Consider the following 53,541-nt stretch of genomic DNA (forward strand, 5'->3'; position numbering starts at 1 on the left):
CAGCTCCATCGACAAGCTGAAGGCGATCGTCCGTGCTTCCGAGGCGCGGCTGCAGGAGCTGCAGCGCGGCGAGCGGCTGGCGCGCGCCACGCAGGAGGCGCAGAAGCTTGATGTCGTCGTCGCCGGTCCGGGGCTTGCCACGCTCGACGATGCCGAGGAGACCCTGGCCCGGCTTCGCCTGCGCCAGAGCCAGAATGAGCTGACGGCCGCCGCCCTGAAGGACATGGAAGGCGCCATCCGCCCGGCCGGCATCATCGAGAAGCTTGCCAATGCCGGCTGCGGGGCGCCGCTGCGCTCATCCGCCGATGATGTGCTGGCCCGGCTGAAGAGCCGCATCACGCCTGCTGCCTGAAATTGCATCCATCGAACCATTCATCCATCGAACCATAGGGACCACTGATATGAACGACAGTTTCCAGAAACATTCCTCAAGCTGGGTCAGCTTCTCCTACATCTCCTTCGGCTCGGCCGCCTTCATGCTGGCGCTTGGCCTTTACATGATGCCGCTCGATCTCTGGGGCAAAGGCTATCTCGCCATGGGCATTCTGATGCTGGTGCAGACCACGGTGAATATCACCAAGACGCTGCGTGACAACGCCGAATCCGAGAAGCTGATCCGCAAGGTCGAGGATGCCCGCACCGAGAAACTGCTGGTCAAGTTCAATCGTAACGATGAAGATTAATCTTCGTTAACCGCACTGCAGAGTTGTTACCGCACTCAACTATTGCGTAACAACTCTGTGGCCTTCTCTGCCTGCCGAAAGAGGAACGAGCCCGTGCAACACAATCTGATGACATCAAGGAAATTCGCGCCGCTGTTCTGGACCCAGTTCCTCACGGCCTTCAACGACAATTTTCTGAAGAACACCCTGGTGTTCCTCATTCTGTTCAAGATGTCGGCGAGCGAGGGGGCTGCCCTGGTGACGCTGGCCGGCGTCATCCTCATCGTCCCCTTCCTGCTGCTGTCGGCGCTCGGCGGCGAACTTGCCGACAAGCATGACAAGGCAAAGATTGCCGAGCTGCTGAAACGCTGCGAGATCGCCATCGCCGGGCTTGCGGTCGTCGGCCTGGCGTTTTCCTCCATCTTCGTGCTGATGGCGGCGCTGTTCGGCTTCGGCGTCGTCTCGGCGCTGTTCGGGCCGATCAAATACGGCATCCTGCCCGATCATCTCGAGCGCCGCGACCTGCCGAAGGCCAATGCCTGGATCGAGGGTGGCACCTTCATCGCCATCCTCGCGGGCACGATCATCGCCGCATTCGCCTTCTCAGGCGGCGACAATGTGCTGATCTTCGGCACGATGATGATGGGGCTTTCGGTGCTCTGCTGGCTGGCCAGCCGGATGATCCCGCCGACCGGCTCCAAGGCGCCGGATCTGGAGATCGACCGCAATGTCATCCGCTCCAGCTACACCCTGGTCATGGAAATCCGCGCCGATAAACGCCTGTGGCGTTCGGCGCTGATGAACTGCTGGTTCTGGTTGGTCGGCGCCTTCGTGCTGTCGATCCTGCCGACCATGGTGACCGAGCTGCTCGGCGGCTCCGAGCTCGTCGTGCCGGCCTATCTCACCGTCTTTGCCATTGCCGTCGCGGTGGGATCGGCGATTGCCGCCTGGATGTCCTCCGGCCGCATCGTGCTGCTGCCGGCCCCTGTCGGCACGGCGCTGCTTGGCCTCTTCAGCCTCGATCTCGCCTGGAACCTCTGGGGCCTGGCTTCGGTGAGCCACGCGACGACGATCGCCGGCTTCTTTGCCGGTGAAAATACCATCCGCGTCGCCATCGATCTCGCCGGCATGGCCATATCAGGCGCCTTCATCGCCGTGCCCACTTTCGCCGCTTTGCAGACCTGGGCGCATGAGGACCGCCGCGCCCGCGTCATCGGCGCCGCCAATGTGCTGTCTGCCCTGTTCATCACTGTCGGCCTCGGCCTGGTTGCCGCCGTCCAGGCGCTCGGCGCCTCCATTCCGCAGATCCTGATCGGCCTCGGCATCATCAATTTTGCTGTCGCCTGGCTGATGCTGAAGACGCTGCCGACCAATCCCTTCCGCGATTTCATCTCGATCCTGTTCCGCGCCTTCATGCGCCTCGAGGTCGAGGGGCTTGAGAATATCAAGAAGGCCGGCCGCGCGCCGATCATCGCGCTCAACCATGTCAGCCTGCTTGACGGTGCGCTGGCGCTCGCCATCACCGAGGAAGAGCCCACCTTTGCCGTCGATTACAAGATCGCCCAGGCCTGGTGGGTGCGGCCCTTCCTGAAGATGTGCAAATTCCTGCCGCTCGACCCGACCAAGCCGATGGCGACGCGCTCGCTGATCAAGGTGGTGCAGGACGGCAACCCGATCGGCATCTTCCCCGAGGGCCGGCTGACGGTGACCGGCACGCTGATGAAGGTCTATGATGGCGCCGCCATGGTCGCCGACAAAACCGGCTCGATGGTGGTGCCGGTGAAGATCGACGGGCTGGAGAAGAGCTACCTCTCCTATCTCGATAATGGCAAGATCCGCCGGCGGCTGTTCCCCAAGGTCAAGGTCACCATTCTCGAGCCGGTGAAGCTGGAAGTGCCGCCGGAGCTGAAAGGCCGCAAGCGCCGCACGGCGGCGGGTGCTGCCCTTTATCAGGTGATGTCGAACCTGCTGTTCCAGACCGCCGATACCTCGTCGACCGTGCTCGATCGCGTCATTCAGGCAGGTGGCGAATTCGGCATGGGCAAGCTTGCCGTCGAAGATCCGGTCACCGGCCGGCTGACCTATGGCAAGCTCTTGACTGGGGCTGCCGTGCTCGGCGCAAAATTCCGCGCCCGCTTCCCGGAAACCAATCTCGGCGTCATGCTGCCGAATGCCAATGGCGCCGCCGCCACCCTTCTCGGGGTGATGACCGCGGGCAAGGTGCCGGCGATGCTGAATTTCACCGCTGGCGCCGCCAATATCCTCTCCGCCTGCAAGGCCGCCGAAGTCAAACATGTGCTGACCTCGCGCGCCTTCGTCACCCAGGCGAAGCTCGGTGCCGTGATCGAGGAGCTGGAAAAGCAGGTGACGATCGTCTGGCTCGATGATCTCAGGGCCGAGATCTCACTCAAGGACAAGATCCTGGGTTATCTCAGAAAGGCGCGACCGCTCACCAAACGCCAGCCGGATGATCCGGCCGTCATCCTCTTCACCTCCGGTTCCGAGGGCACGCCGAAGGGCGTGGTGCTGACCCACCGCAACATCCTGTCGAATGCCGCCCAGGCCGCCGCCCGCATCGATTTCCACAGCGGCGACAAGGTGTTCAACATCCTGCCGGTGTTCCATTCCTTCGGGCTGACGGCCGGCACCGTGCTGCCGCTGATTTCGGGCGTGCCGGTCTATTTCTATCCGTCGCCGCTGCATTACCGCATCGTGCCGGAACTGATCTATGTCTCCAACGCCACGATCATCTTCGGCACCGACACCTTCCTCAATGGTTACAGCAGGACGGCGCATCCCTACGATTTCCGCTCGATCCGCTACATCTTCTCCGGCGCCGAGCCGGTGAAGGCCTCGACCCGCCAGACCTATATGGAAAAATTCGGCCTGCGCATCCTGGAAGGTTACGGCGTCACCGAGACAGCACCGGTCATTTCGATCAACACGCCGATGTACAACAAGTCGGGCACGGTCGGCAAAATCCTGCCGGGCATGGAATGGAAGCTCGAACCGGTGCCTGGCATCGATGAGGGCGGTCGCCTGCATGTGCGCGGCGCCAATGTCATGGCCGGTTACCTCCGCGCCGAAAAGCCCGGCGTGCTCGAGCCGCTCGTCGATGGCTGGCACGACACCGGCGACATCGTCACCATCGATGAGGATGGCTTCGTCAAGATCCGCGGCCGCGCCAAGCGCTTCGCCAAGATCGGCGGCGAAATGATCTCGCTCGCCGCCGTCGAGACGCTGGCCGCCGAACTCTGGCCGGGCGCGCTCTCGGTCGTCTCGTCGCTGCCCGACGCCAAGAAGGGCGAGCGGCTGGTGTTGCTCACCGACGCCCCCACCGCCACCCGCGCCGAATTCCTCGCCTTCGCCAAATCCAAGGGCGCCATGGACATGATGGTCCCGGCCGAGGTCAATATCGGCAAGGTGCCGGTGCTGGGGTCGGGCAAGGTGGATTTCGTCGCGGCGCGGAAGCTGGCGGAAAGTGCGGCGCAGGGGGTGGAGGCGGCGTGAGGGCGGGGCCCTCGGCCTAGGAGATCGCGATTGCCCCTCACCCTAACCCTCTCCCCGCTTGCGGGGCGAGGGGACGTGCCCTGCGAGAGGCTGTGGGGAACCGAGAGGTCGCGGCATGGTCCCTTCGCCCCGTTTACGGGGAGAAGGTGGCGGCAGCCGGATGAGGGGCCGCCCCGGCGCAAACGCCGAGACGTGGTCAGCAGCAGAACAGGCGGCACCCGGCCGCCTGTTCTGCATCTCAAACAAACCGTCCGTTACTTCTGTTCGGGCGCCAAAAACTCTGCGCAATAGGACGGGCCGTCGACGCCGGGGATGTCGGCGACGGTGCGGATGTCGCGGATGGTGTAGTCGGAGCTGGTGGTGATTTCGGCCTGGCAGCGCAGATAGGCGGTGCGGGCGGAGGAAATCTGCTTGCCGCGCTTGCCGTCGGCGCCTTCGGCATATTTCGCCGGAATGCGCACGGTCTTGTAGCCGCCGCGCCAGGTATAGATGGTGGTCGAGCCTTGCTCGCTGTCGCTGATCGGCGGGCCGTAGGCAGCAAAGAAGATGCCGGCCGATTTGCCGACCCAGCGGGCCTCGATCGGGTTGCCGGCGGAAGGAATGGTCGTGCATCCGGCAAGCGCAATGGCAAGCCCGGCCGCGGTCATGGTGCGGAAATTCATCGTGTCGTCCCTGATCTCAAGCGCAGTGGCTGCGAAGCCGCCGTCGCAGCGGTTTCGCCTGTCCCGTCTGCCCTTTAGCGCGGAACCTGGCAAAAGAAAATTGCCCCTTTGACACTTCCGTTCGATTTGCGAGAGGTGTGGCTTTTTGCTGCAGCCGCGTGACCTCAGACCTGTCACGTCACCGTCAAAAATTCCCCCGGCTTTTTGGAATTTGGTGCTTGTGCAACCAGATAGGCTGTTCTATAGAAGCGCCGCTGGTCACGGAGTGTAGCGCAGTCTGGTAGCGCACCACGTTCGGGACGTGGGGGTCGAGTGTTCGAATCACTCCACTCCGACCAGCTAGAAACCCCGCTCCGGCGGGGTTTTTCGTTTCTGCTGATCTCAGCCAAAAGTTCCCCGGGATTTCACCGTAGCGAGTTGAACCGACCGAAAGCCCATCCTTCCCCTGGTTATAATTTTTCTGCAGGAAAGTTATAACTGAGGCGCGGCTGGCGGAAGCTCGGTGCATCGGCATTGCATGAATCAACTTCGAGCCGATCCCAGGTCTTGAGCGGCGTCTCCATCCAGATGCCCGCAATTTGTGCTTCACACGGGCGCCGCTCTGGATTTCGGAATCATCTATGCTAGCATCGAAGGCCTGCGTGACTGGCGATGAAGGTGGATACCACCGGGGAGCGCAGGAGTTTGGCCGCTCGCCTGGGCATCTGGATCATGTTTGAGAAGGTGCCCCATGTCGTCCCACATCGAAAGTGAACGGCTTTCGAATTCTCTAGCCGAACTTGATCAACTCACGAATTGGGAGCGCCGGCCGCGCGGCGATATGCGGGTCGATTTGGAGCCGATGCGCGATCTCGCTCGTCGGCTTGGCGATCCCCAGAACAGCTTCCGTATCGTCCATGTGGCCGGCACCAAGGGCAAAGGCTCGACTTGCGCCCTGATCGAGGCGGGTCTTGCGCGGGCGGGGTTCTCCGTCGGGCGATATGCCTCGCCGCATGTCATGCATATCACCGAGCGGGTCAGCATTGATGGCCGCCCGGTCGGCGAGGAGCGCCTGGCGGATGCGCTCGGCGCGGCGCTCTCGGCGTTCAAAGACGCAAGGCGGGAGGCGACGGACGGGCAGGGAGCGACCTGGTTCGATATTCTGACGGTTTCGGCCTTGCTGATCTTCAGGTCGGAAAGGGTGGAGTGGGCCGTTCTCGAAACCGGACTTGGGGGGCGGTGGGACTCGACCAATATCGTTCAAAGCGATGTCGCCGTTATCACCAATATCGATCTTGAGCACACCGAAATCCTCGGCAAAACCCGTGCCGCCATTGCCTTCGAGAAGGCAGGAATCATAAAGCGCGGCGCAACGGTCGTCACACTCCTGCCGGAGGCGGACGAGGCAGGCGCCGTCGTATCCGCCCGGGCAGCAGAGCTCGGCTGTGCCCTGCGACGCCCCACCGTGCCGGCCGACGCAACCATCGAGCAGCGGAATGTAGCCCTGGCGGGCACGGTTCTGGATGTGCTCGGGAAAATGGGCGTCATGACAAAGGGCGCAAGCGCGATGGCGGCGCCGCTTGGAGAACAGCTCCTCGATCCCTCGACGATCGCAACTGCCCGCCTGCCGGGACGGCTCGAAAAAATCGCAGTCAACATCACCAGCCACGGCGACAATGCCAAGGTCAATGTGGTGCTGGACGGCGCGCATGTCCCCTTCAACCTTGCTGCGGTTCTGAGTGACCTCTCGCAGGAAGAAAAATACCGCGCTCCCTGCATTGCCGTCATGTCAATCGCGGACGACAAGGACGCAGCAGGCTTGCTATCGACGATGACGCGGCACGATATATCGATCATCTTCACCACCGTCGGCGCCAGATCGCGTTCGCCAGAACAGCTGAAGACGATTGCAGACACCCTCGGGCTGCTGAGCATCGTCATGTTGGACCCGCTCGAGGCCTATCAAGAAGCACTGGCAGGCGCCACGGAATCGGGCGCATGGGTTCTCGTCACCGGATCGCTCTATCTCGTCGGCATCATCCGTGCGGCGTGAGCTTGACCGGGTGCGATCTCAGCCGCCGACTGTGATCTCACCATCCGCAACACGTTTGACAAATATCTTCAAACCTTCATGCCTCAGTTTCTTCCAGCCGCCGTCGGAAACCATTGATTTGGCCAGATCGGCAAACCCCGTGGTGAGGTAGGGAACCTGCGATGCCGGTCGTTTGCCGAGCGCTTGAATCAGGCAGTCGGTTCTTGGCGGGGACGAGAACGTGTTTCCTGAACGTTGCATGCCGATCTCCACATGATCTGTGCCGTCTGGAAACCGGATCGTCCCATAGCCGCACTTGGCCGCCGCATTCACTTCGGCCTTGGAGAGATTGTCTTGCAGAACAAATGACAGCTGGCTGAAAGTGTTGTCAGTGTAGTCGAACTGACCCAGTATGATGAAGTCCAGCTCGTTCTGTCCCTTCCTGGCGCCTTTGATCTTGCCGAAGAAGTTGGAATTCACCCTCGTGTCTTTACCCGTCTTCATGGCAAGCATTTCGCCGAGCTTGATATAGGTCCTCGGTTTGGACGAAAGGTTTTCGGTACCAGCCGCGGCGTTGCCTGACGGCAGACTTGCGGTCTCCGGCTTGGCATAGGCGTCAGCGAAGGCTTGCAGCGTCGTGAGGTTGAGCGCTTGGGGAAGCGAACCGCTCTCGAACTTGCGGCAAGAGAGCGCAGCTTGCCGTGTTGCCTTGTCAGGCTTGCCCTCGAGATTCCCTGGCTTGCAGCCCAAGTGAGCCAGTTGCTGCTGCAACCTCTTGAGCAAAACGGCTTGTTCGGCGGAATAATTGCCGACACCGCGGGTCACACTGACATTGCGGACATCGATGCCGATACCATCTGGCTGCACTACGTCAAACTGGGACGTATGATGGTCATAGCTCTTCCAGTCACCGCCCCAACCCATCATCACCGGGCCGAGAATGAAGTTGAATGATTTTGGGTCGCGGTTTGATTGCGGCTCGCACTCGTTCGATTCCCAGCAATGCGGAGCTTGGTTGGTTGCTTCGCCTTCGGCGGCATAGATCACCTTGTTGTGGCAGCTTGCCGCAACCCAGCCGCTCTCATCGTTTGCCCATCGGATTTTCAGCGAGAATGTCGCCCATTTGCCGAAATCTTGCGGTTTTTGGCACTGGCGGGCGAGAAAGTTCACGCCGTTGCGCGTGTCGGCTTTCAGCATGTAGATGAAATTGTGGATTGCCGGTCCTTCCCAGGACGCCAGGCGCAGATGGCTGTCCCAGCCATCGGGATAAAAGCCATTGGCGGAGTTGTTGTGCCAGCCTTTGTAGGCAAAGGTCGGATCGAGCCGGAAATCGAACTTGTATTCGACGCTTTCGCCAACCTTCATGTCTCGCGTATAGCGAATTGTTGAGCGGACGTTGCCATTGCGGCAATCATTTTCGCCGCGTCCATCGCCATAGTCGACATTGGAACATTGACGGTCGAATATCTCAAACCGGGTCACGCCGTCCTTGACCTCCGGTCTGACCGACCCGTTGAACTTGTGGCGCTCAAAACCCTTGGGGAGCGGATCGGCGGTCGCTACTGCGTGGGTCGCAAAAACCATCAGCGCGCCAACCGCCAGTCCAACTATGGGATTTTTCAGCATAGCTCCCCCTCCAAATTGGACGCCAACCATATCACGATCTCTCTTGGACGGTCGTGTTTAGATCGGTGCTAGAGGTGCTGCGCCATCAGCAGGTGCGGCGGTCGAAGCTGCCAGGCTGCTTGTGCTTCCGAGCCGGTGCGGCGGGCGTTTATGACGGCAGCCAGGGCGAGCGACATCAAGTGCGGCTGGTGATCGGCGATGCTTCGGATCATTCCGACCGGAACGCGGCCGGAAGATCGACAGCGACGTCAAGCGGCTGGAAATGCCGCAAGTTTTCCGTAATGACGGTGAGGTCGTAGGCGCGCGCGGTCGCCGCGATGATGAGATCGCCAAGGCCGGGATGACGGCCTTGGCTCTCGGCGTCGTCTTCCAGAGCGCCGACGATCCGCGCGACAACGGTATCCATCGGCAATATGCGATCCCCGAAACTGTCGGTGATGAAGTCCAGCCATGCCGAAAGGCGCTTTGCCCGCTCGATCCCGCCGCGACGGTGAAGGCTCCGCATTCCTTTCTCGATTTCCGCGATCGATAGAGCCGACAGAAAGAGAGCATCGGCTTCGCCTTGCTCACGAAACCATGCCCGCACCGGATCGGACGGCGGCACCTTGCCCGGCGCGAACTTCGAAATGATATTGGTGTCGAGAAGGTAGGCGGTCACAAATCAATATCGCGCATTTTCGATGGGTTGCGCTCCAGCTCGACCCCACCGGGAAACGTCAGCAGGAAATCCCCGAAATTCGGCCGTGGTTTCTTCAAAGCCCTTTTCGCGGCCTCGGCCGCTTCGACGGACACAAGCACGGCAGCCGGCTTTCCGTGCCGCGTGATCGTCACGAATTCCCCGTTTGCCGCTTCATCCACCAGTCCGGCGAAACCGGCCTTTGCCTCTGCCACGCTGATCGTCGACATTGCGGCCTCCTGTCTTAAATGACCATATATGGTCAAGATAGACATTGACGCCGACTGCATCAAGAGGGGAGTTTTCCAAGGGTGCAGCAGCGCTTTAGAAATTCTGCAGGAAAATTATAACCGAGGCGCGGCTGAACAGGAACGGTGCATCGTCCGCATGGATCCAGTTCGAGCCTGAACGATTGGCCCAACCAGACGCCCGCGGTCGAGGCTATTGGCTCGGAGCTCCAGCGCTCAGCAGCGCCCGTACCAATGCCGCCTGGCTGCGTACGCCGGTTTTGTCGAAGATGCGCTGCAGCTGGGTGCGCAAGGTGTTGACACTGACCCCGAGCAGATCGGCGGCGGCCGCGAGGTCGTGGCCATCGACGATCAGCCGAGCAAGCCGGGTCTGCGCCGGCGAGAGGCCGAAGACCTCCTGCGCGCTCGCGATCCGGCGCGCCACCGTCTCGGCATCGTCGAAGGAGACCAGTGTCTTGCCGTCCTCGAGCAGGACCCAGCAGTGGAGCGGTCCCCCTGCCGCGTCCTCGCCGAGCGCCACCGCCCAGGTCTGCTTCGGCGCGATGTTCAGCGGTCTCTGGCTCTGCAGCTCGCGGAACGCCAGCCGCACCGCCTCGCGTAGCGCAGGGTCGCATTCGCGCTGCCGGGCGCGCAGGCGGCCGGCGGCGGCGACGAGCCCGGGATGGCCAGGCATCCGCTCCCGCGCCAGCCGGTTCGTCCAGAGGATCCGCGCATCCGCGTCGACCTCGATCAGCGGGCAGTTCGCCTCCTCGACGCTGCTCTCCATCATCACCATGCAGCCGATCTTCCAGGCGCCGTCGATCCGCTGGAGGACCCGCAGCTGGCGCTTGCGATCCTCACCGGTGTCGCTGCCGATCTGATCGAAGGTCATCCAGGCCATGTTGCCGTCGACGACGATGTTGACCTTTTCCCAGCGGACGCGCTCCGCGAAAGCGTGTTTCTCCGGGAATCGCTCGACGATCTTCTTGATCCGCGCGGCGATCGGGTCCCAGCCTTCGTCCACCCGGACGCCGAGCGAGGCGAAGTATTCCATCCGCCGGGTCTGCGGCGACTGCACCCAGTGGCTTGCCAGCGCCTCGAAGTCGCGCTGCAGCCAGGCCTCGGTTTCGGCGCGGATCACTGCCATGATCGCCGCCCGGTCAGCCTCGCTGTCGTCCATCGCGCGGTTCCCCCTGACAACGGATCGCAGCATAGCATGATCGGTCTGTCGGAGCATGACGGCACCTCATGTGTTGATGACGCCAGCCAGAAGCAGCGTCACGCCGGCGGTCGTTGCGAGCAGCCCGAGGAGCCGAAGCCTCAGGCGCGGCAGGGTGATCTGATTTCGGTAGTATCGGTCCTCGGCCGCGGCGCCCATCTGCGTCTGGCGGCGGCGGCTTGGCATGTGCGCGGCGACGAGACTTTGAAGGTCCATTGTGTTGCCTCCTGGTACGGGCTTCATCTGCCGTATTCTCGCACGCATCCGAGCCGGGCTCTGTCATGCAGACGGAGGACATCGGGCTCGGCGCCCGGTTGGCAAACGAAGAATCACCTCAACCGGAACGAGTCTCGAAGTGATTCGTTGAGTCGGATGTCCAGCGTGAGGGGGCTGCATCATGAGCAGGCGACGAAGCTTCAAGCCGGTGAAAATCACCATCAATGGCAAGACAAGAACGGTCTATAATGTCGTTCAGGCGGGCAATACCTTGCTGAACGATTGGCCCGAGCAGACGCCGGCGGCGAAGGCCGCCGAACGTCTTGTGCTCGATGTGTTCAATGATGCGGCCGGGCCGGAGCAGGTGCGCCGCGCATTCATCACCGCGGCCAAGGCGAGCGACATCAAGTTCAGCTCCTGATCGGTGATATCTGGAACAGCCTTGGCTCACTTCCATGACACCTGTTCCTGATGGCTGAGATCCTGGTCCTTGAACTGTGTCTCCATCCAGGCGGCCGTAATGATTGCCGCGAGGAAGCCGAAGGTGAGGCAGGCGATGGCCTGGGTCCGCCACGAGACGAAGGTGACCGGCGCCGGGGTGACGGGCTTTTCGGCGCATTCGCCGGGCGGGCAGGCGCAGCCGGAAAAGGCCTTGATGAGGCAATCGCTCATGCTGCACCGCCTTTCATCGTGTCGATGGCGGCGAGGATCTTCTGGTGAAGCGGGCAGCCGTGATCGTCGCTGCCATCGAAAAAGCGTTCGGCCTCCACCAGTGCTTTCAGGAGATCGGGTGGTCCTACCGTGAAGCGGGCCTTGGCGCGGGTCTTTTCGGTTGCTCCGGCCCGTAGCGCGGCAGCAAGGGAAGGGCTCTCGGTCGACGACTCTGGTGTGGGATTGGCGGCAGACATCTCCGGTCCCTCAGGCGTAAAGCTGATCGGTATCGGTGATGCCCATGATCTCGCGGGCATAGCGGTAATGCTCCTCGACGCCGGCCGCAGCACCACGCAGCCAGGACGGGCCGCGGATCGCGTGTTCGGGACGGCGGAGGTACGCAAAGCCGAGGGCGCCCATGCGCTGGGCTTCGTTCGCCATATAGGCGCGGCAGTCGTGGGTCGTGCGCGCCGCATTCCAGCGGGCATCCCGCTTGCTTTCCTCGGTCTCGATATTGCGAATGTGCTGCATCGCCTGTCCTCTCGCGCCTCTGATCGGCTTGTGAGGTAAAGGTATATATTATACCCTATTGCGGTAAAAGGTATAAAAAATACCTCTTGGATTGACGAGGTACGAATCATAGGCGTATGCCTGCATCAAGTGATTGGGCGACCGGGTGCAACTCCCGAGCTGACGAAGCCCAGCGGCGCGGGAAGCGAAAGTCCTTAAGTGCGCTGTCAGAAAATCAGGACGAGGGCGAAGCGAATGGCCCCTCTGGCACGTGTCCCATCCCGGCTCCGGCCTTCAGGACTTGGCCAATGCTCTCCCGGCTTCATGGGCTTTGCTCATGGGGTAGGGGGAAGCTTTGGCCGGAACCCTCCCTCACCAGCCTTCAGGAACCTTCTCCTCCTAAGCTGAAGAGAGAGGAATGAGAACTGAAGTTGGAGTATGATGTTAGGAGAAAAAAGGAGGCCGGCGATGCGCAGCGAAATCGAAATCACCGACGAAGTGATCGAGGCGGGTCTGGATGCGATCACCGAATTCTACGATCCGTGGGAGGAGAAGCTGCCGAAGGACATGTTCCCCGCAGCCATTCGTTCCATCCTGGTGGCGGTGTCGAGAGTGGTGCGCGAACGGCATCCTGAGCTGCCGCAATTTGTGGTTTCAGAGGATGAATCCTCCCGATACCCCTCGTGATCCCGGCTGGGGATCGGCGAGCTTCGGAGCGAAATCCTACAGGCCGTACATCTCGCGCGCGGCGCTATACGCCAGGAGCAGCACCGCTATCGTGACGATATAGAACCAGATTCTGCCGGCGCGTGAGGAAGGGCGTATCATCCTGTTTTCCCTACTGAAATATGATTGATTCGCGGCACTATTTCCGAGCCTTGGACGCTCATCCCTACATCTCGATGATCGATCGGCGGACGCGGCCGACGATGGTGACGGCGCCCTGGAATTCCGGTGGCGGCACGTCCTCGTAGGACGCCGGCTGGAAGGGCGGATTGTCGTTCGGGCGATAGCGCTTGTAGGTCGCGGCCCCCGTTTCGTCGGCGACGACATAGAGCGCGTTCGGCGCCAGGCGCTTGTCACGCAGATTGACGAAGATGATCGAGCCCGGCGGCGAGATCTTGTTCATCGAATTGCCTTCGACCTCGAGTGCGATCCATTCGCCATCGGGAAGATCGAGGGCGGCGACCGTCGGGAATTCCGAGAAGTCGGTGATCGGCGCCTGCTCGCTCAGCTGGCCGGCGCTGACCCAGGAGATCTTCGGGATATCGGCGACGGAGACCGGCAGCTCATCCGGATCGAGCGCGTTGCCGGTGCCGAACTGCAGCCAGTTGAGATTGACCTTGAAAGCGCGGGCATACTTCTTCGCATCGGCAATGCCGAAGCCGTTGCGGCCGGACTCATGCGCCTTGTAGACATTCGCATTCCAGGCGAACCGATCGACGATCGCCTTCGGCCCGGCAAAGCCAGCATTCTTCCTGGCCATGACGAGGCGCTTTGCGCGTTCTTCGCGTTCAAATTGTTCCTGCTCTTTCAACATGATATAAAAAATACCCTAAATTAAGGTACATGTCATGCCCTAATGTGCTTGACATATCGGGTATTAATTGTACCCTAATCGCCATGACACAGAGCGACATCATCAACAACGGACAAGCTTTCCGGGATGGGGAGACGGCACCATGAGGTTCACCATCTCCTCGGAAGAGAATCTCGCCATGGACGTCATGCCGACCGGCGTCGTCATACACCGGCCGCAAGGCCCAAGGGGAGGGCGGATGTCGGTGATCCCAGTTCGCAACGAGGATATCCCCTTCCTCGCCAAGGCCCTGCAGCAGGTGCTGAACGCCAACCGGGAGGTGGAGTCGCTATGACCTTCTCCCCGAAAACCACCGCCCGCTACACCGGCTGCCCGAATTGCGGCAAGGCGCTGTCGATCGCCGAGGTGATCGAGCGCCACTGCGAGAATTGCGATCGGCCGACGCGCCCGGAAGAGATCAGCGAGACGATGATCCCGCCCGGCGCTCCGCCGATCACCAACCCCGATAGCCCAGCCCCTCCCTGACGGCTATCGGTGGCTGGCGTCGTCGCTCCTCCCTCGGCGACGCCAGCTCCCGGGCGCACTCGCGCCCGAAACCCAGGCGGCGGCCTGGCAGACGACCGGAGCCTTTGCTCCCAGAGCCGGCGCTCCGGTCGTCACCCCTGAAAAATCAAAGACGTTGTTGGCACCCGCTTCGGCGGCAATGGCGGACCGCGTTCGCGGGAAAGAAGGATCAAGCGATGAGCTTCCAGCCCAAGGCCGCCCCGGCGCAGCAAGGCGCTCACATGAACGCGCTCGAGCTCTTCCGCTCCGGCCGGGACTATATCGAAATCGCTGCCATTCTCGGCACGTCGGTGCCGTCGGTGGAAACCGAGATCCACAGGCTTCGAAGCGCCGAGAAGGGCGACACCGCCCACGCGGAGCATGCCGGCTCGGAGATCCGCCGGTTGCCCCGCCGCCCCCTCAAGCCGGGCACGCCGGTGAATTTTGCCGGCGGGCGGCGGAGGCCGCGGGTTTGAGGAGGCCATCTCAAGCGCGAAAGGGACATCGCATGGGTAAGGACACAATGAGCCAGGAGATCATGGACATCCTCAGCCCGGTGCTGGGGGAGGAGCTCGCGGCAGCGATCATCGAGCATCGCAAGCGCACGCTGAAGAAGCCGCTGACGGTCTATGCCGCCAGGATGCAGGCCAGGGAATATCTGCTGACCGGCGACCCGGTCGGTGCCGCCGAGATGCAGATCTTCCGCGGCTGGCAGGCAATCAAATGCGACTGGTACCTCAAGGAGAAGGCGAGGGAAGCCGGGTCGATCAACAGCAGTACGAGAAGGACGACAGTCGATGCCGCAAGAGATTTCCTCTCCGGTGAAGATCATCGCTGGGATGCTTTCGGGTTTCCCGGCATCCGCAGGCACTGATCCCGACATGCAGATCCGCGCCTATCTCGTCGCCATCGACGGCATCCCGCTGGAGGCGGTCTGGCAGGCCGCCAAACTCTTCATTTCAGGAAAGGTGAGGGATCATAACCGCGCCTTCGCCCCGAGCTCAGCCAGTTTCGCCGAGCAATGCCGCCATCAGCAGGCGGCGATCGAGGCCGAGAGCCGCCCGCGCATGGAAGCCGAACCCGAGACGCCGCAGCCAAAGGTCACAGCCTACAAGATGCAGCTGCTGCGCGACGCGGCGAACGGTAGCCGCAGCGCCAAGCGGGAGCTGGCGAGGATGTTTCCCGACAACCCGATCATTGCAAGGGCCGCACGACACGAGGAGGCATTGAGATGACCATCACCTTTTGGACGGAAGACAAGATCGTCAAGGCGGAAAAGCTCTGGAAGGAAGGGCTGTCGGCGAGAGAGATCGCCAACCTCTTCGGCTCGAAGAAGAACACCGTCATCAACATGGCGCACCGCAACCGCGACAGGTTCCCCTCAAGGCAGGATACCTGGCATCCGCAGCCGAAGGCGGGCCCGCCCGTCCAGCCGATCCGCCACCCCGATCGGGTGACGCGGGTGACGATGTCGGGCGCGCATGTGACGATGCCGCGCGTGCCCAGCATCGATGGGCCTGCAGAGCCATGAGCAACGTCACCCCACGCGAAACCGAAATCATCCGCTGGATGGCGGCGGGCAAGACGGCCGCCGAGATCGGCACCATTCTCGGCATCTCCCACATCACCGTGAACACGCACATTGCCAACGCCAAGGCGCGGCTCGGCGTCTTCAAGGATACGGCGCTGGTCGCCGCCGCACTCAGAAACGGCATCATTCGATAGAAGGACAATCAGCATGGGCGGCAAAGCCACCAAGGTGAAGACAGGGCGGGTCAACAAGGGCGCCGGCCGGCCGCGCAAGGAGAATGTCGAGCGTTTTCCCTGCGGCAAGATCAAGCCCTTCGAAACCGAGAAGCAGAATATCAGCGTGGCGATCGCAGCCCGCCGTCGCATCCACGGCTTTGACAGGACGGTGGCCGACGAGACGGTCAAGAGCCCGTTTGCCGGCTACACCCTCGGCCGCATGTTTCTCGACGGCCTGATCACTTCAGAACAGCGCCAGGCCGGCGACGACTACGCCGAGGCAATCGCCCGCTACCACAAGACCACAGGCATCCCGGCCCCGAGTCCGAGGGCGCAAACGCTCTTTACCGTCAAAGGCCATGAAGGCGAGGTCACCGACACCCTCGCCGACCGCGCCCGCAAGGCCAGCAACCGCATGATGGCGCTGCAGGGCATCCTGCTGCGCTGCCCTGATGGACCGCAGGTCAGGAGCACGGTCTATAACGTCACGGTGATGGATTACGAACATCTGCGCCAGATGCCGCCGCAGCAGCTGTTGTGGCTGCGCAGGGGGTTGACGGCGTTGCGAGGGGCGCGGGGTGGGTGATGGAGTGGTGCAATGCCTGTGGGCGGCTTCCAAACCTATACGAAGCAGCTTCGGCTTTGCCGAGCCCGACATATGGAAGGCAGGGACTTTTTGCGCTAACCCTTCGGCTACGCTTCGCTTCTGCTGTAGGATTTGCGAATGAACGACCTCGACCTGTCGCCGGAATTTTACGTCGAATTTTCTCGCGGGGGAGGCTCTGATTCCGGCGGCATCTACCATGTCACACGGCACAAAGACGGTGCTCGGTTCTCCGCGCAGGTCGCACGGTTTTTCATCACTGACCCCAGGATTCCTGCGGAGGGCGTTTTCCCCCACAAGAGGCTCGATTGTTTCGTAATCGATAAAGGCCGGGTTCCCAAGCCCGAGCGGCTTGCCGGGATGTTGTTTGAAGCCCTGAAAAAACACGGCGCTATCGACGAGCCCGCATGGCTGCAATGGTATGTTGCCGAGGAGCGCGGTGGTAAACCGCACGGCAACGTCCTCGACTTCGAATGACGCGATACAGCGACGGACGCGGAATTCGCCCACATCCCGTCCGCCAGCGCTGTTCTTGCCGCAGAGCTCACCCCACCCTCCGTCTTCCTCGGGCTTGACCCCATAGGCGCTAACTTAGTTGTCGATGTGCGATGGCTCGTCGCCTTCGCGGTGGCTCGCGCAGTCGATGGAGCAGCCGGGCGATGGCAATCGGCCTGATGGGGCCGTGCAAGACGGCGATAGAGATGTTGGTGATGGCGATGGCGACGAGACGCCAGATTGGCAAGGTCGATCGGTTCAGGCCGCCAGGGGGAGAGAGTCCGGCGCCTCGGGATCGAGGGCCGGCAGGTCATCTTCGGCCAGTAGCGCGGCAAGCAGGGCGGTGTTGATCCACAGGCGAGCCAGGTCGGCGTCCTTTGCGCGCAGGTCTTCCAAACCGATCAGCGACTTCATACGTTTGAAGGCCAGCTCGATCTGCCATCGCAGGCGATAGGTCGAGGCGAGCCGTTCCGGCGGCCAGTCGTCGGCTGTGAGCGATGTTAGCAGCACCAGATAGCCAGCCATCTCGATGCCGGCCTGGCTGGGTCTGTATCGCGCCTTGGCGGCCAACCGGCGGGCCCTTCGCCTGGCTTTCTCAGCCGCCTCGGGTGGTAAGGGTAAAATCACCACCCGTGCCGCCGCCTCGACCTTGGACTTGCCGTCCTGGATCATCACGCACCGATCAAGCATGCCCTTCTCGCCCGCTTCACGGCAGAGTGCCAAGCGATCCAGCAATTGGCCGTCGCTATCCAGCAAGCGCGGGTAGTTGGAAGGGGCGCGGACCAGAAAATCGGCCCCGGCCTCGACCACCTCAGCCAGATCGGCCGCCTTGGCGTGGGCGCGGTCGGCAATCCGAAGCTCGCCGGCCTTAACGCCGCGCGACAGTCGTTCGGCTTCATGGCGATCGGTGACTTCCACCGAACAGAGCGTCAGCCGCGAAAGGTCGAACACCGTATGCACCATCCAGTAGGCCCGCTTAGGCCCAGGCGGTGCAACCACCGTGGCGTCAACCGCCATCAGCCGCAGGTCACTATGTACGCCGGCGAAGGCCTCGGGACAGCGTTCGGCAAGCAACTCCGAAACCAGGCAGCCCACCCAATCGGCACTGGCCTTCAGACGCTTAAGCATCGCTACGTCGGACATCGACGCGAGCGCCCGCTGATCGGCCCAGGCCGCCAAGGTCCGAAGCGAAAACCGACCCAACACATAGGCAAAACACAACCGCAACAGGTCGACCGCGCCGCCCACCTGCCGTTTGCGAAGCAGCGCGCCGGCCTTGCGTGCGCTCGCCTCTAATTCTTCCGCCGAGCCCAATCGTCCGACCAGCTCGTCCCAATCCAACGCTTGCAACAAATCGCTCATAACCACGGTGAATCATCGACGATCATCACCGTCAAGACTAAGTTAGCGCCTATGGGGCTTGACCCGAGGATCCACGTTGGCCTGCGTGCCGCGGCCTGGAGACACGGGCGGAAACGGGGCGAGGGGCATACTGCGACGTCTCGATTCCCTCTTCTCCCCAGCGGGGGTCCAAAGGACGGGTTGAGACCGGTGGCTCAACCCAGGCAAAGGTGCCCGTAGGGCGGATGAGGGGGCCGCGGAAACCGGTCTTTCAACAACGTCCATGCGGGCTTCGGCCGCGACGGCAATGTCTCGACCGTGTTCAGGGTGATGGGGCACGGCGTTGCAGGATAGGTTGTACGGGAGGGTGTGCCGGGTGGCCCCCTCATCCGCCTGCCGGCACCTTCTCCCCGACGGGAGAAGAGACTTACGGCAGCCTCTCCGTTCCCATCGGCCTCAGGACGGTAGAGCCAGTGGCTCGATCCCGGTAAGGCTAGGGTGGGGGCAGCCATTGCGAGAACCCGACAACGATGGCTCAAGGCCTGGGATGACGGAGGATGGGGCGTGCGTTTTCGCCAGACTCCGTGCCAATCGAGCCGAACACCTGCACCGGATGCCGCCGCCGCTGCTCTCGTGGCCGTGCAGGGGGCTCACGCCGCTGCGGGGGCAAGGGCCGGTTGACGCCGGAGCTGCTCATCCGCATGGGCGCTGCATCAGGTCCATCGCATGCTCTTCCATCCAGGCGACCTCAAGCATCCCTTCGTCAAGCACACCACGGCTGGCCAATTCCATCTCCCAGGCGGAGCCCGCTGCGGCAAGGTTGCGCATATGTTGCTGCATTTGCCGAACCCGTTCGATTCCGGCCTGCATGATGCCGATCTCCGGCGTTATCCCGTAGGCATCGAGCAACAATTGGAAGCGCCGGGCTTTCTCGCGGACGCCCGTTTGCAGGCCATGCGCCTCGCATTTCTCGTCACGCCAGAACGGCACCCAACGCCAGGCGACAAAGCCAAGGTCCCAGGAGCGCGGTCCCGGCGCTGCCGCGTCCCAATCGATGAAAGCCACCGGGAGCCCTGCTTGAAAGACCGTATTCCACGGCGTCAAGTCATTGTGGCAGACCGTTTCAACAGGGTGGCGGGCGTCAAGACGCCATTCGCGATCTTTCCATAAGAAGCTGGCTGCAGCATCGTGGTAGGATCGCAACAATTGTCCCAGGCGCTCGAGGACGTTGTCGCGCCAGACATAATCCGGGAGACGGAGGTCAAACCGACCGCCTTTATCGGGAAGGAAGCCTTCGCCATTGCCGACGTCACCTTCGATATAGGTGAGGACTTCCCGTCCCTGATCATCGAGGCCCAGCGCACGCGGGGACCCATCATATCCCTGGCGCTCGACGTGCCGCAGCAGGTCGAGAACCGCGGGAGACCACGCGCGTCCGCCACGCCGCACCGTTTCGCCTATGCGCACGACGTTCGAATCCTTGCCGCCGATAAGAGGAATTTCAGGCTCGCCCATACCCTAGCTTAGGCGCGCGCGAACTGGCAGGTCAATGGACAAGGGGCCGGCAAAGGTGGAGGGAACGGAGCGGGGCGAGGGGGCATGCTGCGACATCTGCGATTACAGCCGTCTGCCTTCATAGGAAGGCTTCACGAGGCTGAGAATTTCACCATGACACCGCGCTGCCGAAAGTAGGCCTCCATCCGCTTCCTGCCAGAACGGTTATTCTGCACGAGCCTAGCGGGGTCGAATACGGCCTCCTTTAAACCCGCCCGCGTCAACGCTGCCTTGAGGGCCGCGATATGCACGTCGATGTCGGCGTTGTCCGCCTGAAGCGACTCATAAATGCGGTTTGTTGCATCTGCTACGGTCGATTCGCTCACGATTACACTCCTGTTGTCGACTGGCTGGCCTGACCGTATTGGGGTGAAACCTGTTCACGTCAATGGGCGCTCGATCGCACAGGCCTTCGTAGGTTACTGTAACATACTTGCGTTTTCGCGCTTCGAGCGCGCCAATTGGCGCGGGAGGAAAACGCCATGAATTTAACAAAACGCGAGTTCACAAATGGCCTGATTCTTACCGCGGCCGTAGCGGGATTTGGCCCCCGGGCCGCTCAAGCTGCGGAAGCCACTGCGGCCGAAGTCCGCGCCATCGCCAAGGAAGCCTATGTCTACGGCTTCCCGATGGTGGACAGCTACCGCATCCAGCACGCCTATTTCGTCGATACCAAAAATCCCGAATACAAGGGGCCATGGAACCAGATCGTCAATACTCCCCGTGTCTACACGCCCGCTGACACGGCAATCCAAACGCCCAACTCGGATACGCCGTACTCATGGCTGGGCCTGGATCTGCGCACTGAACCGATGGTGCTCACCGTGCCTCCGATTGAAAAGGATCGCTATTTCAGCGTCCAAATGCTCGACGCCTACACCTTCAACTTCGCCTATCTAGGCAGCCGCACGACCGGCAATGACGGGGGCAGCTTCCTCGTCGCCGGTCCGGGTTGGAAAGGTGAGACGCCCTCGGGTGTGAAGAAAGTGATCCGCTCGGAGACCGATTTTATCTGGGCCGCCTACCGCACGCAGCTTTTCAATCCGGACGATATCGACAACGTCAAGAAAGTTCAGGCCGGCTACAAGGCGGAGCCGCTTTCGGTGTTTCTCGGCCAAACAGCGCCAGCAGCCGCGCCCGCTGTTGATTTCATCAAGACGTTGACGCCCGAAGAGGAGAAGACGTCGCCGGAGTTTTTCAACATCCTGAACTTCATCCTGCAGTATTGCCCGACCGATCCGTCGGAAACCGAACTCATGGCGCGTTTTGCCAAGATCGGCGTCGGCGCCGGCAAGACCATCGACTTCGACAAGCTTTCGCCGGAGATGAAGGCTGCCTTCGAACAAGGCATGGCCGATGCCTGGAACGAACTGGCAACTCTTGAGAAACAGAAAATCGACACGGGCGAAGTGACCTCCGGCGACGTCTTCGGCACGCGGGAGTATCTGAAGAACAATTACCTCTACCGCATGGCTGGTGCCGTGCTCGGCATCGGGGGCAATTCGAAACAGGAGGCAATGTATCCGGTCTATGCCGTCGATGCCGACGGAAAGAAGCTGGATGGTGCCAACCGCTACGCCCTCCGCTTCGCGCCGGGGCAACTGCCACCCGTCAATGCCTTCTGGTCGCTGACGATGTACGAACTTCCGCAGAGCCTGCTCGTTGCCAATCCGATCAACCGCTACCTGCTCAACTCGCCGATGCTGCCGCAGTTCGTGAAGGACGCCGACGGCGGCCTGACGTTCTATGTCCAGAACGAATCGCCCGGCAAGGACAAGGAGGCGAACTGGTTGCCCGCGCCCAAAGGGCCGTTCATCGCTTTCATGCGGCTATATTGGCCGAAGGAGGAAGCGCTGGAGGGCAAGTGGAAGCATCCGCCGATGACCAAGGAACTGTAGTCCCGACGCTGCCAAGTTCGATTATCCAGAGGGGATAGGGCATGAGAGTTCTGAAGTTCGGCGAGCAACCAGTGAGCTTCGCTGCAGGAGCACGCTACTGGGTCTAGTCACCCGAACACGGCCCGGAGGGATGAGGTTTTCGTGTAGCGCTGACGTTCCTGTTTCCGAAATAGAGAAGTTTGATTGGCTGCTTCTGGCGAAAAGCGAACTGCCGTAGCCCTGACCCGAGGCCCAGCCATCAGCCGCGGCCATGGATCCCAGGCTCGAGGCCTGGGATGACGGAGGTTGGGGGTGCGTTTTCGCCAAGCTCCCCGCTGGTCGAGCCGACAGCCGCCGTGGAGCAATAGCGCACTTTAGCGATGCCTGATGAACCCTTTCCGTTGCCGTCCTATGGGAGTATTTTGCTCTCACTCAACTTGGCGCTGGAGAGTGCAGTGTTTGTGGACGGCCGTCGCACGTTTCTGCTCTTTTTGGCCGTCGCATCCTTTCCGATGGCGTTTGCGCCACGATCAGCTGCGGCAGACGACACCGTTACGATCGACGGCGGAATGCTGAAGGGTGAGAGGTCGGGCACGGTCGTCAGCTTCAAGGGCATACCCTATGCGGCGCCGCCGGTTGGTGATCTGCGATGGCGCAATCCGCGGCCAGCGGAGACATGGAGCGGTATTAGGGATGCCCGCAATTTCGGTCCGTCCTGCATGCAGACCGATGACCTGCCGAAGTCGGAGGATTGTTTGACCCTCAATGTCTGGACACCCGTCAAACGTCCCCGCACACCGCTGCCGGTGATGGTCTGGATTTACGGCGGCGCTCTTGCCCATGGAAACACCGCTCAATATCCCGGTGGCCAGCTGGCCGCCGGGAAAGTTGTGTTCGTCAGCATGAACTACCGCATGGGCCGACTGGGTTATTTTGCCCATCCGGCGCTGACGAAGGAATCCCCTGACGAGCCCGTCGGCAACTATGGTTACATGGATCAGCTGGCCGCCCTGAAATGGGTCCAGCAGAATATCGAAGCCTTCGGCGGCGATCCGAAGAAAGTGACGATCTTCGGAGAGTCGGCCGGTGGCGGCTCGGTGATGGCGCACATGATATCGCCACTGTCACGCGGGCTGTTCCGGGGCGCCATTCTACAGTCGCCGGGTCTGCCGACCGCGCGGGCGCAGAGCACGCCTTTGTCACCTTTGAAGGAAGCAGAGAAAATCGCGTTGGACTATGCGGCTTCTCTGGGAATCACTGGCAGCGATGCCGAGGCTCTCGCCGCCCTTCGGGCGCTGCCTGCGGAAAAGCTCACCGAAGGCGCATCGGCACAAGAGGTGCTTGTGGGAATGTCGACAGGCAAGCCTGTCATCGGCATCTCAGGCGCGATCATTGACGGACGATTTTTGCTCGAAACGCCGGAAGCGGCTTTTGCGGCGGGCCGTCAGGCGCCGGTTCCGGTCATCGTCGGGGCAAATGATCGTGATCTCGGCATCGGTGAGGCCGCGACGAAAGACGATCTCTTCGCGCTCTTCGGCAATCATGCAGCCGAAGCCCGCAGCCTCTACGATCCCAGCGGTCAACAGACCCTCGATGAGCTGAAGCAGCAGGTTCTGGCCGACAAGACGCTTGTCGAACCATCCCGCCACCTCGCTGACGAGATGATCCGCGCTGGTCAACCGACGTGGTGGTATCGTTTCTCCTATGTCGCCGAGGCTTTCCGCAACGATCCGGCATGGAAAGGCACTCCGCACGGCTTCGAAATTCCGTATACGCTGGGCATTCCAAACGCACTGGTGAAAGACAAGGTGACACCTGCCGACTGGGCCATGGCCACATTGGCAAGCGAATACTGGCTCGAATTTGCAAGGAGGGGTGACCCCAATAGCGGCTCACGGCCAAAATGGCCTCACCACGACCCATTCGCCGACAGGGTCATCGACTTCGGCAATGACGGCGCAACGGTCGGAGCCGATCCGCTGAAGCCGAGGCTCGACCTCTGGCAAAGCCATTGGGAGGAGACGAAATGACGGGGGCGGTGCCTGTCGTCTGGTCTGTTGCCTTACCCATTGCGGGAACTGCCGAATAACACAAGCCCGCTTTGTCATTGCCATCTTCCTCGGAAGACCTTTCCAGATGTCGCGATTGACGGAAGCCCGATCTCCGTTGAATTGCGCTTGGCAGCTTTGGGGCGACAGGCGGCAGCCGGGTCTGATTGGGCCAGAAGCAGACGTCCTATTCCCGCTGGGCTGTCTCGCATAAGCTGAGAAACTCGCCTAGTCGCTGAGCTAAAGTTGTGCGATATTCAGAGCGGGATCGAACTCTGTCTACCGCAGCTCTTTGCGAGACAATCTGCCGATGCCGGCAAACACAGCCGTCCTTGACGCCGATCCCACCTGCACCAGCAGGCATGATCGCCCCTTCGGCGCATAATACATAGCCACGAACGACTTTCAGCCTACCGCATTGCACGCACCGTAGCACCGTTCAAACCGGTGCCGTAACGGGCGCGCAAAACTCAGGAGGAGGAGTAATTATGAGCTATACAAAAAACCTCTGTTTCGGACTACTGGCTTCGGCATTTGCTGTCACGTTAAGTGCACCGGCAATCGCTCAGAACCAAACGCCGAAACCAAACATCGTCGTCATCATGGGCGACGACGTTGGCATCTGGAATATCGGGGCCTACAATCGCGGTATGATGGCCGGCCGCACGCCAAATCTCGACAAGCTTGCGGCCGATGGCATGCTCTTCACGGACTACTACGCCGAGGCGAGTTGCACGGCAGGCCGTGCGAACTTCATCACCGGCGAGTTGCCGGTCCGCACGGGCATGACCACGGTGGGCCAGGCGGGTTCGCCGATCGGTCTGCCGGCTGCTGCCCCCACGCTCGCGACCGTGCTCAAGTCGATGGGCTATGCCACTGGACAATTCGGCAAGAACCATCTCGGTGACCTGAACGAGTTCCTGCCGACCGTTCATGGTTTCGATGAGTTCTTCGGTTATCTCTACCACCTCGATGCGATGGAAGACCCCGCGCACCCTGGTTATCCGCAGGACCAACTGAACGTCGTCGGGCCACGCAACATGGTCCATTCCTGGGCGACAGAGGTGGATGATCCGACAGAAATGCCGCGCTGGGGCAAGGTGGGCAAACAACGGATCGAGGATGCCGGCACGCTCTATCCTGAGCGCATGAAGACCGTTGACGACGAAATCCAGTCCCTCTCTTTCAAGTTCATCGAAAAGGCCAAGGCCGACGGAAAGCCGTTCTTCCTGTGGCTCAACCCGACCCGCATGCACATCGTAACGCATCTCTCGGAGAAGTATGAAAATATGCGCAACTCGGAGAATGGATGGACCATTCACGAGGCTGGCATGGCGCAACTTGATGACATCGTGGGCGCTACGATGCAAAAGCTCAAGGATATGGGCGTAGACGACAACACCATCGTCATGTTCACCACCGACAACGGAACCGAGAACTTTACCTGGCCTGATGGCGGGCAGACGCCGTTCTATGGCGGGAAGGGCACGACCTTTGAGGGCGGCTTTCGCGCACCGGCAATGATCCGCTGGCCTGGACATGTCCCCGCCGGCTCAATCGGTAACGGCTTGATTTCGGGCCTCGACTGGTTCCCGACTTTCACCGCGGCCGCAGGCAATGCCAATATTGCCGTGGAACTTAAGGCCGGAAAGGAAATGAACGGGCAGAAGTACAAAGTGTATCTCGACGGTTATGACCAAACGAGCATGATCACCGGGTCGGGTCCGTCGAACCGCCACGAAATCTGGTATTTCGCCGAAAGTGCTCTCGGCGCCGCCCGCGTCGAAGACTACAAATATACCTTCAAGGAACAGCCCGGCGGCTGGCTCGGTGACACAGTGACATTGGGTGCGCCGACCATCGTCAATCTACGTCTGGACCCGTTCGAGCGGACAGCGTTTTACAAGGGGAACACCGGCTCCCTCGAATATTTCGAATGGTATAAATTCGAGTTCTGGCGCTTCGTGCTTGTACAGCAGCGGGTAGAACAATTGGCGAAATCCGCCGTCGAATTCCCACCCATGCAGACGGGCGCGAGCTTCGGGTTGAGTGCCGTCAAGGCGCAGATTGCCGAAGCCATGAGGAAGCAAGCGCAATAGGCAGTCCTGCATTTCGAAGGGCAGCTCGCAGGGGCTGCCCACTTTCGTAGCTAAGCCGCAAGACTGCGGTCCCGGCCGTAACAGCAAGGCTCTCCTCATCCACGTGCTCATGCTTTCACAGCCGAGAAGAACAGGAACCGCGGCTTGGTCGTCAGGCTTTGGTAGGCCTGCGGAAAAAGCGTGCGGGCTTGCGGATCGGGTTGCGGCTCGCTGACGATGTCGATCTGAAATCCGGCCGACTTCAGCGCCTCGAACATGGCGTGCAGCGGCCGATGCCAGAAGCGCATGGCGATATCCTTTCCGCCGCGCTGCCAGGTCTCATCGAAGCCGTACGTCTCGAAATAATTGTCGCGGCCGGTCGAGGCGTGATCCATGAAGGGATGGTGGGTGGAAAAAACCAGGCGGCCGCCTTCAGGCAGCAGTCGGTTGAACTCCGAAAGGGGCCCCGACCAGTCGGGCAGATAATGCATGACCAGCGAGGCAAGGATCAGATCGAAAGCCTTGTCCGTAAACGGCAATGGATCGTTCAGATCCGCCGATAGCAGCCGCGCACGCCCTTGCAGGCGACGTTGCGCGATCTCCAGCATGCCGGCACTGGCGTCGATCCCGGTCACAACAGCCCCGCGCTCAAGCAGTGCTGCCGCATGCGCCCCGCCGCCGCATCCCGCATCGAGCACGGAAAGTCCGGCGACATTGCCAACCAGGGCAAGTATAGCCGGCCGCTCGTAATAGGCATTCCAGGCATTGACCTCGTTATCGGCATCATAAGCCGCCGCGAAGGCATCATAGTCATTCTCGGCCAAGATTTTTCCCTTTCCGAAGACTGTTCGAAGACGCCTGTGTGTCAGAAGCTTGCTCGATCGACCTGCAAATAGGCCGAGATCGCTTCGGCCGTCAGCAGGGAAGCGCGATGAACGGCCTCGCTTGGAGGTCCGAGTGCCATCGAACCGGAAATGATGTCATCGAGATAGGCAGCAACCGTTTCGCATGTCGCGCCCTGCAGGATCATGTTGGCGGCCTGAAGGAGATAGGTGTCGTATTCATCGGCTGCGTTGTTTCGCCAAGCTGAGTCATCGAGCTGGCGTATTCCGATAGGATCCCAATGATCCCACCCAATTTTGCGGAGGGCGTCAATGTCGATCTTGATGTGTTCACTCATGTCGCAACCTTTCTTGAAAAACGATGCCGACACAACTGGGCGGAACACGATCGATGATGATAGTTATCAGGCAGGGATCGGTGATGCCGACTTTGAAGCGCGATCCAGACGATCCGGCTGTCCATCAATTTAACGATCGCGTCGACAGAGAAGTTCTCAACCGTCGATCATGTCCGGATGCGTCGCTGTCCTTGCTCCAAAGCTCACCCCCGCTCCGTCCTCCTCGGGCTTGACCCGAGGATCCACTTCTCGCCTCAGTCAGCCGTGGGCATGGATTCCAGGCTCAAGGCCTGGAATGACGGAGGTTGGGGCCGTCTTAGCCGGATCTCTAGGACTCCGTTGCCATTCGCATTGAACCGCAAGACCCAGTCACGCACGATCTCAAGGGTGACATTGCCAAGACGCGCTGCATCCGAGCGCGAGCCTCCGCCATAGATCAAGGCAAGTGCCAAAAGACGACGCGCCTGCGCCGCATGCTTGCTCTTGCGGGCCAGACGCCGAAGACCTTCCGCGTCAAAATCCGCCGGTAATGAAATCGCTGCTCCCATCGCAAACCTCTCGTTTGGCGTATTAATCCCTGTCAGCTTGCCGGATTGCGCGCGGTGACGATCCACGCCGCGCCGTTGATCATCACCGACCGCTCACCGGGGCAGCCCGCGAAGACGGCACGAACCGCAGCCGAGGCGCGGGCACGGATGTCGTCGGGCTGATCAGCGAGAGAGCGCGCCAGCGGGCCGACTTCGAGTGTCATCTTCACCGCGTCGTCGAGCGCCGCATCCCGCGTCTCCCCCTTGCCGAATGGGATAGAGGCATCGAAGGGCGCGATAGCGACATCGGTGAAGCCAGCCGCCGTTAGAATGCGCGCTACCCGCCCCTGGTCGCCAAACGAGAACGGGCCGGGCGCTTCGGGACCGGGCGGCGCCGTCGGCGGGAGGATGCCCTTGATCGCGCCCATCGGCAAGCGAACCCAATCGTTCTCGGCCATGCCGCGCCAGCAGACGAAAGCGACCCGCGCGCCCGGCTTGAGCGCACGCCGCATATGAGCGAACGCCGCCGTAGGATCGTCAAAGAACATCACTCCGAAGCGCGAGAACAGGATGTCGAACGCGCCCTCGGGCAACTCGGTGCTGCTGGCGTCGGCCACCTGGAACAGGACCGGCATATCCTGCGGCGCTCGCGCGCGCGCTCTGCCGATCAGCGGTTCGGATATGTCCACGCCTAGCACATGGCCCCCCGCGCCGACGCGGGCGGCCAGATCCAGACTGGACGCTCCCGTGCCGCAGCCGACGTCCAGCACGCGTTCGCCTGTAGCGGGCGCGGCGGCTTCGATCGCGGCCTGGCCGAACACCGCCATCATGGCATCGAGCCGGGCCTGGTAAGTGACCCAGCGCTCCCCGCTTTGGCCTTTCCAGTCGGCTACCTGATAAACATTTTCCTCTGTCATGCCATATCCTTGTTCTGATCCGTTCTTAACCAGGCTATCCGCCCGCGTGATTGTTGCCACCGTGCGCGGCGACGAACATGGCGACGGCCGACCGGCAATAGGATTCTATTTCGTTATCGTCCTCTGCTCTCGCCTCATCGAAGCGTGCGATAATCAAGAGATCGGATCCTTTGATAAGCGCGGCAAATAAGCGGGCGGACTGGAGAGGATCGGGCACGTTCAGAACCGCCTTCGTGTGCAACTGACGCAACAGGGCCTCGATTTGGGCGATGACATAGGCGGGGCCGGCTTCGTAATGGAGCTTGCTTAACGACGTTTGATTCGTCTTGTCGGCCATGATCATGGCTTCGACACTGCGCACCTCCGGGCTCAACAGCGTGCGAAGCAGGGATGTTCCCACCGCCATGAGCTGATGTTCTGCCGAACCGTCGACGCCTTCAACAAGGGCCTGTGGTGCAAACTGATGGCAGTGGGCCGCGATGGCCGCACTGAACAGCGCCTCCTTGTTCTCGAAGTGCCGATAGATGCTGAGCTTGGATATCCTCGCTCGCTGGGCGACCTTGTCCAATGTCGTCGCTTGAAAACCCAATTCCACAAAGAGTTCGCACGCGGCGTCGACTATCGTTTGGCCAAGCGCCTCGTTGGCGGGCCGGCCGCGCCGGCTCTGGCTGTTTTCGGTCACGACAATTACGATCCTTGACAGTATCTTAATTCTTGCATTACGATACTACGTAGTATCTGAAATGCGCAAGCCGAAGAATGGATTTTACTCTGTCTTCCAAATCAAGATTCCCTGGGCCGCTTGGCGATATCGAATGCCTATCGCTGAATGAGTTTTTGCGCCTGGCCCAACCCAACCCCCTCCATCCGCAACACGGAGCCCATCACCATGGATGACGTCATCATCATCGGCGGCAGCTTTGCCGGTCTCGCCGGCGCCCTTCAGCTCGGCCGTGCCCGCCGCAAGGTCACCGTTCTGGATACCGGCCTGCCGCGCAATCGCTTCGCCGGCCACTCGCATGGTCTGCTCGGCCACGATCACAAGCCACCGCTGGACATCCTGGCCGAGGCGCGGCAGCAGCTGGCGCGTTATCCCACGGTCAAGCTGGTCAATGCCCGGGCCGACGGCATCTCCGGCACCATCGACGATTTCTCCGTCCTCACTGGCGATGGCGAAAGCCTTGGCGCGCGCCGCCTGATCCTGAGTTATGGCGTTGCCGACCAGATGCCTGCTGTTCCGGGTTTTGCCGAAAGCTGGGGCACATCCATCGTGCCCTGCCCCTATTGCGATGGCTTTGAAGTCGCCGGCCAGCATTGGGGCCTCGTCTGGTCCGGCCCGCCGTCGCACAATTATGTCAGGCTGTACCACGACTGGACCGACACGTTGACGGTCTTCGCCGATGGTCACGACATTGCACCCGATATCCGGGCCGATCTGGCGCGCCGCAACATACCTGTCGTTGATGGCCGGATCGCCGAAATCGCCCATCACCGGGGCCATATCACCACCGTTAATCTCGAGAGCGGCCGCAATGCCGCGGTCGACATCCTGTTCGCACATCCGCGCAACAAGCCGTCTGCAAGCCTGCATGACTCACTGGGCCTCGCCACGGTCAATACGCCCTTCGGCATCGCCCTCAAGGTCGACGAGCGCCGCGAAACCAGCACGCCCGGCATCTATGCTGCCGGCGATCTTGCAAACCCCCTCATGGCCTCGGTCACCACGGCAATATCGCAGGGCGCGACGGCGGGTATCTCCGCCCAGCAGTCGATGCTGGTTTGAGAAGACACAGATGGAGTTCCAACACGTCACCTTCGACTCTGATCAATGAGGAGGCAGGTTGCTCAAGCCAGGGGCCATCCGGCGCGGCACGCAGTGGGTCGCTGTCGTCATCGAAGGCTCGCTGGTTGTCGGTTTCGATCGCGGGAAGGGAGGCGTCCACTGCGTGCCGCACGAGTGCTGGTAGCGCGGCATTCTCACGCGCACTTTGCCGGGATCATACCAATCCGTAAGAAATGCAGCCTCGGTTGTTCGACCCTCGCACTTTACCAAAATGTATAGTTCCAGCGAGGTCCCCGTGAGGTTTGGAGCGCAGGCTTGGCGCCATCATTGCCAAGTCGAAGGTCAGCTCTCTCATGAACATGCGCACCGCACCTGCCGCCCTTATGCCGGCCCTTCATCCGGTCAGCCTGCGGGTGAACACCTACCTGATCAATCTCGACCGCGCGCCATTGCGCCGGTTTCGAATGGAACGCCTGCTGGCAAGCTTCGGCCTTGCCTTCGAGCGCGTGGCGGCGGTCGATGGGGCAGGGCTGAGCCTACCGCATCCGGGCTTCGACGAAGCAGCCTATCTCAGCCGGCACGGCCGCCGGCCAAACCCTTTCGAGATCGGCTGTTATCTCAGCCACGTCGAATGCGCCAAGCGCTTCCTTGGCAGCCATGCCGAGTTCGCGCTCATTCTGGAAGACGATCTCGATTTCGATGACGATCTGGCCGAGCTGCTCGAGGCCGCCCTCGAGCATCAGGCGCGCTGGGACATCCTGCGGCTGTCGACCGTCAGTTCCGGGAAAAAGCACAAGGTGGAGCCGCTGACCGCGTCACGCTCGCTTGCCATCGCGCTCACCCGCGAGAAGGGGTCCGGCGCCTATCTGATCAATCGCAAGGCGGCAGGCTGGATTGCCGATATGCTCATGCCCATGCGTCTGCCCTATGATCTCGCCTTCGATCTGGAGTTCGATGATGGGCTGAGCGCCTGCTTCGTCGATCCGCTGCCGGTCAGCCAAAGGGCCGATCCCTGTTCCCAGATCCAGGCAGGGCTTTCGACCTATCGGCTGGGCCGCCGCCGGCCGTGGAGTGTCCTGCCATATCGAACGGCGGCTGAGGTGCGCCGGTTTGCTCGTCGCTTCCGCCGTCTCGCGGCTTGGAGGGTGAGCGGCTAGGGCCGCTCCCCCGGGCTGAGCGGCTAGGGCCGCTCCCCCGGGGTGAGCGGTTAGAACCGCTCCTCCGGGATGAGAGGTTAGGGCTTCTCCGCTGGCATCAGCGGGAAGCCGATCGAAACGATGAGGCCGGGATGATTGTCCGCCAGGGTGATCTCGGCCGCATGCAGCTCGGCGATCGCCTTGACGAGGCTGAGCCCAAGCCCGCTTCCCGGCGTCGTGCGGCTCTTGTCGAGCCGGTAGAGACGCCGGAAGACCTTGTCCCTTTCGCCGGCGGGAATGCCGGGGCCGGTATCGGCGACCGAAACGATGGCGCGGCCGCCCTGGCAACGGAGCGAAACCGTGATGCCGGTTCCGGCCGGGCAGTGGTTGATCGCGTTCTCCACCAGGTTGGCGATCATCTGCGTCAACAGATCACGGTCGCCCCGGATGAGCGCGGGACAGCGCTCCGCGATATCAAGCGACATCAGCGCGTCTTCGGCGACGTCGATATAGACCTCGGAAATGACGGCAAGCACGGCGTCGATATCGGTCGCCTGGAAACGCTCCTTGCGGGCGCCGGCCTCGATCTGGGAAATGCGCAGCAGCGCCTCGAAAGTGGCATTGATCCGGTCGCTCTCGTTTCTCGCTTCGTCAAGTAGAGCCGAAACATCCGCTTGCTGGTCGTTGCCGGCCACCGCGGCATCCAGCGTCAGGCGCAGCCTGTTCAGAGGCGTCTTCAGATCATGGGCGATATCGGCGCTCACCTGCCGCATGCTCTCGACCAATCTCTGCAGCCGCTCCAGCGCCGCGTTGATCTGGATTGCCACCGTATCGAGATCGTCGCCGTTTCCGGTGATCGCAATGCGGGCCTGAAGCTGGCCAAGCGAGACATCGTTCATGGTGAGGGCGACCCGGTCGAGCCGCGCCTGGGCTCGAACGGCGAGAAAGACGCCGCCGCCGATCGCTGTCGCCACGACGATCGCGGCGGCCCATTCGAAGCTCACCAGCACGATCCGCAGCATCTCGTCGACATCGTTGAAGTTTTCCGCCACCACCAGGCTGTAGGGGCCGATGGTCGAGACCTGCATCCGGTAGCGTTCATGCCCCTTCAGCCCGACATCCCTGGAGGTGACGGTATAGACGCCGTTCGGGATGCGGGGGGCTGCGAAATTGCCGGCGAGTTTCTTGCCGGCATGGTCGGTCAGCGAGTAGAGCCCGTCGGAGGTCGACTGGAAGCTGGCATAATTGTTCAGCGTGTTGACGAGATCCTCGGTATCGTTGGGCTCGTAGGTCGAGACAACAAGCGAATTCATCTCGGTCAGCGACTGGTCGAGATCGCGGCCGAGGCCGAGGCGCAGCATGTGATAGATGATCGCGCCGCTCAACATGAAGGTGACGACGAAGAGCACGCCGAAAGTGACGGCAAGCCGGAACGGCGTGCTCCGGCGCAGGCTGGAGCATGATGCCGAAAAGTGTGCGCGGTTTTCGGACGACATCATGCTCTTACTCTTTAAATTGCGAACAGGATTTGAGATTTTCAGGCCGATGGGCCTGAAATCATCCTGTTCGAGGCGCATGCAGGCTGTATCCGGTGTTGCGAACCGTATGCAGAAGCTGGGCCTGGAACGGCTTGTCGACTTTGGCCCTGAGGCGGCTGATATGGGTCTCGACGACGCTGGTCTTCGGATCGAAGTGGAAATCCCAGACCCGCTCCAGCAGCATCGTCTTGGTGATGACCCGGCCTTCGCCGCGCATCAGCACCTCGAGCAGGGTGAATTCACGCGGCTGCAGCTCGATCACCTGGCCGGCGCGGCGGGCCTCCCGCCGGATCAGATCGAGCTCGAGATCGGCGACCCTCAGCACCGTCCTCTGCTCCTGCACCGGCGGCCGCCGGCCAAGCGCATTGACGCGCGCCATCAGCTCGGAGAAGGCAAAGGGTTTGACGAGATAATCGTCGCCGCCCGCCTCCAGCCCCTCGACCCGATCGTCGACGCCGCCGATCGATGTCAGGAACAGCGCCGATGTGCCGACCTTGGCGGCGCGCAGTGAACGCACGATCGCCAGGCCATCGAGGCCCGGCAGCATGCGATCGACGACGATGACGTCATAGGCCTCGCGCTGCGCCTGAAACAGCCCATCGCGGCCGTCGCCGAACACGTCACAGACATGCCCGGCCTCGGAAAAACCCTTGGCGATATAATCGGACGTCTTGGTATCGTCCTCGATAAGCAGGATTCGCATCAGCCCGATCGTTCCCGGATGCCTGGGGCAGCAATCTAGCTGATCAGGCTTCGGCCTCAACTTACGGATTTGTAAGGTGCTGGATATCCCCGACAAGCTCCCATAGATCGACCTTCTCGGCGCGTCCCTTGAGCTGCACCAGGCCGAGCGGGCGAAGGTGGAAGCGATCGGCGACCGCGTCGCGTGTGGCCGCACTCACCAGGATCGAGGTATTGAATTCCTTGTTCAGTCCCTCCAGCCGTGAGGCGACATTGATCGTATCGCCCATGGCTGTGTACTGCTGTCGCGAAATCGCGCCAAAACTGCCGACGACCGCCGGGCCGGTGTGCAATCCAAATCGCGTGACGAGCGCGGGACGGCCATTTTGACGATTGGCTTCGTTCACGTCGTCGACCGCCGCTTTCATGGCAAGCGCGCATCGGCAGCCGTTTTCGGCATGTCCGGCATCGGGAACAGGGGCGTTCCACATGACGAAAATGGAGTCGCCGAGATATTGGACGACGGTCCCGCCATGGCGCTCGGCGATGGTGTTCAACAGTTCGAAATAGGCCGACAGCGTATCGACCACGTCCTCGGGCGAATGCTGCTCGGAGATGGTGGTGAAGTCGCGGATGTCGGTGAAGAGCACGGTCACATCCTGCCGCTGCGCCTTGACGGCGGTTCTTCCCTGGGGATCGATGATCCGCCTGACGACTTCGCGCGGAACATAGAGGGCAAACTGGCCGATGGCATGGCGGCTTGCCGCCAGCGCGCTCGCCAGCGTGTTGATCTCCGTTATAAGGGAATGGGAGACGCCCTTCTCGCCGACGTCGAGATCGCCGATCCTGCGCGCCTCGTCCGCCAGGCGATAGAGGGAGCGGCTGACCATGCGCGACAGCATCACCGTTGCAGCGACACCCGCGATCACGAAGGCGCTGGCAATGAGGAGATTGCGCACAAGCAGCCGATTGGCCTCAGCCACCAGGTCCTCCAGCGGCACGACGATTGCGGCCACGCTTCCCTGAAACAGGCCAGACACGCTGACGGGGGCAATCTGCACCAGATGACTTTCACCATCGAAATCGACCCGCGCCAGGCCGCCATTGGCAAAGGCGGGATCCTGCCTGAGCCGGGCCACGGTTGCGAGGCTGGTGTCGAAACCGTTGGCGCTCGCGGCAAAGGCGCCTGCCGTTCTCGACCATAGTCCGATGATCCTGCTCATGACAGCCGGGTCGGAATGGGCGACGAGATCACCGCCACCATTGATGATGTAGGCTCTTGCTCGCGGCGAAATCTGACCCGCGTCCAGCAGGCGGCTGACGGTCTGCAGGTGAATGTTGATGCCGACCACCACCTGGCCATTGTCCCGCATCGGTGCTGCGATTGTCAGCGTCGGAACCTTGAGCGTGCCGGCGACATAGGGTCCAACGGAAACCGGGATACCGTCCTGAACGACGGATTGATACCACGGGCGTTGCCGCGGATCGAAGGATGCATATTCGACGTTCCTCGTCCCTATCTCAATGGCTTGGCTGTCGAGAAAGCGAAGCGTCGATATGACGTCGGTCGTTTGTCTCTGTGCAATCGTTCTGACCGCGAATGCCGTGCCTTCGGGCACCGAGAGGGTCTGGCGAACATCGTCCCTTACCGTATTGATGACCTGCAGGTACGAGCCATCGGGATAGCCCGTGTAGATGCTCGTCGCGTTCGGGACATTTCGCAGAACTTCCAGAAAGAATTGCTGTTTTGCCTTGATATCTTGGGGCGGCGGGGAAGTAAGCTGCGGCAGGGTCGCGGCGAGTGCGACCGCCTCGGTGCCGCCCTGCAGCGTATTCCGGTATCCCTCGATCAGCCGCAAGCTCATCTCGCGCATCTGCTGCACGCCCGCGCTCACCGCAGCATCGCGTCCGTGGCTGAAGGCCATCCAGATGATCGGCGTCGACGTGCACAGCAGCGATGCGACGACCAGGACGCCGAGATGCAGTCTTAGGGGTTTCGACCAGTGCACGAGATTTTCCTCGGAATGCGGACACGTCTCAGCACACGAAGCTCAACAATGGCAGCTAACCGCTTTTTGAAAACTTACACAAGGTGGTGATATCGGTTCTCCGGCGCTCGCGCAGATAAGCTGGCTGCGGCTTCAAGTTTCCCTGCGGCGGGGGCGTCGAAAAAGCCATAGCGAGCTTCCGCGACAAACTCAGAATGGTCGGCATCTCCCCTTGAGCGCCGCCATGAAGCCCGAAGGACCTTCATGACCGGTCGCCGCCACGATAGCACTCTGTCGAAGGGTGCTCGCCGCCCGAGACGCCGGCGCCGTACTGCGGCGGCGTTTCACCATATCGAAGGGAGGGCGGCGGGGCTGAGAACGCCCTTGTCTCAGGTTTCGCCGGGACGAACTGCGCAGGCCGAGGTGAGCTTCTCGGCGTATAGCCGGATCAGTCAAGCGCCTGAGCGGTCTTGGCTCATGACGCTCATTTGCAGCTCGATCAAGCCGATTGGCGCCAGGCCGTTGCTTTACGAACTTTCGGTGCAACTTCAGTGCCAAGCAGCTCGATGGAGCGTCGCATCGCGTCATTATCCAGTGCGGCTGTGCTCATTTGAAAGGTGAACCGCGACACGCCTCCCAAGGCCTTATCGGCGGCGACTATCCGGTCCTCCACCGTTTGTGGACTGCCGACCAGGAACGCGCCGTTCGGGCCGCACATGTGCTCGAATTGCGCCTCTGTCGGCGGCGGCCACCCTCGTTCCTTTCCCGCTTCCGTAAACATCTGAAACCAGCCGGGGAAAAACGCCCCTTTCGCAGCCTTGTCGGTTTCTGCGACAAAGCCGAGAGCATGGACACCGATCTTCCGCTTGTCCGGATCGTGGCCAGCGTCGCGCCAAGCGTCGCGATAGAGTTCCACAAGAGGCCGGAAGCGATCGAAGCTGCCACCGATGATCGCGATCATCAGCGGCAAGCCAAGCGTTCCAGCCCGCGCGAAAGACCCCGGTGTTCCGCCCACGCCGAGCCAGATTGGCAGATCGTGTTGATAGGGACGCGGATAAATTCCCTCGCCCTTCAGCGAGGGGCGGAACCGGCCCTGCCAGTTGACTTTGGGGTTGGCTCTGATCTTGAGCAGAAGCTCGAGCTTCTCGACGAAGAGCGCGTCGTAGTCGCGCAAATCGAACCCAAACAAAGGATAGGCATCAACGGACGAACCACGACCGACAACGAGCTCGGCCCGGCCGCGAGATATAAGGTCAAGAGTGGCGAAATCCTGAAAGACACGGACGGGGTCGGCCGCGCCGAGGACTGTGACTGCGCTTGTCAGCCTGATCGATTTCGTCCGTGCTGCGGCGGCAGCCAGGATTATCGCCGGCGCTGAGTCCAGAGCATTTGCGCGGTGGTGTTCACCCATCCCGAAGACATCCAACCCCACTTGGTCTGCCAGTTCGACCTCGGCGAGGACGCTTGCCATACGATCGGCGGCCGACTGCAACCGGCCGGTGGCAGGGTCAGTCAAAAGCATCGCAAAACTATCGATACCGATTTCCAAGGAGAACTCCTTCCAAGTTTCAATCGCAGTGAACGCTCAGTAGGCGTCCGTCGTGTCGCCGCGTTGTGGCTCCTTCCAGCCCAGCGACTGGCCCATTTGGGTAGTGTGGCAAGATGCCAGACTTAAACACGCAAGGAGTAAAACAGTGAAACGTATCATCAGTGCCTCTGACGAGAGCTGAAACTCATTGCGAGCAAAGTGCGCGCCCGCAATGACGGTGATATCTGGTGATTGAACCGCCTGGCGTTTAACGCAGGGCATCCAAAATGACAGCGAAGCTGCGACGGTGGAGCCACGCCACTGTGCCGGTCATCGCCAGCAACACTATGGCTGGCAATGGATTGCCGCCGATCAGGAAAAGGTGAGTGAGGACGGCGAACACCATGGTGACAGCGAGCGTCAGAGCGCCGAATGCCGTGCTTGCGGTCACCAGCAGCGCGATCGCGCCGCCGACTTCCACGATGCCCGTCAACACGCGAAACCACTGACCAAAACCCACTTGGTCGAAAATCGCCACCATCATCGGCACCCCGGCAATCTTTGCGCCCCCGGCCGCCAGGAACATGGCAGCAGAAAGAAGGCGCAGAGCCCAGGATGCAACACGGACGGCTTTACTCTGTGAAATCAGCGGAGAATATGCGGCTGTCATCGGTATCTACTTTCCCTATGTGCCATGGGCAGGACCAAAACAATTGTCTGTTCCCTCTCATCACACGGTCGAAAGCATTGGGAAAGCCGATATTTAATGATGGATACCATCGTGTAATCCGATATTACACCCATATCGGTTTTGGTGAAGGGAACAGAGATTGGACGGAATAACGCTCGATCAATTGCGCACTTTTGTGGTGACTGTCGATGAAGGGAGCTTCTCTGCGGCAGGCCGCAGACTGGGGCGGGCCCAGTCGGCCGTCAGCGAACTCATTCGCAGCCTGGAAATTAGACTCGGCGTTGAATTGTTCGATCGAGATGGCCGATATCCTCGATTGACCGGAGCAGGAGATTTGCTGCTTCCAAAAGCCCGCGAGATCATCGCCAAGGTGGACATATTCAAATCCTACGCGAAGGGGATGGCCACCGGGCTGGAAGCAGAGCTGTCCGTCGTCATCGACGTGTTCTTTCCCATCCACATAATCGCTGAGGCAGCAAAGGACTTTCGCGAGCGTTTCCCAACTGTTCCCTTGCGTCTGTTCGTGGAGGCGCTGGGTGGTACGGTGGAGCCCATACTTGATCGAAGAGCCAATGTCGGCATCGTTGGCTCTTTGCCGGTCATGCCTTCAGGGATCGCAACCGAGTCTCTCGGCAGTATCCTGTTCAATATCGTTGCTTCCGCAGACCATCCGTTATCATTGATCGAAGGGCCGATTTCCAAGAGCCAACTCGAGCAGCATGTTCAGCTGATCCTCACCGATCGTACGGAGTTATCGGCCGGGCGGGAATTCGGCGTGATGTCTTCGCAGACCTGGCGGCTGGCCGACCTCTTCGCCAAACATACCTTTCTGATCAACGGCCTTGGTTGGGGCGGGATGCCGGAACATGCCGTGAAGACGGATATCGAGGAAGGGCGGCTGGTCTCGCTGATCATCGAGGATTTACCTGCAGGCGGACTTCGACTGCCAGTGTCCATCGCCTATCGATCCGACGATCCACCAGGCCCCGCAGGACGCTGGTTTATCGGTCGACTAACTGCGTGTTCCAACGACAGCTCCATCAAATAGCCCCACCGTCCATGATGGAACACGCGAGCTTCCTCCCCGTCCTGGCGGGTAGCAAGGTGGTTTTCGCTTCAACGGCAACCACACGGTCCCGATCGTCGACCGCTTCGGCACCGGCTACGTCACCATGGATCAGGTGCGCCAGCACTACGCCGATCCCGGACAGTTCAACGGCTACGCCTGACGCGCCGAAGCCCCTTACCCTGCAACGATTTCGCTGATCTGCACGATGGGCGCGATGTCCGTATAGTTGGCGACGTCCGCGACGATCTCGGCGCGGTGGGGACCGAACGCCTCCTGGAATGTCCCCAGGGTCGGCGAGTAGATGTGGCACGCCGCGACGAACTCCGGCGCGCTTCCAGGTTCGCGACCCGCAAGGCCCTTCTCGATCTCGTAGCGCAGGCAGGCATCGCCGAGCCGTTCCTGGATCAGTGGCATGTGGCGGGTGCGGTAGTAGTCGTGATCGAACTTCGAGCCGCCATCGGCAGGATAGTAGACGCTCATCTTGATCATGGTCGGGCTCCTGCCTGAACGCCTCTCCGAGCGTCCGAGGGGACTTTATAGCTCTCCGACTCGTGAAGCGCATCCAGATTTTGGCTGAAGCGAGTTTGACGAGAGCCAGGTAGTTTTCGCTGTGCTTTTCGAAGCGGGTGGCTGACCTAGCCGTGAGGCCAACCCGCCCCGGCCGTCTCGACCTCGACAGACAACAGCTGGCCAGTTCCGCCCATCTGGTCCATCTTGTCCATCCCGAACCATCTGGCGGCAGTTATGTAGAGGGTGGTTCGATCAGGTCCACCCAGTATGCAGGCGAAGGCGCCGCGATCGAGCTTCACGTCATCGAGGAGCGCGCCGCCTTCACGAACCCTGCAGCAGCAGGCATTGGGTACGTCGGCGTACCAGATCGCCCCTTCAGCGTCGAAGCATATGCCATCGGGCCACCCGGGAAGATCGGCCCAAACCCTTCGATGCGAAAGTCGCCCGTCGGCGGCGACGTCAAACGATGTCAGCCGTTTCGCCCAGCTTTCGGCGCAAACCAGTGTGCGCCCGTCCGCAGAGAGAGCCATTCCGTTTGGAAACTGAAAGCCTTCCGCTTGTGTTTCGACCGTCCCGTCCGGATGTATCAGCAAGATCGCGGGTCCGTTGACGTAGATACGGCCTTGCGGATCGATCACGATCTCGTTCCAGCCATTCGCTCCCAGCTCGGCGAACTCTTCCAGTCCGGAGCCGTTGAACCGCAGCAAGTGCGATGCCCCGGACGCGATGACGTACATGTCGCCCTGTGGTCCGAAGTCGAATGACAGGGGCGGGGCTTTCGCGGTTGTCGCCACTCTGACAGTTCCGTGCTCGCTCAAGGCGAGAATTTCGCCGCTTGTCCAATCCGCGAACCAAAGCTCGCCGTCATGCCATCGTGGGCATTCGACCAGCCCCCGGTCTTCCAACCGAACCCTTGTCCTGTTCATTTCGCCCTCCTGTCGTTCTGCGCCCTGGCCCATCGCATGGAGCCACCTTGTAAAGACGAGTAAGCAAAGCCAATACCGACACTTGTCTTGCGAAAAGGGCACGGCCGTATCCCGTACCAGCGGCGTTGACGTCCGGCACACTGTTTAGGACGGCACCGTCATCCGGGCATCGTGGTGCCGTCGGCTGCTGCAAGCCCGGCAGGCGCCGCGTTTCCGGCGGCACTTTCAGCTGGAAATAGGCGGAGACGCCTTGCGAATCACATAAGTATGTGCTTATGTGTTGGCATGATAGAGAACGACATCTTCAAGGCTTTGGCTGATCCCACCCGCTGCGCGATCTTTGAGAAGCTGGCGACCGGAAGCATGAATGCCAGCGCTTTGCGCGATGGCATGAAGATCAGTCAGCCTGCCATGTCCCAACACCTCTCCGTTCTGCGGAGCGCGAGACTGGTGCGGGAGGAACGACAGGGGCGCTTTGTGAACTACGAGGTCGATCCAGAAGGCTTGGCACTCATTGCCGGATGGCTGGCGAAGTATCGCGCCTACTGGCCGGCTCGCATCGACGCCCTCAAAGCTCTGCTGAAGGATATGGATCAATGAACGAGAGCAAGACCGACGATCACCACAAGGGCATCGAGCTTGAGTACGAAATCGACGAGCCGCCGCACAAGGTCTGGCGCGCGATAAGCATTCCGGAGATTCGAGAGAACTGGTTGCCGAAAGAGGCATTGGCCGATCCGGAGGCTGCGTCTCTGACGGCGGGGCAAGAGGTCCGCTACCGGATGCGCGAAAGCGATCCGCCGTTCCTTGAAAGCGTGGTCATCTTTCGGATTACCCCCAACGACACCGGCGGAACCAAGCTGCGGATCATTCACCAGCTTACGGACGTCAGGTTCGATCGGATGACCCGCGCAACCGCAAACAATAATAGCCTGCCCCTCATGCTCGCCGCCTGACGCGGCGAGCTTCCCTTTAAATTCTGGAAGATTGGAGTTCGCCGATGCGCGAAGCGATGCAACTCGTCCCTATGGTGGTAGAGCAATCAAGCAGAGGGGAGCGATCTTTCGACATCTACTCCCGCCTGCTTCGTGAAAGGATCATCTTTTTGAATGGCGAAGTGAACGACACCGTGTCTGCGCTGGTCTGCGCACAATTGTTGTTCCTCGAAGCGGAAAACCCCAAGAAGCCAATCAGCCTCTATATCAATTCCCCCGGCGGCATGGTGACGAGCGGCCTCGCCATGTATGACACCATGCGTTACATCCGCGCTCCGGTGCATACGCTTTGCATGGGGACAGCCCGCTCGATGGGATCGTTCCTGCTGATGGCGGGTGAACCCGGACAGCGGGCAACACTGCCCAATACAAGCATCCTCGTCCATCAGCCATCCGGTGGCTTTCAGGGACAGGCATCGGACATGCTCATCCATGCCGAGGAAATCAGACGGACCAAGGACCGGATGACACGTCTCTATGCCGAGCATTGCGGACGCAGCTATGAGGAATTCGAACGCGCGATGGACCGCGACCGTTTCATGACCGCAGAGGAAGCTCTGGAATGGGGGTTGGTCGACCGCATCCTACAGGTCCGGGAAGAAAATCTGGACGCAACTGCATAAGCGTAGCCTCGGATTGAAATGGTCCATTCATGCGTCGATTGGTTGGAAGAACGCTTGAGAGCAAACCTCCCGGAAGCAGCCTCCTCGGCTCTCGCATTCCGCTATCGTCTCTAATCCTGACCATATCCCCGTCAAGGCTTGCTGTTCCCGCGGGTTCACCGCCCTGAAGGGCGATCCAGACGATCCGGCTGTCCATCAATCTCAGCATCGCGCCGGCTGTGTCATATTTTCTTGAGAAGCGTTAACAAGGTTTCGCTGGATTACCCGGTGTGACGGCAATACGCGCGACCGAATGGCCGTGTTACCGTCCATTCTTGATCGAGAGAGGATGGCAAGCCATGGAAGCCGCAGAACTACGATACAATTGGGCTGATCCCGACGTCTACGAGACATTCATAGGGCGCTGGAGCGAACATCTGGCAAGCCCATTTCTCGCCCGTGCTAATATTGCTCCGGGCAGTCGCGTGCTCGATGTAGCATGTGGGACAGGTGTGTTGTCGAAAGCACTGGCCGAGGCGGGAGCGCATGTGATCGGTGTTGACGCATCTGAGGGATACCTGGAAGGAGCCCGCCGTCGACGATCCCACCCCAATATCGCCTATGAACACGGCGATGTCCGGCACATGCGGTTCGACACTGACTTTTTCGATGCGGCCGTTTCCACGCTGGCCCTGGACGTTATCCCGGAAATTGAACAGGTCGTTGCCGAGATGAAGCGCGTGACCCGTCCAGGCGGCGTGGTCGCGTCCGCCGTTACTCAGTTCTTGGGTGGCATGCCCGCCTTCGATCTCGTCATTAACACCGGCGCCGTGCTTGAGACCGACTTCGCCAGGCTGAGATCCATGCGGGCGGGGCGCCAGCTCTTCTGGCCTAATGGTCAGGCGATGTTGTGGCGGAAGATCGGCCTCGTCGACGTGACGGAGATTCCCGTTGTCGTGGATTGTGAGTATGCGTCCTTCGCGGATTATTGGGCTACGTTCACCGACGGCCCAGGCAGCACCACAAGCACATTGATGGCACTTTCGGACGACGCCCGCGGTTCGATCGAACAGCATGTTCGTGCCGGGTATCTGGTTGGCTTGCCCGATGGACCCCGATCATTTCCGATGATGTTCCGTGTGGTGCGTGGCTTGGTCCCAGCCTGATCCTGGCGAACATGCAAAGCGGACATGACGCAGTGACAAGGCGGGTCGCAGTTGCGCCAAAAGCCGCCATTCCGCCCCATGCGGGTGATCAGATCACGAATTCCTCCTCGTACGTCTGTGGCTTGGGAACGACCGTAACCTCCACCGGAATGATCCAATTGGCCGCGTAGCTCTCGCAGTCGGAACGCTGGAGGTCGGGCTGCACGCATCCAGCCCCATCGATCGCGCGACATCGCAGTGTATATCGCCCCACTTCTTCAGGGGTCCACATGTACTCCCACAAGCGCCATGCAAAGGGACGTTCTGTTTCGAGGAGTCTTCCCTCGCGCCAGCCCTTGCCATCTCCGGTGCAGACCTGCACCTGCCGGATAGCAGCCTCTCCGCTCCAGGCGGCTCCGAAAATCCGGTACGGTTGGCCGGCGATGAGCTGCGCCCCCTGTACCGGACGCGCGATCTGCGCTTTGACCTCCATCTCCGCAAGGGGGACCAGCGTCGGTTCCCCGAGGCTGCGCTCCCAACGGAAATAGTCGCGCGCCTGCCAGTAGCCAAGGAACGGTTGCTCCACAACCGTGATATCAGTGATCCACTTGACCCAAGCCATGCCGAACCAGCCACCCACGACCGCGCGTAGCGGGTAGCCGTGATCGCGCGTCAACGGCTCCTCGTTCATCGAATAGGCAAGGATCGTGCTGTCAGCCATGGCCTTCTCAAGCGGTAGACTGCGCGCAAAAGCGATGGGGCCGGGAGAAGCTGTTTTCTTGTTCGTGTCGACGACGCCGCTGTCGGCGCCTGCGAGCAGAACCTCACATGCGGTTCGCTTAACGCCCGCCATTTCCAAAATGTCGCGCAGAAGAACACCTGTCCACGCGGCATTGCCGACGGCTCCGTTCTGCCACTGCAATCCCTCCCTCGGCGGCTCATAGTAGACGCGCCCGTTCCCTGCACACTCGACGACGGCGGTGAAAGTCGTGCTCCGCATCGCCTTGATGCTGTCGAGGTCAAGTTCGATCGGCCGCTCCACCGCCCCGCCAACGCGCAATCTCCAGTCTCGCGCATCGAGGTCCGGCGACGGGAAATGGTTTCGCACGAAGAACAGCTCGGTCGGGATCAGCCAATCGGAGAGCGACGCAAACGGAAACTCGATATTCTGTGGGGATTTCTGTCGAACGATTAGACTGGGTTGCTCTGGTGTCGGCATCGTCCTCATCTCCCCTTTCAAAAGCACAACGTCGGCTCTCGGTCGCGCGAATTCCGGTGCGATCACACCGCCCCTCGCAGTGCGTCTGTCGCATTCCGCCTTCGGGCCGCATCCTAGCACATATAGCACGTTCCTCGGATCGACCTCGAACGGCAGAGGACGATCGACTACCAGTGAGCCTGACCGCCATTAACGGAGACGCGTCTGATAGGCGGGACGCTAGGCTGCCATCCGCGCGCGCAGGCGGGGGCCGATCCAGTCAAGGAAGCACCGCACCTTCAGCGACAGCGGATCGGCTGGTCCGTGAATAACATTTACCGGCAGCGGCTCCGGTGCGAACTCCGCCAACAATTCCTGCAGGGCGCCAGAGCGCAAATGGTCGTTGATCTGGTAAGAAAGCACGCGAATAATGCCGATACCGGCCAGCGCAGCCTGAATGGCAGCCTCTGTCGTGTTGACCGCGAGTTTGAGGCGCGGCTCGACGGCGAAGGCCGCGCCGTCCCGGCGGTATCGCCATTCCGGGGCGGTCGCGAAGCCCTGGAAGCTTATGCCATCATGCGGGGCGAGGTCTTCCGGCTGACGCGGCACTCCTCGGCGGGCGAGATAATCGGGGCTCGCGCAGATCACCCGGCGGACGGCGCCAACCCGTGTTGCGATAATCGCGCTGTCCGGCAGGTGCCCGATCCGCAGGGCTACATCGACGTGCTCATCCCTCAGGCTTAGCTGCCGATCAGTCAGGGTCAGCCGCAGGTTGATATCGGGTTGCTCCTTCAGGAATTCGAGCGCAATTGGCAGCAGATGGCGCTCGCCGAAGGCAATCGGCGCGGTCACGTGCAGCCCGCCACGCAGCGCTCCATAATCGCCGCTGGCCTGCCGCTCCGCCGCGTCCAGTTCCTCGAGAATACGACGTGACGCGGCGACGAAGGCGCGCCCCTCCTCCGTCAAGGCAAGGCCGCGGCGGGTGCGCACGACCAGGCGAACGCCAAGATGCTTTTCAAGATCGGCCACTTTGCGGCTGACCGTGGCCAGCGGCGCATTCAGCCGCCGTGCCCCGGCAGAAAGACTGCCGGCGTCGACCACCGCCAATAGCACCGCCATCGCGTCAAAACGATCCATCGAAGCCTTCCATAAAATGAGAAGAATGTTTCCACATTGCCAAGATACCCGGTTGATTGTGGATGTCATAGCATTCGCGTCGTCAAGGGGCTCGACGTAGCTCCCATCGTGCTACTGATCCGGAGAAGATGTCATGCCTCAACTTTCACGTCGCGCCTTCGCTGGCGCCCTGCCTCTCGGCCTCATCGGGGGAAGCCTCCTCGGTGGAGGCCTGCTCGGCGACTCCGCCGCCCGTGCGGCGACGCAGGAAGCTGCCAAGGCGCCTGTTGCGATGAACCCGTTCGCACAGATCCGCATCGGTCGGTTCACCGTGACGGCACTGACGGACGGCTATGCCGATATGCCCTATGACTACTTTCCGGGGCGCTCAGCGCCCGAGGTCGAGAGGGCGGCAAGCGCACAGTTTACCGCCCGGCCGAGTGGGGTTCGGTTCCTCTTCAACCAATATCTCGTCGAGGATGGCGAGCGCCGCATCCTGATCGATGCCGGTGCGGCAGGTTCGATCGGGCAGACCGGACAGTTACCACAGGCACTCGCCGCGCTCGGTCTGAAGCCCGACAAGATCGACGCGGTCATCGTGACGCATATGCACCAAGACCACATGGGTGGGCTGGTTCTGGGAGGTAAGAACAACTACCCCGGAGCCGAGCTTTATATCGATCGTCGCGACATCACTCACTGGACCGATCCGGCCAAGCGCAGCGGCGCGCCTGAATACCTGCAGACGAGCTTCAGTATGGCGGAGGAGGTGGTGCGGCTATATCCGAGGCTCCAAGCGATCGACGGAGAGCGCGAGATCATGCGGGGCGTTTCGATCGTCGACTTAACCGGCCATACACCCGGCCATATCGGCGTGCGGGTGGAAGATGGCGGGAAGAGCATGATCATGGTTTCGGATATGATTTTTCCGGTCGTGCATCCGGCCGCGACCGATGTGTTCTTCCTGTTTGAGCAGGACCGTGCCGCTGCGAAAGCCATGCGTGATCGCTTCTTTCCGCGTGCCGCGTCGGAAGGCGCACTTATCGCTGCCACGCACATGCCGTTCCCTGGGCTCGGTCGTGTCGTTGCTGATCATGGGGAGATGCGTTGGCAGGTCGCAGACTGGGCCTTGCAGGACTGATGTCTGCTCTCGGTGATCTTAAGGGTATCAATGCCAAGCAGATCCCAACTGCAATCGCGCCGGCGGCCCTATTAGGTGGATCGCCGACCCCGAACTGATCGTCAGAGGCCGGCAAGATAGTGAGCCATGGCAGCGATGTCGTCGGCCGAAAAATTGCGCACCAAGGCGGTCATGCGGGGCATGTTCGGGCGCTTGTTATCGCGAAAGTCGGAGAGGGTTTTGATCAGGTAGTCCAGCTTCTGATTTGCGACGCGCGGAGTGTTGGCGTATCCGACGAAATCCTCCCGGTGGCACGAGGTGCACATCTTCCCGGCGTCGAGCGCTTGGAAGCGGGTAATGCTCGCTGCGTCGGCCGGCTCGCGGTAGGCGGGCCAGGGCAGTGCGGAGAAGTAGGCTGCAAGCGCCTTCATGTCGTCGTCGGAAAGATTCTTCGCGATCCGGCCCATGAGGTCGTCGGTGCGCGCTCCATTGCGATATTCCTGCAAAGCTATCAGCAAAGAGGACTCGTGCTGGCCGGCGATGATCGGCGTGTTCTTAACGGTCGGCAGACCTTTCTTACCGTGACACATCTGGCAAAGCTTGGCCTTGTGGGAGATTGCCGCCGGCGGTGGCGCAGCATTGTTCGGCGCTCCAGCCGGCAGCGGACCGAGGGCCACGAGAGCGGCGATGACGAACGGAGCGAGCGCATTGCTGCAGGGCATGCGAGGCCTCCAGATCGGGGCTTAAGCTGAAGTGTGATGCTGATGTTATCAGGAGATGCAACCATTGGCGAACGGACCCCGCCGCCTCCATCCGACTATGGCTGCGTTTTTATGAGTTCACGCCCTAGTTGACTTGGAGTCTTGCGGCATTTGCTGCATAAGTCCGGGAAATTCTGGCCTAAATACGGAGCTAAAGCGATGAAGGTTCAGGGCCAGAGTGAGCTGTCTGGTATCGGTGAAATCCGAGCCCAGCTCGGCGGCTGGCCCATATCGACGGCAGGCATGTCGTCTACCTCTCGCGGCCTGCACTTTGATGTGAGAGACGGGAGCCACGGCGTCGAACTGGTTGTGCCTGGGTGTGATCATCATGCAGTGTTAGTGGCGCTGGGATCATCACGGCAATTCCGCTTTCAAACGCACATAGCGTCCCGCGAGGTATCTTGCAGAGCAGGGGATCTGATTGTCGTCCCGGCCGGTAGCCCAGCACGGCTTGGAGGCGCTATCCCGCCAATGCTTCGGATCGGTATCGACCCAGAGCAACTCAGCGATGGCTCTCGGTTACGTGAGCCCCTCCGAGGCAGGGATGATCAGACGGGCTCTATCCTTCACGCCAACGATTTGTTTGCACTGTACATCGGCGGCGCGATCCTCGAGGAGATGCGCAAGCGGGATTTTCAATGGCGGATGCCTCTGTTACGTCACCTTGCTGAAGCGCTAACCGTGCATTTCGTTACAATGTATGGTGTTTACACAGTCTCCGATCACACCGGCGAAATCAGTGACAGGGAAGCCATCCGACGGGTAATCGAGCATCTTGGGCGGACAACGCACGACTTTCCTGACCTCTCCTCACTCGCGAAGCGGACCGGTCTCAGCCGCTTTCACTTCATCCGGGTTTTTAAAGCTGAGATTGGCATGACGCCTGCGCGATACGTGGAGCAATGCAGAATTGAGCAAGCGAAGTCATTGATCGAGACAGCCGAAATATCGTTGGCCGATATTGCCGATAAGCTTGGGTTTGTCGATCAAAGCCACCTGACCCGCCGTTTCAAAAAGGTCGTCGGTAGCACCCCTGCTGCATACGCACGCGCACAGGGCCGCCGGCATTTGTCAGAGATATAACAATAATGTACAAAATAAGCAATAAGCTACCATTAGCGTCAGATAACTTCGACACTTATCAAGCCGAAAAACAGATTTTTCGTCTCATTGGCCTATTTTAAGCAATAACATCCCATGTACAGCAATAAAATGCCATGACCTAATCTCCAAAGTAGTTCATATGTATTGCCAACAGACGACATCAGCGCAGGAGATGTAACCGTGAATATTAGAAACGTTATTCTTGTACACGGATATTTCCTCGACGGTAATGCTTGGAATAAAGTTATACCGTTACTGTCAGGGCGAAGCATTGATGCAATCGCCGTTCAGCTTTCATTGACCTCGTTCTCTGAGGACGTGGCAATTGTTCATCGCGCCATTGAAATGCAGGACGGTCCGGTCATCCTCGTGGGACAGTCTTATGGTGGCGCGGTCATTACCGAGGCGGGCAACCATACCCGAGTTGCCGGCCTCGTCTACATCGCCGGCGCTGCGCCAGACAGTGGCCAGTCCGTCGACGACTGGTGGAGCGGTTATGCGACTGCGGCTGTTGTGAATGAACTGAGGCCCTGGGGCGACGCGCATGTTACGCTCACCCGCGACGGGGTGCGCAAATACCTGGGCCAGGATCTTCCGACCGAAGAAGCCGATATTGTCTACGCCACTCAGGGACCGCTTGGAACACGCAGTAAATTAGAGAAGATCTCAAAAAGCGCGTGGCACACCAAGCCTTCTTGGTACATGGTCACAACGCTCGACCACACGATGCCGCCCGCGGTACAGCAGGACTCCGCCGAACGTATGGGTGCCGAGATCATGGTTGTTCAGGCAAGCCACTTGCCTATGCTTTCACAACCGAAAGTCGTTGCCGAGTTCATCGCCAACGCCGCCGCGTCTTTTGACTGATAATTCGGTCCCAAGCCGAAGCATCATTCAAAACAACATATTCCGGAACGACCTCGCCACAACGGCGAAACGACGACCCATTCTTTAGCGGACTGTGTCTGTTCGACCAAGTTCGACCTGGCGCACATCGCCTGGTCACAAAAGCTTCGAAAGAAGCCGTTGGCTCGCTTGCCCCCCAACGGAATTATTTGCCCAACCCAAGAAGGAACAGGATCATGTCTACATCATCGAAACCCACCATCGTTTTTTGCCACGGCATTTGGGCCGACGGCTCATGTTTCAGCAAAGTAATCCCTGCGCTTCAGGCGGACGGGCACGAAGTCATCGCCGTCCAGTACGGCCTGGACTCCTACGAGGAGGACGTGGCTACGGTTAAGCGGACGCTCAATCGTGTCGGCAGCCCCGTCATCCTCGTCGGGCATTCCTACGGTGGCGCAACGATCACGGCCGCCGGCATCGACGAGCGTGTCGTTGGTCTGGTTTACATCGCCGCGGTCGCCCCGGATGTCGGCGAGACCGTGCAGGATCAGCTCGCCAAGTATCCGTCGGACATCTTCAACCATGTCGAGGCAGCGGACGGCCGGGCCTGGATGCTGCCGAGCGGAACCAAGTTCTTCGCTGGAGACCTCTCGGAGGAAGAGCAGAAGCTTGTATGGGCCACGCACTATGCGCCGGTTGCCGATCTGTTCAACCAGCAAAAGCTCAGTGCCGACGAGATCGCGTGGAAGTCCAAGCCAAGCTGGTACGTCTTGGCGACACAGGACCACACGGTGCACCCCGATCTCCAGCGCTGGGTTTCCAAGCGTATGAACGCGACGGTGACGGAGGTGGAAAGCAGCCACGTGCCGATGCTCTCTCAACCCGACGTGGTTATCGATGTCATCCGCAAGGCAGCGGTGGCCGTCGAGCGTCGCTGATATATCGTGGAAATCGCATATGAAGAGACCGCCATGAGGCGGTCTTTTCTGTTGTCGGCAGATGCACCTATAAGCGCGTCCGCCAACTTCGCTGTGGGCCACTCCCGCCAGAGGCACCGGCTGACGCGTGAGATCACCGCTTCAACCCTCCTTGCGACGTGCAAGGAGGGTTGAGCTCAAGGCCGGTTAGGCGGTCCGCCGATACCGGTCGCGCTCCTGCGCGATCTGCTCGGGGGCATATGGATCGAGCGTGTCGTCGAACCGGGTCCAGCCCTGCTCGTTATAGGCACGCCGACGTTCGATCGGGTCGACCCAGTTTGAGCCTTGCAGAATGGCCTGCGCCTCGGGAGCGCGGGCATCGTCGACCTTGGCCGTGACCAGGCTGCCGCCCCGGCGGACACCTTCGGCATAGAGGTGAGCATCATCTTCCGGGACGCCGGAGTCGGTGAGGGCGCCGATCAGGCCGCCGGCCGCACCGCCAGCGACGGCGCCGGCGACAGCCCCGGCCGCAGTCGCGGCCAGCCAGCCTGCGGCAACCACCGGCCCGACACCGGGGATGGCCATCAGGCCCAGTCCGGTCAGCAGGCCGCCAGCGCCGCCGACGGCAGCGCCAATGCCGGCACCCGTCGCGGCATCCTCGCCAACGTCAGAGTCGCGATCGATGCGGCCTGCCTTGTTGGAGACGATACTGATGTCGTTTGACGGAATGCCTGCCGCTTCCAGTTTGCTGACGGCGGAGCGAGCGTCCGAGTAGTCGTCGAAAAGTCCGGTTACAGTTCTCATCATGCTTCTCCTTGGGTTACTTGGCGACGATGTTGCCTTGATAATCGAGGGCAATGGCGACGGTTTTGCCGTCCTTCATGCCGGAGGCCATCCAGATCCCCTTGTCATCGAGCTTGAGATCCTTGACGTCGGTGTAGCCCGCTTCCGCAATGCGATCCTTCGCCTGTGCTTCGGTGAAGCTATTGGCGCCCTCAACGGGCGCAGTCGGATTTTTGCTGTCTGGGGTTGCAACCGCAGGTGTATTTCCATCCTTGGATGGAGCCGGTGTGGTTTGGGCAAAGGCCGCAACGGCGGACGCGCCGAGAATTGCCGCCGCGAAGACGATCTTGTTCATATGTGTTTTCTCCATTTGCGGATCAGATGAGATCCATGCGGTCAAAACACGCAGGGGAGATCTTTGTTCCCAGAGATTATGCGGTTGATTTTTCTAAATATATGGCAAAGCGGCGCGCTACGGGGTCATTCTTTGCGGCGCCGGGGCAATGTAAGCAGGCAATAACAGAGGGGTAACCGGCGATCCACGGGCGGCTTGAGGAAGCCTCTCGGTGTGAGGTCGACCTCTAACTCTTAAAGTTGTGTTTCTGTCAAATGTCCCAGAGGGTGGCAGCGCGGGCCGCTCTCCCGCCGGCGCTTTGTGCGGCGACGGATGCGGCCCGGCAATGTCAGTGACTTCCAGGAATACGGGCGATGACCTTTATCTCGAAGTCGAAGCCGGCGAGCCAGTTGACGCCGAGGGCCGTCCAGTTCGGGTAGGGCGGCTTGCTGAAAATCTCCTGCTTGACGGCCATGATCGTTCCGAACTGGTTTTCAGGGTCGGTGTGGAAGCTGGTGACATCGACAATATCATCCAGCGTGCAGCCGGCGGCACTCAGCGTCGCCTTCAGATTGTCGAAGGCCAGCCGCACTTGCCGTTCGAAATCGGGTTCGGGCGTTCCGTCCGGACGGCTGCCGACCTGTCCGGACACAAACAGCAGATCACCGGATCGGATCGCGGCGGAATAGCCGTGCTCTTCGTAAAGAGCGTGCCGGTTGGCGGGAAAGATTGCTTCGCGTTGGGTCATTCTGATCTCTCTTCATTGTTGACAACGACCGATGAGCACGAGGGAAAGCTTCACATCTCACGCCCGATTTGGTATACGGTTCGTATGTGAAATATGCGGCATGCATAGCGTATGTCAAGTCCATATACGCTTCGTATATGAAATTGAGGGATGGAATGGTCAGGAAGCGCAGCGAAACGATGCAGGAAAACCGCGTCAAATTGATCGCGGCGGCGCGGAAGGCTTTTGCGGAAAAGGGATACTCTGCAGCATCCATGGACGAGCTGACGGCCGATGTCGGTCTGACACGGGGCGCGCTTTACCACAACTTTCAGGACAAGCGCGGGCTGCTGGCGGCAGTTGTCGATCAGATCGACACGGAGATGGCGGTGCGCGCGCAAGAGATTGGCGCGCGCGCAGGCAAAGATTGGCAGGGCCTGCTTGCCGAGGGTGCGGCCTATATCGAGATGGCGCTCAATCCGGAGGTCCAGCGCATCGTTCTGCTCGACGGACCTGCGGTGTTGGGCGATCCATCGCAATGGCCGAGCCAGAACAATTGCCTGCAGGTGACCAAGAGCACGGTGGAGCGGCTGATCGCCCAAGGCATCCTCAAGCCGCTCGACCCGGAGGCGGCGGCCCGGTTGCTGAGCGGCGCCGCTCTCAATGCCGCCCTCTGGATCGCCGCCAGCGAAGACCCGCAGAGCGTGCTGCCGAAGGCGGTCGAGGCTTTTCAGGCCATGGCGGCAGGCCTGCTGGTGGAGCGTTTGTGATCTCCGAAGGGCGACGGATCAGTGCCGATCAACTTTCCAGCTTTGTCGGCAGGCAAAGCCGAAGCAGTTCCAGCGGCAACTATTGGGGACCCATAGCGCCACTCCACGGGCGACCGGATGCTACCTGTATGAGACGGTCATGGTACTGTAACCTACCCGTTGCGTTCCCCCAATGCGCTCCAATTTTGAAATCTTGCTCGACGCGCAGGAAGCCTCGCATTCCGCTCTCCGAAGCAATCCGGAGACAGTGAATCACGATCACGGCGGGCCTGGGCGAGCGACGTCTTCAACGGCCTGCCAGGTCCAATTCCGCCCGTAGACTACAGTAACTACGTTGCTCCCGCGTCAAGAAATCCTCGATAGTTAAACACTCGGCAAGCGTCCCTTTTAAGGAGCTCGAACGATGAAATCGACTGTGATGACATCGACCGCGATCATGGCAATTCTGATCGGCTGTTTCGGCGCAAATGCGCAACAAATCACTGGCACTCCAGGATCGCCCGACGCGACCGTCACGATCGACGGAAAACAAATTCCGCCGCCGCCGGTGCCGTTCGGCGGCGTGATCAAGGAAAGCGCCATGGATTCCAAGCCTTACTGGCCACCGACGGTCGCGCCACCCAAGGGCGCGCCGAATGTGCTGCTTATCATGACCGATGACCAGGGCTATGGCGTATCCGGCACCTTCGGTGGGGTCGTTTCGACCCCGGCTATGGATCGCGTCGCCCAGGCAGGATTGCGCTATACACAGTTCCACTCCACCGCGCTTTGCTCGCCGACGCGGGCCGCTCTGATCACCGGCCGCAATCACCACTCGGTTGGCTACGGGGTGATCGGCGAACTGTCCACTGGT

63 protein-coding genes, 1 tRNA gene, 1 pseudogene and 1 riboswitch (2 of these 66 running past the window's edge) are annotated in these 53,541 nt (G+C 60.9%); of the genes and pseudogenes, 33 read left to right on the forward strand and 32 right to left on the reverse strand.

Translation table 11 applies throughout. The features are described from left to right. From AB8B31_RS03900 to AB8B31_RS03910, 3 genes are all read left to right on the forward strand, one after another. Positions 1-352, forward strand: the 3' portion of a protein-coding gene (locus tag AB8B31_RS03900; RefSeq protein WP_018240981.1) for a PspA/IM30 family protein. 335 nt of this gene lie to the left of the window's left edge; 352 of the gene's 687 nt are visible here — the last part of the coding sequence; its start codon lies beyond the left edge, outside the window; its stop codon occupies positions 350-352. A 49-nt stretch (positions 353-401) separates the two neighbouring features. Further along, the gene (locus AB8B31_RS03905; RefSeq protein ID WP_003557239.1) at positions 402-683 is read left to right on the forward strand and encodes a YiaA/YiaB family inner membrane protein; all 282 of its coding nucleotides are present in this window, start codon (positions 402-404) and stop codon (positions 681-683) included. Between the two features lie 93 nt (positions 684-776). Further along, the gene (locus AB8B31_RS03910) at positions 777-4,172 is read left to right on the forward strand and encodes an acyl-[ACP]--phospholipid O-acyltransferase (protein ID WP_018240982.1); all 3,396 of its coding nucleotides are present in this window, start codon (positions 777-779) and stop codon (positions 4,170-4,172) included. Positions 4,173-4,426: 254 nt separating this feature from the next. Here the strand turns inward: AB8B31_RS03910 and AB8B31_RS03915 are convergent, their stop codons facing one another. Beyond that, the gene (locus AB8B31_RS03915; protein ID WP_018240983.1) at positions 4,427-4,834 is read right to left on the reverse strand and encodes a hypothetical protein; all 408 of its coding nucleotides are present in this window, start codon (positions 4,832-4,834) and stop codon (positions 4,427-4,429) included. 261 nt (positions 4,835-5,095) lie between these two features. Here AB8B31_RS03915 and AB8B31_RS03920 point away from each other — a divergent pair. Both AB8B31_RS03920 and AB8B31_RS03925 read left to right on the forward strand, forming a co-directional pair. Continuing rightward, positions 5,096-5,172, forward strand: a tRNA-Pro gene (locus tag AB8B31_RS03920). A 293-nt stretch (positions 5,173-5,465) separates the two neighbouring features. Then, a riboswitch (ZMP/ZTP riboswitch) is annotated at positions 5,466-5,543 on the forward strand. Positions 5,544-5,564: 21 nt separating this feature from the next. Continuing rightward, positions 5,565-6,866 carry a bifunctional folylpolyglutamate synthase/dihydrofolate synthase gene (locus AB8B31_RS03925; RefSeq protein WP_018240985.1) on the forward strand — a complete coding sequence of 434 codons (1,302 nt, stop codon included), beginning with the start codon at positions 5,565-5,567 and terminating at the stop codon, positions 6,864-6,866. Between the two features lie 18 nt (positions 6,867-6,884). On the opposite strand, the gene AB8B31_RS03930 is transcribed toward AB8B31_RS03925, so the two are convergent. The 6 genes from AB8B31_RS03930 to AB8B31_RS03955 form a co-directional block, all read right to left on the reverse strand. Next, the gene (locus AB8B31_RS03930) at positions 6,885-8,471 is read right to left on the reverse strand and encodes a hypothetical protein (protein ID WP_018240986.1); all 1,587 of its coding nucleotides are present in this window, start codon (positions 8,469-8,471) and stop codon (positions 6,885-6,887) included. Positions 8,472-8,539: 68 nt separating this feature from the next. After that, positions 8,540-8,683 (reverse strand): hypothetical protein, encoded by a 144-nt coding sequence (locus tag AB8B31_RS03935; protein WP_018240987.1) that lies wholly within the window; start codon positions 8,681-8,683, stop codon positions 8,540-8,542. Further along, complete coding sequence (locus AB8B31_RS03940; protein WP_018240988.1) at positions 8,680-9,129, reverse strand: type II toxin-antitoxin system VapC family toxin; 450 nt, start codon at positions 9,127-9,129, stop codon at positions 8,680-8,682. The genes AB8B31_RS03935 and AB8B31_RS03940 overlap by 4 nt, the downstream gene beginning before the upstream one ends. After that, on the reverse strand, positions 9,126-9,377 hold the full coding sequence (locus AB8B31_RS03945; protein ID WP_003546085.1) for a type II toxin-antitoxin system Phd/YefM family antitoxin: 252 nt from the start codon (positions 9,375-9,377) through the stop codon (positions 9,126-9,128). Before AB8B31_RS03945 ends, AB8B31_RS03940 begins: the two co-directional genes overlap by 4 nt. A gap of 211 nt (positions 9,378-9,588) precedes the next feature. Next, positions 9,589-10,611, reverse strand: coding sequence for a LuxR family transcriptional regulator (locus AB8B31_RS03950; protein WP_018240990.1), 1,023 nt, complete (start codon positions 10,609-10,611; stop codon positions 9,589-9,591). Positions 10,612-10,620: 9 nt separating this feature from the next. Further along, positions 10,621-10,809: a hypothetical protein gene (locus AB8B31_RS03955; RefSeq protein ID WP_018240991.1), complete on the reverse strand. Its 189-nt coding sequence runs from the start codon at positions 10,807-10,809 to the stop codon at positions 10,621-10,623. Between the two features lie 181 nt (positions 10,810-10,990). Between AB8B31_RS03955 and AB8B31_RS03960 the strand changes: the two genes are divergently transcribed. Further along, positions 10,991-11,230, forward strand: a complete 240-nt coding sequence (locus tag AB8B31_RS03960; protein WP_018240992.1) for a DUF982 domain-containing protein — start codon at positions 10,991-10,993, stop codon at positions 11,228-11,230. A gap of 26 nt (positions 11,231-11,256) precedes the next feature. Here the strand turns inward: AB8B31_RS03960 and AB8B31_RS03965 are convergent, their stop codons facing one another. From AB8B31_RS03965 to AB8B31_RS03975, 3 genes are read right to left on the reverse strand one after another with little or no spacing between them, the layout of a single operon-like run. Continuing rightward, positions 11,257-11,481, reverse strand: coding sequence for a hypothetical protein (locus AB8B31_RS03965; RefSeq protein ID WP_018240993.1), 225 nt, complete (start codon positions 11,479-11,481; stop codon positions 11,257-11,259). After that, positions 11,478-11,717, reverse strand: coding sequence for a hypothetical protein (locus AB8B31_RS03970; RefSeq protein ID WP_018240994.1), 240 nt, complete (start codon positions 11,715-11,717; stop codon positions 11,478-11,480). Before AB8B31_RS03970 ends, AB8B31_RS03965 begins: the two co-directional genes overlap by 4 nt. A 10-nt stretch (positions 11,718-11,727) precedes the next feature. Next, positions 11,728-11,991, reverse strand: coding sequence for a hypothetical protein (locus AB8B31_RS03975; RefSeq protein ID WP_018240995.1), 264 nt, complete (start codon positions 11,989-11,991; stop codon positions 11,728-11,730). Between the two features lie 447 nt (positions 11,992-12,438). Here AB8B31_RS03975 and AB8B31_RS03980 point away from each other — a divergent pair, with 447 nt between their 5' ends. Further along, positions 12,439-12,657: a hypothetical protein gene (locus tag AB8B31_RS03980; RefSeq protein ID WP_018240996.1), complete on the forward strand. Its 219-nt coding sequence runs from the start codon at positions 12,439-12,441 to the stop codon at positions 12,655-12,657. A 205-nt stretch (positions 12,658-12,862) separates the two neighbouring features. On the opposite strand, the gene AB8B31_RS03985 is transcribed toward AB8B31_RS03980, so the two are convergent. After that, entirely contained in the window at positions 12,863-13,510 is a 648-nt protein-coding gene (locus tag AB8B31_RS03985; protein WP_018240997.1) for a LexA family transcriptional regulator, read from the reverse strand. Positions 13,511-13,652: 142 nt separating this feature from the next. On the opposite strand from AB8B31_RS03985, the gene AB8B31_RS03990 reads away from it, so the two are divergent. From AB8B31_RS03990 to AB8B31_RS04030, 9 genes are all read left to right on the forward strand, one after another. Next, positions 13,653-13,844: a hypothetical protein gene (locus AB8B31_RS03990; protein ID WP_439007353.1), complete on the forward strand. Its 192-nt coding sequence runs from the start codon at positions 13,653-13,655 to the stop codon at positions 13,842-13,844. Next, positions 13,841-14,035, forward strand: coding sequence for a hypothetical protein (locus AB8B31_RS03995; RefSeq protein WP_018240999.1), 195 nt, complete (start codon positions 13,841-13,843; stop codon positions 14,033-14,035). Before AB8B31_RS03990 ends, AB8B31_RS03995 begins: the two co-directional genes overlap by 4 nt. 215 nt (positions 14,036-14,250) lie before the next feature. Next, complete coding sequence (locus AB8B31_RS04000) at positions 14,251-14,529, forward strand: DNA-directed RNA polymerase sigma-70 factor (protein ID WP_018241000.1); 279 nt, start codon at positions 14,251-14,253, stop codon at positions 14,527-14,529. A gap of 32 nt (positions 14,530-14,561) precedes the next feature. Beyond that, a complete protein-coding gene (locus AB8B31_RS04005; protein ID WP_026188296.1) occupies positions 14,562-14,927 on the forward strand; it encodes a hypothetical protein in 366 nt (121 codons plus the stop codon). Next, on the forward strand, positions 14,893-15,288 hold the full coding sequence (locus AB8B31_RS04010) for a hypothetical protein (RefSeq protein WP_018241002.1): 396 nt from the start codon (positions 14,893-14,895) through the stop codon (positions 15,286-15,288). The genes AB8B31_RS04005 and AB8B31_RS04010 overlap by 35 nt, the downstream gene beginning before the upstream one ends. Further along, entirely contained in the window at positions 15,285-15,584 is a 300-nt protein-coding gene (locus tag AB8B31_RS04015; RefSeq protein WP_018241003.1) for a GcrA family cell cycle regulator, read from the forward strand. Before AB8B31_RS04010 ends, AB8B31_RS04015 begins: the two co-directional genes overlap by 4 nt. Next, the gene (locus AB8B31_RS04020) at positions 15,581-15,778 is read left to right on the forward strand and encodes a response regulator transcription factor (protein WP_018241004.1); all 198 of its coding nucleotides are present in this window, start codon (positions 15,581-15,583) and stop codon (positions 15,776-15,778) included. The genes AB8B31_RS04015 and AB8B31_RS04020 overlap by 4 nt, the downstream gene beginning before the upstream one ends. A 13-nt stretch (positions 15,779-15,791) precedes the next feature. Next, a complete protein-coding gene (locus tag AB8B31_RS04025; protein ID WP_018241005.1) occupies positions 15,792-16,385 on the forward strand; it encodes a hypothetical protein in 594 nt (197 codons plus the stop codon). Between the two features lie 138 nt (positions 16,386-16,523). Beyond that, on the forward strand, positions 16,524-16,880 hold the full coding sequence (locus AB8B31_RS04030) for a hypothetical protein (protein WP_018241006.1): 357 nt from the start codon (positions 16,524-16,526) through the stop codon (positions 16,878-16,880). Between the two features lie 276 nt (positions 16,881-17,156). Here AB8B31_RS04030 and AB8B31_RS04035 read toward each other — a convergent pair whose 3' ends face one another. The 3 genes from AB8B31_RS04035 to AB8B31_RS04045 all read right to left on the reverse strand — a co-directional run bounded on the left by AB8B31_RS04035 (position 17,157) and on the right by AB8B31_RS04045 (position 20,122). Next, positions 17,157-18,260, reverse strand: coding sequence for an IS4 family transposase (locus AB8B31_RS04035; RefSeq protein WP_018241007.1), 1,104 nt, complete (start codon positions 18,258-18,260; stop codon positions 17,157-17,159). A 672-nt stretch (positions 18,261-18,932) separates the two neighbouring features. After that, positions 18,933-19,754: a phosphotransferase gene (locus AB8B31_RS04040; RefSeq protein ID WP_018241008.1), complete on the reverse strand. Its 822-nt coding sequence runs from the start codon at positions 19,752-19,754 to the stop codon at positions 18,933-18,935. A 131-nt stretch (positions 19,755-19,885) separates the two neighbouring features. Beyond that, positions 19,886-20,122, reverse strand: a complete 237-nt coding sequence (locus AB8B31_RS04045) for a hypothetical protein (RefSeq protein ID WP_026188297.1) — start codon at positions 20,120-20,122, stop codon at positions 19,886-19,888. A 153-nt stretch (positions 20,123-20,275) separates the two neighbouring features. On the opposite strand from AB8B31_RS04045, the gene AB8B31_RS04050 reads away from it, so the two are divergent. From AB8B31_RS04050 to AB8B31_RS04060, 3 genes are all read left to right on the forward strand, one after another. Continuing rightward, the gene (locus tag AB8B31_RS04050; protein WP_245268215.1) at positions 20,276-21,691 is read left to right on the forward strand and encodes a DUF1254 domain-containing protein; all 1,416 of its coding nucleotides are present in this window, start codon (positions 20,276-20,278) and stop codon (positions 21,689-21,691) included. A gap of 434 nt (positions 21,692-22,125) precedes the next feature. After that, entirely contained in the window at positions 22,126-23,700 is a 1,575-nt protein-coding gene (locus AB8B31_RS04055; protein WP_018241011.1) for a carboxylesterase/lipase family protein, read from the forward strand. A gap of 506 nt (positions 23,701-24,206) precedes the next feature. Further along, a complete protein-coding gene (locus AB8B31_RS04060) occupies positions 24,207-25,817 on the forward strand; it encodes an arylsulfatase (RefSeq protein ID WP_018241012.1) in 1,611 nt (536 codons plus the stop codon). Positions 25,818-25,924: 107 nt separating this feature from the next. Here the strand turns inward: AB8B31_RS04060 and AB8B31_RS04065 are convergent, their stop codons facing one another. The 5 genes and pseudogenes from AB8B31_RS04065 to AB8B31_RS04085 form a co-directional block, all read right to left on the reverse strand. After that, positions 25,925-26,620, reverse strand: coding sequence for a class I SAM-dependent methyltransferase (locus AB8B31_RS04065; RefSeq protein WP_018241013.1), 696 nt, complete (start codon positions 26,618-26,620; stop codon positions 25,925-25,927). Between the two features lie 41 nt (positions 26,621-26,661). Beyond that, the gene (locus AB8B31_RS04070; protein WP_018241014.1) at positions 26,662-26,976 is read right to left on the reverse strand and encodes a hypothetical protein; all 315 of its coding nucleotides are present in this window, start codon (positions 26,974-26,976) and stop codon (positions 26,662-26,664) included. Positions 26,977-27,317: 341 nt separating this feature from the next. Next, positions 27,318-27,524 (reverse strand): annotated as a pseudogene (locus AB8B31_RS04075) (IS630 family transposase); the annotation flags it as partial. A 32-nt stretch (positions 27,525-27,556) separates the two neighbouring features. After that, positions 27,557-28,420: a class I SAM-dependent methyltransferase gene (locus AB8B31_RS04080; protein WP_018241016.1), complete on the reverse strand. Its 864-nt coding sequence runs from the start codon at positions 28,418-28,420 to the stop codon at positions 27,557-27,559. 34 nt (positions 28,421-28,454) lie between these two features. Beyond that, positions 28,455-29,102, reverse strand: a complete 648-nt coding sequence (locus AB8B31_RS04085) for a TetR/AcrR family transcriptional regulator (protein ID WP_439007354.1) — start codon at positions 29,100-29,102, stop codon at positions 28,455-28,457. A gap of 207 nt (positions 29,103-29,309) precedes the next feature. Between AB8B31_RS04085 and AB8B31_RS04090 the strand changes: the two genes are divergently transcribed. The 3 genes from AB8B31_RS04090 (at position 29,310) to AB8B31_RS04100 (ending at position 31,360) form a co-directional block, all read left to right on the forward strand. Continuing rightward, complete coding sequence (locus AB8B31_RS04090) at positions 29,310-30,203, forward strand: NAD(P)/FAD-dependent oxidoreductase (RefSeq protein ID WP_018241018.1); 894 nt, start codon at positions 29,310-29,312, stop codon at positions 30,201-30,203. A 58-nt stretch (positions 30,204-30,261) separates the two neighbouring features. After that, positions 30,262-30,387, forward strand: coding sequence for a hypothetical protein (locus tag AB8B31_RS04095; protein WP_018241019.1), 126 nt, complete (start codon positions 30,262-30,264; stop codon positions 30,385-30,387). 169 nt (positions 30,388-30,556) lie between these two features. Next, positions 30,557-31,360 (forward strand): glycosyltransferase family 25 protein, encoded by an 804-nt coding sequence (locus AB8B31_RS04100; RefSeq protein WP_026188298.1) that lies wholly within the window; start codon positions 30,557-30,559, stop codon positions 31,358-31,360. 77 nt (positions 31,361-31,437) lie between these two features. Here the strand turns inward: AB8B31_RS04100 and AB8B31_RS04105 are convergent, their stop codons facing one another. The 5 genes from AB8B31_RS04105 to AB8B31_RS04125 form a co-directional block, all read right to left on the reverse strand. Beyond that, positions 31,438-32,838, reverse strand: a complete 1,401-nt coding sequence (locus AB8B31_RS04105; protein WP_026188299.1) for a sensor histidine kinase — start codon at positions 32,836-32,838, stop codon at positions 31,438-31,440. Between the two features lie 58 nt (positions 32,839-32,896). Continuing rightward, entirely contained in the window at positions 32,897-33,580 is a 684-nt protein-coding gene (locus AB8B31_RS04110; RefSeq protein ID WP_018449596.1) for a winged helix-turn-helix domain-containing protein, read from the reverse strand. A gap of 61 nt (positions 33,581-33,641) precedes the next feature. After that, the gene (locus tag AB8B31_RS04115) at positions 33,642-35,567 is read right to left on the reverse strand and encodes an adenylate/guanylate cyclase domain-containing protein (RefSeq protein ID WP_018241023.1); all 1,926 of its coding nucleotides are present in this window, start codon (positions 35,565-35,567) and stop codon (positions 33,642-33,644) included. 478 nt (positions 35,568-36,045) lie between these two features. Continuing rightward, a complete protein-coding gene (locus AB8B31_RS04120) occupies positions 36,046-37,095 on the reverse strand; it encodes an LLM class flavin-dependent oxidoreductase (RefSeq protein WP_018241024.1) in 1,050 nt (349 codons plus the stop codon). 247 nt (positions 37,096-37,342) lie between these two features. Beyond that, the gene (locus AB8B31_RS04125) at positions 37,343-37,744 is read right to left on the reverse strand and encodes a DoxX family protein (protein ID WP_018241025.1); all 402 of its coding nucleotides are present in this window, start codon (positions 37,742-37,744) and stop codon (positions 37,343-37,345) included. A gap of 160 nt (positions 37,745-37,904) precedes the next feature. Between AB8B31_RS04125 and AB8B31_RS04130 the strand changes: the two genes are divergently transcribed. Beyond that, complete coding sequence (locus AB8B31_RS04130) at positions 37,905-38,813, forward strand: LysR family transcriptional regulator (protein WP_018241026.1); 909 nt, start codon at positions 37,905-37,907, stop codon at positions 38,811-38,813. A 195-nt stretch (positions 38,814-39,008) separates the two neighbouring features. On the opposite strand, the gene AB8B31_RS04135 is transcribed toward AB8B31_RS04130, so the two are convergent. Together AB8B31_RS04135 and AB8B31_RS04140 are read right to left on the reverse strand one after the other, a co-directional pair. Beyond that, a complete protein-coding gene (locus AB8B31_RS04135; RefSeq protein WP_018241027.1) occupies positions 39,009-39,323 on the reverse strand; it encodes an EthD family reductase in 315 nt (104 codons plus the stop codon). A 146-nt stretch (positions 39,324-39,469) separates the two neighbouring features. After that, entirely contained in the window at positions 39,470-40,270 is an 801-nt protein-coding gene (locus tag AB8B31_RS04140; RefSeq protein WP_018241028.1) for an SMP-30/gluconolactonase/LRE family protein, read from the reverse strand. A gap of 285 nt (positions 40,271-40,555) precedes the next feature. Here AB8B31_RS04140 and AB8B31_RS04145 point away from each other — a divergent pair, with 285 nt between their 5' ends. The 4 genes from AB8B31_RS04145 to AB8B31_RS04160 all read left to right on the forward strand — a co-directional run bounded on the left by AB8B31_RS04145 (position 40,556) and on the right by AB8B31_RS04160 (position 43,033). Continuing rightward, positions 40,556-40,870: an ArsR/SmtB family transcription factor gene (locus AB8B31_RS04145; protein ID WP_026188300.1), complete on the forward strand. Its 315-nt coding sequence runs from the start codon at positions 40,556-40,558 to the stop codon at positions 40,868-40,870. After that, complete coding sequence (locus AB8B31_RS04150; protein WP_018241030.1) at positions 40,867-41,226, forward strand: SRPBCC family protein; 360 nt, start codon at positions 40,867-40,869, stop codon at positions 41,224-41,226. The genes AB8B31_RS04145 and AB8B31_RS04150 overlap by 4 nt, the downstream gene beginning before the upstream one ends. Before the next feature lie 44 nt (positions 41,227-41,270). Then, positions 41,271-41,888 carry an ATP-dependent Clp protease proteolytic subunit gene (locus AB8B31_RS04155; RefSeq protein WP_018241031.1) on the forward strand — a complete coding sequence of 206 codons (618 nt, stop codon included), beginning with the start codon at positions 41,271-41,273 and terminating at the stop codon, positions 41,886-41,888. Positions 41,889-42,226: 338 nt separating this feature from the next. Then, a complete protein-coding gene (locus AB8B31_RS04160; RefSeq protein ID WP_018241032.1) occupies positions 42,227-43,033 on the forward strand; it encodes a class I SAM-dependent methyltransferase in 807 nt (268 codons plus the stop codon). Between the two features lie 88 nt (positions 43,034-43,121). Here the strand turns inward: AB8B31_RS04160 and AB8B31_RS04165 are convergent, their stop codons facing one another. Together AB8B31_RS04165 and AB8B31_RS04170 are read right to left on the reverse strand one after the other, a co-directional pair. After that, the gene (locus tag AB8B31_RS04165) at positions 43,122-44,231 is read right to left on the reverse strand and encodes a sulfite oxidase (RefSeq protein WP_026242424.1); all 1,110 of its coding nucleotides are present in this window, start codon (positions 44,229-44,231) and stop codon (positions 43,122-43,124) included. A gap of 219 nt (positions 44,232-44,450) precedes the next feature. Then, positions 44,451-45,347, reverse strand: coding sequence for a LysR family transcriptional regulator (locus tag AB8B31_RS04170; protein ID WP_026188302.1), 897 nt, complete (start codon positions 45,345-45,347; stop codon positions 44,451-44,453). 133 nt (positions 45,348-45,480) lie between these two features. Here AB8B31_RS04170 and AB8B31_RS04175 point away from each other — a divergent pair, with 133 nt between their 5' ends. Beyond that, a complete protein-coding gene (locus AB8B31_RS04175; protein ID WP_439007355.1) occupies positions 45,481-46,467 on the forward strand; it encodes an MBL fold metallo-hydrolase in 987 nt (328 codons plus the stop codon). A 101-nt stretch (positions 46,468-46,568) separates the two neighbouring features. On the opposite strand, the gene AB8B31_RS04180 is transcribed toward AB8B31_RS04175, so the two are convergent. Then, the gene (locus AB8B31_RS04180) at positions 46,569-47,168 is read right to left on the reverse strand and encodes a c-type cytochrome (protein WP_439007356.1); all 600 of its coding nucleotides are present in this window, start codon (positions 47,166-47,168) and stop codon (positions 46,569-46,571) included. 198 nt (positions 47,169-47,366) lie between these two features. Here AB8B31_RS04180 and AB8B31_RS04185 point away from each other — a divergent pair, with 198 nt between their 5' ends. The 3 genes from AB8B31_RS04185 to AB8B31_RS04195 all read left to right on the forward strand — a co-directional run bounded on the left by AB8B31_RS04185 (position 47,367) and on the right by AB8B31_RS04195 (position 50,095). Next, on the forward strand, positions 47,367-48,290 hold the full coding sequence (locus tag AB8B31_RS04185) for a helix-turn-helix transcriptional regulator (RefSeq protein ID WP_018517454.1): 924 nt from the start codon (positions 47,367-47,369) through the stop codon (positions 48,288-48,290). Positions 48,291-48,491: 201 nt separating this feature from the next. Continuing rightward, entirely contained in the window at positions 48,492-49,178 is a 687-nt protein-coding gene (locus AB8B31_RS04190) for an alpha/beta fold hydrolase (protein WP_018241038.1), read from the forward strand. Between the two features lie 215 nt (positions 49,179-49,393). Next, a complete protein-coding gene (locus tag AB8B31_RS04195) occupies positions 49,394-50,095 on the forward strand; it encodes an alpha/beta fold hydrolase (protein ID WP_018241039.1) in 702 nt (233 codons plus the stop codon). A 186-nt stretch (positions 50,096-50,281) separates the two neighbouring features. On the opposite strand, the gene AB8B31_RS04200 is transcribed toward AB8B31_RS04195, so the two are convergent. The 3 genes from AB8B31_RS04200 to AB8B31_RS04210 all read right to left on the reverse strand — a co-directional run bounded on the left by AB8B31_RS04200 (position 50,282) and on the right by AB8B31_RS04210 (position 51,939). Next, positions 50,282-50,878, reverse strand: a complete 597-nt coding sequence (locus AB8B31_RS04200; protein WP_018241040.1) for a general stress protein — start codon at positions 50,876-50,878, stop codon at positions 50,282-50,284. 16 nt (positions 50,879-50,894) lie between these two features. Next, positions 50,895-51,212 carry a PepSY domain-containing protein gene (locus AB8B31_RS04205; protein WP_018241041.1) on the reverse strand — a complete coding sequence of 106 codons (318 nt, stop codon included), beginning with the start codon at positions 51,210-51,212 and terminating at the stop codon, positions 50,895-50,897. Between the two features lie 328 nt (positions 51,213-51,540). Continuing rightward, the gene (locus tag AB8B31_RS04210) at positions 51,541-51,939 is read right to left on the reverse strand and encodes a RidA family protein (RefSeq protein ID WP_018241042.1); all 399 of its coding nucleotides are present in this window, start codon (positions 51,937-51,939) and stop codon (positions 51,541-51,543) included. A 137-nt stretch (positions 51,940-52,076) separates the two neighbouring features. Here AB8B31_RS04210 and AB8B31_RS04215 point away from each other — a divergent pair, with 137 nt between their 5' ends. Beyond that, positions 52,077-52,688 (forward strand): TetR/AcrR family transcriptional regulator, encoded by a 612-nt coding sequence (locus tag AB8B31_RS04215; RefSeq protein WP_018241043.1) that lies wholly within the window; start codon positions 52,077-52,079, stop codon positions 52,686-52,688. 403 nt (positions 52,689-53,091) lie between these two features. After that, a protein-coding gene (locus AB8B31_RS04220) for an arylsulfatase (protein ID WP_018517453.1) crosses the window boundary here: on the forward strand, positions 53,092-53,541 show its 5' end (the start). It continues 1,983 nt past the right edge of the window; the window shows 450 of its 2,433 coding nt (coding positions 1-450); it begins with the start codon at positions 53,092-53,094; the stop codon falls past the right edge of the window.

The sequence above is a fragment of the Rhizobium sp. 62_C5_N11_2 genome (assembly GCF_051811185.1).
Classification (GTDB): Bacteria; Pseudomonadota; Alphaproteobacteria; order Rhizobiales; family Rhizobiaceae; genus Rhizobium; species Rhizobium leguminosarum.

Bases quoted from the DNA above. Each gene is read 5' to 3' on its own strand.
- AB8B31_RS03990 (WP_439007353.1), top strand. From the start codon at position 13,653: ATGAGGTTCACCATCTCCTCGGAAGAGAATCTCGCCATGGACGTCATG.
- AB8B31_RS03915 (WP_018240983.1), bottom strand. From the start codon at position 4,834: ATGAATTTCCGCACCATGACCGCGGCCGGGCTTGCCATTGCGCTTGCC.
- AB8B31_RS04215 (WP_018241043.1), top strand. From the start codon at position 52,077: ATGAAATTGAGGGATGGAATGGTCAGGAAGCGCAGCGAAACGATGCAG.
- AB8B31_RS04185 (WP_018517454.1), top strand. From the start codon at position 47,367: ATGAAGGTTCAGGGCCAGAGTGAGCTGTCTGGTATCGGTGAAATCCGA.
- AB8B31_RS04200 (WP_018241040.1), bottom strand. From the start codon at position 50,878: ATGAGAACTGTAACCGGACTTTTCGACGACTACTCGGACGCTCGCTCC.
- AB8B31_RS04140 (WP_018241028.1), bottom strand. From the start codon at position 40,270: ATGAACAGGACAAGGGTTCGGTTGGAAGACCGGGGGCTGGTCGAATGC.
- AB8B31_RS04050 (WP_245268215.1), top strand. From the start codon at position 20,276: ATGAATTTAACAAAACGCGAGTTCACAAATGGCCTGATTCTTACCGCG.
- AB8B31_RS03995 (WP_018240999.1), top strand. From the start codon at position 13,841: ATGACCTTCTCCCCGAAAACCACCGCCCGCTACACCGGCTGCCCGAAT.
- AB8B31_RS03960 (WP_018240992.1), top strand. From the start codon at position 10,991: ATGAGCAGGCGACGAAGCTTCAAGCCGGTGAAAATCACCATCAATGGC.
- AB8B31_RS03945 (WP_003546085.1), bottom strand. From the start codon at position 9,377: ATGTCGACGATCAGCGTGGCAGAGGCAAAGGCCGGTTTCGCCGGACTG.
- AB8B31_RS03935 (WP_018240987.1), bottom strand. From the start codon at position 8,683: ATGATCCGAAGCATCGCCGATCACCAGCCGCACTTGATGTCGCTCGCC.
- AB8B31_RS04015 (WP_018241003.1), top strand. From the start codon at position 15,285: ATGACCATCACCTTTTGGACGGAAGACAAGATCGTCAAGGCGGAAAAG.
- AB8B31_RS04165 (WP_026242424.1), bottom strand. From the start codon at position 44,231: ATGCCGACACCAGAGCAACCCAGTCTAATCGTTCGACAGAAATCCCCA.
- AB8B31_RS04110 (WP_018449596.1), bottom strand. From the start codon at position 33,580: ATGCGAATCCTGCTTATCGAGGACGATACCAAGACGTCCGATTATATC.
- AB8B31_RS04145 (WP_026188300.1), top strand. From the start codon at position 40,556: ATGATAGAGAACGACATCTTCAAGGCTTTGGCTGATCCCACCCGCTGC.
- AB8B31_RS04195 (WP_018241039.1), top strand. From the start codon at position 49,394: ATGTCTACATCATCGAAACCCACCATCGTTTTTTGCCACGGCATTTGG.
- AB8B31_RS03905 (WP_003557239.1), top strand. From the start codon at position 402: ATGAACGACAGTTTCCAGAAACATTCCTCAAGCTGGGTCAGCTTCTCC.
- AB8B31_RS03930 (WP_018240986.1), bottom strand. From the start codon at position 8,471: ATGCTGAAAAATCCCATAGTTGGACTGGCGGTTGGCGCGCTGATGGTT.
- AB8B31_RS03975 (WP_018240995.1), bottom strand. From the start codon at position 11,991: ATGCAGCACATTCGCAATATCGAGACCGAGGAAAGCAAGCGGGATGCC.
- AB8B31_RS03965 (WP_018240993.1), bottom strand. From the start codon at position 11,481: ATGAGCGATTGCCTCATCAAGGCCTTTTCCGGCTGCGCCTGCCCGCCC.
- AB8B31_RS04035 (WP_018241007.1), bottom strand. From the start codon at position 18,260: ATGAGCGATTTGTTGCAAGCGTTGGATTGGGACGAGCTGGTCGGACGA.
- AB8B31_RS04150 (WP_018241030.1), top strand. From the start codon at position 40,867: ATGAACGAGAGCAAGACCGACGATCACCACAAGGGCATCGAGCTTGAG.
- AB8B31_RS04080 (WP_018241016.1), bottom strand. From the start codon at position 28,420: ATGACAGAGGAAAATGTTTATCAGGTAGCCGACTGGAAAGGCCAAAGC.
- AB8B31_RS03955 (WP_018240991.1), bottom strand. From the start codon at position 10,809: ATGGACCTTCAAAGTCTCGTCGCCGCGCACATGCCAAGCCGCCGCCGC.
- AB8B31_RS04135 (WP_018241027.1), bottom strand. From the start codon at position 39,323: ATGATCAAGATGAGCGTCTACTATCCTGCCGATGGCGGCTCGAAGTTC.
- AB8B31_RS04155 (WP_018241031.1), top strand. From the start codon at position 41,271: ATGCGCGAAGCGATGCAACTCGTCCCTATGGTGGTAGAGCAATCAAGC.
- AB8B31_RS04160 (WP_018241032.1), top strand. From the start codon at position 42,227: ATGGAAGCCGCAGAACTACGATACAATTGGGCTGATCCCGACGTCTAC.
- AB8B31_RS03950 (WP_018240990.1), bottom strand. From the start codon at position 10,611: ATGCTCCGACAGACCGATCATGCTATGCTGCGATCCGTTGTCAGGGGG.
- AB8B31_RS04000 (WP_018241000.1), top strand. From the start codon at position 14,251: ATGAGCTTCCAGCCCAAGGCCGCCCCGGCGCAGCAAGGCGCTCACATG.
- AB8B31_RS04170 (WP_026188302.1), bottom strand. From the start codon at position 45,347: ATGGATCGTTTTGACGCGATGGCGGTGCTATTGGCGGTGGTCGACGCC.
- AB8B31_RS04205 (WP_018241041.1), bottom strand. From the start codon at position 51,212: ATGAACAAGATCGTCTTCGCGGCGGCAATTCTCGGCGCGTCCGCCGTT.
- AB8B31_RS04175 (WP_439007355.1), top strand. From the start codon at position 45,481: ATGCCTCAACTTTCACGTCGCGCCTTCGCTGGCGCCCTGCCTCTCGGC.
- AB8B31_RS04180 (WP_439007356.1), bottom strand. From the start codon at position 47,168: ATGCCCTGCAGCAATGCGCTCGCTCCGTTCGTCATCGCCGCTCTCGTG.
- AB8B31_RS04090 (WP_018241018.1), top strand. From the start codon at position 29,310: ATGGATGACGTCATCATCATCGGCGGCAGCTTTGCCGGTCTCGCCGGC.
- AB8B31_RS04030 (WP_018241006.1), top strand. From the start codon at position 16,524: ATGAACGACCTCGACCTGTCGCCGGAATTTTACGTCGAATTTTCTCGC.
- AB8B31_RS04070 (WP_018241014.1), bottom strand. From the start codon at position 26,976: ATGAGTGAACACATCAAGATCGACATTGACGCCCTCCGCAAAATTGGG.
- AB8B31_RS04025 (WP_018241005.1), top strand. From the start codon at position 15,792: ATGGGCGGCAAAGCCACCAAGGTGAAGACAGGGCGGGTCAACAAGGGC.
- AB8B31_RS03970 (WP_018240994.1), bottom strand. From the start codon at position 11,717: ATGTCTGCCGCCAATCCCACACCAGAGTCGTCGACCGAGAGCCCTTCC.
- AB8B31_RS04005 (WP_026188296.1), top strand. From the start codon at position 14,562: ATGGGTAAGGACACAATGAGCCAGGAGATCATGGACATCCTCAGCCCG.
- AB8B31_RS04060 (WP_018241012.1), top strand. From the start codon at position 24,207: ATGAGCTATACAAAAAACCTCTGTTTCGGACTACTGGCTTCGGCATTT.
- AB8B31_RS03925 (WP_018240985.1), top strand. From the start codon at position 5,565: ATGTCGTCCCACATCGAAAGTGAACGGCTTTCGAATTCTCTAGCCGAA.
- AB8B31_RS04210 (WP_018241042.1), bottom strand. From the start codon at position 51,939: ATGACCCAACGCGAAGCAATCTTTCCCGCCAACCGGCACGCTCTTTAC.
- AB8B31_RS03985 (WP_018240997.1), bottom strand. From the start codon at position 13,510: ATGTTGAAAGAGCAGGAACAATTTGAACGCGAAGAACGCGCAAAGCGC.
- AB8B31_RS04020 (WP_018241004.1), top strand. From the start codon at position 15,581: ATGAGCAACGTCACCCCACGCGAAACCGAAATCATCCGCTGGATGGCG.
- AB8B31_RS04010 (WP_018241002.1), top strand. From the start codon at position 14,893: ATGCTTTCGGGTTTCCCGGCATCCGCAGGCACTGATCCCGACATGCAG.
- AB8B31_RS04105 (WP_026188299.1), bottom strand. From the start codon at position 32,838: ATGATGTCGTCCGAAAACCGCGCACACTTTTCGGCATCATGCTCCAGC.
- AB8B31_RS04040 (WP_018241008.1), bottom strand. From the start codon at position 19,754: ATGGGCGAGCCTGAAATTCCTCTTATCGGCGGCAAGGATTCGAACGTC.
- AB8B31_RS04125 (WP_018241025.1), bottom strand. From the start codon at position 37,744: ATGACAGCCGCATATTCTCCGCTGATTTCACAGAGTAAAGCCGTCCGT.
- AB8B31_RS04100 (WP_026188298.1), top strand. From the start codon at position 30,557: ATGAACATGCGCACCGCACCTGCCGCCCTTATGCCGGCCCTTCATCCG.
- AB8B31_RS03980 (WP_018240996.1), top strand. From the start codon at position 12,439: ATGCGCAGCGAAATCGAAATCACCGACGAAGTGATCGAGGCGGGTCTG.